The organism is Allofustis seminis DSM 15817, assembly GCF_000374325.1.
In the GTDB taxonomy this organism is placed as follows: domain Bacteria; phylum Bacillota; class Bacilli; order Lactobacillales; family Carnobacteriaceae_A; genus Allofustis; species Allofustis seminis.
Genome location: NZ_KB894081.1, coordinates 115344 through 173014 on the forward strand (window position 1 = coordinate 115344; position 57671 = coordinate 173014).

General features: G+C 36.5%; 53 protein-coding genes, 1 tRNA gene and 1 pseudogene (1 of these 55 only partly in view). 47 read left to right on the forward strand and 8 right to left on the reverse strand.

Annotated elements, in window-relative coordinates:
- Positions 1 to 413: 413 nt before the first annotated feature.
- Positions 414 to 608 carry a helix-turn-helix domain-containing protein gene (locus C231_RS0103635; RefSeq protein WP_018659297.1) on the forward strand — a complete coding sequence of 65 codons (195 nt, stop codon included), beginning with the start codon at positions 414 to 416 and terminating at the stop codon, positions 606 to 608.
- A gap of 158 nt (positions 609 to 766) precedes the next feature.
- On the opposite strand, the gene C231_RS08405 is transcribed toward C231_RS0103635, so the two are convergent.
- The 3 genes from C231_RS08405 to C231_RS07765 form a co-directional block, all read right to left on the reverse strand.
- Entirely contained in the window at positions 767 to 925 is a 159-nt protein-coding gene (locus C231_RS08405) for a DNA cytosine methyltransferase (protein WP_018659298.1), read from the reverse strand.
- A 72-nt stretch (positions 926 to 997) separates the two neighbouring features.
- Positions 998 to 1207: a DUF4177 domain-containing protein gene (locus C231_RS0103645; RefSeq protein ID WP_018659299.1), complete on the reverse strand. Its 210-nt coding sequence runs from the start codon at positions 1205 to 1207 to the stop codon at positions 998 to 1000.
- A 19-nt stretch (positions 1208 to 1226) separates the two neighbouring features.
- The gene (locus C231_RS07765) at positions 1227 to 1583 is read right to left on the reverse strand and encodes a S24 family peptidase (RefSeq protein ID WP_018659300.1); all 357 of its coding nucleotides are present in this window, start codon (positions 1581 to 1583) and stop codon (positions 1227 to 1229) included.
- Between the two features lie 245 nt (positions 1584 to 1828).
- On the opposite strand from C231_RS07765, the gene C231_RS08565 reads away from it, so the two are divergent.
- Together C231_RS08565 and C231_RS0103660 are read left to right on the forward strand one after the other, a co-directional pair.
- The gene (locus tag C231_RS08565; protein WP_018659301.1) at positions 1829 to 1978 is read left to right on the forward strand and encodes a hypothetical protein; all 150 of its coding nucleotides are present in this window, start codon (positions 1829 to 1831) and stop codon (positions 1976 to 1978) included.
- Positions 1979 to 2055: 77 nt separating this feature from the next.
- Positions 2056 to 2391, forward strand: a complete 336-nt coding sequence (locus tag C231_RS0103660; protein ID WP_018659302.1) for a phage tail spike protein — start codon at positions 2056 to 2058, stop codon at positions 2389 to 2391.
- A gap of 611 nt (positions 2392 to 3002) precedes the next feature.
- Here C231_RS0103660 and C231_RS08570 read toward each other — a convergent pair.
- Complete coding sequence (locus C231_RS08570) at positions 3003 to 3149, reverse strand: hypothetical protein (protein WP_018659303.1); 147 nt, start codon at positions 3147 to 3149, stop codon at positions 3003 to 3005.
- Positions 3150 to 4152: 1003 nt separating this feature from the next.
- Here C231_RS08570 and dltA point away from each other — a divergent pair.
- The 5 genes from dltA (at position 4153) to C231_RS0103700 (ending at position 11728) form a co-directional block, all read left to right on the forward strand.
- Positions 4153 to 5688, forward strand: coding sequence for a D-alanine--poly(phosphoribitol) ligase subunit DltA (gene dltA, locus C231_RS0103680; RefSeq protein WP_018659306.1), 1536 nt, complete (start codon positions 4153 to 4155; stop codon positions 5686 to 5688).
- Positions 5685 to 6887: a D-alanyl-lipoteichoic acid biosynthesis protein DltB gene (dltB, locus tag C231_RS0103685; protein WP_018659307.1), complete on the forward strand. Its 1203-nt coding sequence runs from the start codon at positions 5685 to 5687 to the stop codon at positions 6885 to 6887. Before dltA ends, dltB begins: the two co-directional genes overlap by 4 nt.
- Before the next feature lie 15 nt (positions 6888 to 6902).
- Positions 6903 to 7136, forward strand: a complete 234-nt coding sequence (gene dltC, locus C231_RS0103690) for a D-alanine--poly(phosphoribitol) ligase subunit 2 (protein WP_018659308.1) — start codon at positions 6903 to 6905, stop codon at positions 7134 to 7136.
- Positions 7137 to 7142: 6 nt separating this feature from the next.
- Complete coding sequence (gene dltD, locus C231_RS0103695) at positions 7143 to 8315, forward strand: D-alanyl-lipoteichoic acid biosynthesis protein DltD (protein WP_018659309.1); 1173 nt, start codon at positions 7143 to 7145, stop codon at positions 8313 to 8315.
- 491 nt (positions 8316 to 8806) lie between these two features.
- A complete protein-coding gene (locus tag C231_RS0103700) occupies positions 8807 to 11728 on the forward strand; it encodes an InlB B-repeat-containing protein (RefSeq protein WP_018659310.1) in 2922 nt (973 codons plus the stop codon).
- Between the two features lie 85 nt (positions 11729 to 11813).
- Here the strand turns inward: C231_RS0103700 and C231_RS0103705 are convergent, their stop codons facing one another.
- On the reverse strand, positions 11814 to 12776 hold the full coding sequence (locus tag C231_RS0103705; RefSeq protein WP_018659311.1) for an alpha/beta hydrolase: 963 nt from the start codon (positions 12774 to 12776) through the stop codon (positions 11814 to 11816).
- Between the two features lie 401 nt (positions 12777 to 13177).
- On the opposite strand from C231_RS0103705, the gene C231_RS0103710 reads away from it, so the two are divergent.
- From C231_RS0103710 to C231_RS0103755, 10 genes and pseudogenes are all read left to right on the forward strand, one after another.
- A complete protein-coding gene (locus C231_RS0103710; RefSeq protein WP_018659312.1) occupies positions 13178 to 14500 on the forward strand; it encodes an InlB B-repeat-containing protein in 1323 nt (440 codons plus the stop codon).
- 256 nt (positions 14501 to 14756) lie between these two features.
- A complete protein-coding gene (locus C231_RS0103715; RefSeq protein WP_018659313.1) occupies positions 14757 to 16727 on the forward strand; it encodes a BglG family transcription antiterminator in 1971 nt (656 codons plus the stop codon).
- A gap of 3 nt (positions 16728 to 16730) precedes the next feature.
- Entirely contained in the window at positions 16731 to 17603 is an 873-nt protein-coding gene (locus tag C231_RS0103720; RefSeq protein WP_018659314.1) for a ketose-bisphosphate aldolase, read from the forward strand.
- Positions 17604 to 17621: 18 nt separating this feature from the next.
- On the forward strand, positions 17622 to 17930 hold the full coding sequence (locus C231_RS0103725; RefSeq protein ID WP_018659315.1) for a PTS fructose transporter subunit IIB: 309 nt from the start codon (positions 17622 to 17624) through the stop codon (positions 17928 to 17930).
- Between the two features lie 23 nt (positions 17931 to 17953).
- Positions 17954 to 19041, forward strand: a pseudogene (locus C231_RS07770) (PTS fructose transporter subunit IIC).
- A gap of 12 nt (positions 19042 to 19053) precedes the next feature.
- Positions 19054 to 19572 (forward strand): D-lyxose/D-mannose family sugar isomerase, encoded by a 519-nt coding sequence (locus tag C231_RS0103735; protein ID WP_018659317.1) that lies wholly within the window; start codon positions 19054 to 19056, stop codon positions 19570 to 19572.
- Positions 19573 to 19626: 54 nt separating this feature from the next.
- Complete coding sequence (locus C231_RS0103740; protein ID WP_018659318.1) at positions 19627 to 20595, forward strand: aldose epimerase family protein; 969 nt, start codon at positions 19627 to 19629, stop codon at positions 20593 to 20595.
- A gap of 19 nt (positions 20596 to 20614) precedes the next feature.
- On the forward strand, positions 20615 to 22117 hold the full coding sequence (xylB, locus tag C231_RS0103745; RefSeq protein WP_018659319.1) for a xylulokinase: 1503 nt from the start codon (positions 20615 to 20617) through the stop codon (positions 22115 to 22117).
- Between the two features lie 399 nt (positions 22118 to 22516).
- The gene (locus tag C231_RS0103750; RefSeq protein WP_018659320.1) at positions 22517 to 23800 is read left to right on the forward strand and encodes a PTS sugar transporter subunit IIC; all 1284 of its coding nucleotides are present in this window, start codon (positions 22517 to 22519) and stop codon (positions 23798 to 23800) included.
- A gap of 64 nt (positions 23801 to 23864) precedes the next feature.
- Complete coding sequence (locus C231_RS0103755) at positions 23865 to 24767, forward strand: DUF7916 family protein (RefSeq protein ID WP_018659321.1); 903 nt, start codon at positions 23865 to 23867, stop codon at positions 24765 to 24767.
- Positions 24768 to 24873: 106 nt separating this feature from the next.
- Here C231_RS0103755 and C231_RS0103760 read toward each other — a convergent pair.
- The 3 genes from C231_RS0103760 to gpmA all read right to left on the reverse strand — a co-directional run bounded on the left by C231_RS0103760 (position 24874) and on the right by gpmA (position 26754).
- Positions 24874 to 24955 (reverse strand) — tRNA-Leu (locus C231_RS0103760).
- A gap of 163 nt (positions 24956 to 25118) precedes the next feature.
- Positions 25119 to 26009 (reverse strand): fructose bisphosphate aldolase, encoded by an 891-nt coding sequence (locus C231_RS0103765; protein WP_018659322.1) that lies wholly within the window; start codon positions 26007 to 26009, stop codon positions 25119 to 25121.
- A gap of 55 nt (positions 26010 to 26064) precedes the next feature.
- Positions 26065 to 26754, reverse strand: a complete 690-nt coding sequence (gpmA, locus tag C231_RS0103770; RefSeq protein WP_026314338.1) for a 2,3-diphosphoglycerate-dependent phosphoglycerate mutase — start codon at positions 26752 to 26754, stop codon at positions 26065 to 26067.
- Between the two features lie 319 nt (positions 26755 to 27073).
- Here gpmA and pnuC point away from each other — a divergent pair, with 319 nt between their 5' ends.
- The 29 genes from pnuC to trxB all read left to right on the forward strand — a co-directional run.
- Positions 27074 to 27787, forward strand: coding sequence for a nicotinamide riboside transporter PnuC (gene pnuC, locus C231_RS07775; RefSeq protein WP_018659324.1), 714 nt, complete (start codon positions 27074 to 27076; stop codon positions 27785 to 27787).
- 83 nt (positions 27788 to 27870) lie between these two features.
- A complete protein-coding gene (locus C231_RS08245; protein ID WP_018659325.1) occupies positions 27871 to 28392 on the forward strand; it encodes a helix-turn-helix transcriptional regulator in 522 nt (173 codons plus the stop codon).
- A 296-nt stretch (positions 28393 to 28688) separates the two neighbouring features.
- Positions 28689 to 29189, forward strand: a complete 501-nt coding sequence (locus C231_RS07785) for a methylated-DNA--[protein]-cysteine S-methyltransferase (RefSeq protein ID WP_425386744.1) — start codon at positions 28689 to 28691, stop codon at positions 29187 to 29189.
- Positions 29190 to 29587: 398 nt separating this feature from the next.
- Positions 29588 to 29812 carry a glutaredoxin family protein gene (locus tag C231_RS0103790; RefSeq protein WP_018659327.1) on the forward strand — a complete coding sequence of 75 codons (225 nt, stop codon included), beginning with the start codon at positions 29588 to 29590 and terminating at the stop codon, positions 29810 to 29812.
- Positions 29813 to 29831: 19 nt separating this feature from the next.
- Positions 29832 to 31082 (forward strand): ribonucleotide-diphosphate reductase subunit beta, encoded by a 1251-nt coding sequence (locus C231_RS0103795; protein ID WP_018659328.1) that lies wholly within the window; start codon positions 29832 to 29834, stop codon positions 31080 to 31082.
- An 11-nt stretch (positions 31083 to 31093) separates the two neighbouring features.
- Positions 31094 to 32770: a ribonucleoside-diphosphate reductase subunit alpha gene (locus C231_RS0103800; protein ID WP_018659329.1), complete on the forward strand. Its 1677-nt coding sequence runs from the start codon at positions 31094 to 31096 to the stop codon at positions 32768 to 32770.
- A gap of 306 nt (positions 32771 to 33076) precedes the next feature.
- On the forward strand, positions 33077 to 33607 hold the full coding sequence (gene msrA, locus C231_RS0103805) for a peptide-methionine (S)-S-oxide reductase MsrA (protein ID WP_018659330.1): 531 nt from the start codon (positions 33077 to 33079) through the stop codon (positions 33605 to 33607).
- Positions 33608 to 33767: 160 nt separating this feature from the next.
- Positions 33768 to 36143: a preprotein translocase subunit SecA gene (gene secA, locus C231_RS0103810; RefSeq protein ID WP_018659331.1), complete on the forward strand. Its 2376-nt coding sequence runs from the start codon at positions 33768 to 33770 to the stop codon at positions 36141 to 36143.
- A gap of 54 nt (positions 36144 to 36197) precedes the next feature.
- A protein-coding gene (gene prfB, locus C231_RS0103815; RefSeq protein ID WP_425386745.1) for a peptide chain release factor 2 occupies positions 36198 to 37302 on the forward strand; the annotation gives its coding sequence in 2 pieces (ribosomal slippage) (positions 36198 to 36254 and positions 36256 to 37302; 1104 coding nt in all).
- A 236-nt stretch (positions 37303 to 37538) separates the two neighbouring features.
- A complete protein-coding gene (gene ftsE, locus C231_RS0103820) occupies positions 37539 to 38225 on the forward strand; it encodes a cell division ATP-binding protein FtsE (RefSeq protein WP_018659333.1) in 687 nt (228 codons plus the stop codon).
- Positions 38209 to 39102: a permease-like cell division protein FtsX gene (gene ftsX / locus C231_RS0103825; protein WP_018659334.1), complete on the forward strand. Its 894-nt coding sequence runs from the start codon at positions 38209 to 38211 to the stop codon at positions 39100 to 39102. Before ftsE ends, ftsX begins: the two co-directional genes overlap by 17 nt.
- Positions 39103 to 39141: 39 nt before the next feature.
- Positions 39142 to 40191 (forward strand): C40 family peptidase, encoded by a 1050-nt coding sequence (locus tag C231_RS08250; RefSeq protein WP_018659335.1) that lies wholly within the window; start codon positions 39142 to 39144, stop codon positions 40189 to 40191.
- Between the two features lie 175 nt (positions 40192 to 40366).
- Positions 40367 to 41569 (forward strand): PDZ domain-containing protein, encoded by a 1203-nt coding sequence (locus tag C231_RS0103835; RefSeq protein ID WP_018659336.1) that lies wholly within the window; start codon positions 40367 to 40369, stop codon positions 41567 to 41569.
- A 12-nt stretch (positions 41570 to 41581) separates the two neighbouring features.
- Complete coding sequence (locus C231_RS0103840) at positions 41582 to 42283, forward strand: response regulator transcription factor (RefSeq protein WP_018659337.1); 702 nt, start codon at positions 41582 to 41584, stop codon at positions 42281 to 42283.
- Positions 42280 to 43971, forward strand: coding sequence for a two-component system histidine kinase PnpS (pnpS, locus tag C231_RS08255; RefSeq protein ID WP_018659338.1), 1692 nt, complete (start codon positions 42280 to 42282; stop codon positions 43969 to 43971). The genes C231_RS0103840 and pnpS overlap by 4 nt, the downstream gene beginning before the upstream one ends.
- 144 nt (positions 43972 to 44115) lie before the next feature.
- Positions 44116 to 44991 carry a substrate-binding domain-containing protein gene (locus tag C231_RS0103850; RefSeq protein ID WP_018659339.1) on the forward strand — a complete coding sequence of 292 codons (876 nt, stop codon included), beginning with the start codon at positions 44116 to 44118 and terminating at the stop codon, positions 44989 to 44991.
- A gap of 96 nt (positions 44992 to 45087) precedes the next feature.
- Entirely contained in the window at positions 45088 to 45951 is an 864-nt protein-coding gene (gene pstC, locus C231_RS0103855) for a phosphate ABC transporter permease subunit PstC (protein WP_018659340.1), read from the forward strand.
- Between the two features lie 2 nt (positions 45952 to 45953).
- Positions 45954 to 46763, forward strand: coding sequence for a phosphate ABC transporter permease PstA (pstA, locus tag C231_RS0103860; protein ID WP_018659341.1), 810 nt, complete (start codon positions 45954 to 45956; stop codon positions 46761 to 46763).
- A 17-nt stretch (positions 46764 to 46780) separates the two neighbouring features.
- Positions 46781 to 47539: a phosphate ABC transporter ATP-binding protein PstB gene (gene pstB / locus C231_RS0103865; protein ID WP_018659342.1), complete on the forward strand. Its 759-nt coding sequence runs from the start codon at positions 46781 to 46783 to the stop codon at positions 47537 to 47539.
- Positions 47540 to 47558: 19 nt separating this feature from the next.
- On the forward strand, positions 47559 to 48212 hold the full coding sequence (gene phoU, locus C231_RS0103870) for a phosphate signaling complex protein PhoU (RefSeq protein ID WP_018659343.1): 654 nt from the start codon (positions 47559 to 47561) through the stop codon (positions 48210 to 48212).
- Between the two features lie 143 nt (positions 48213 to 48355).
- Positions 48356 to 51175, forward strand: a complete 2820-nt coding sequence (gene uvrA, locus C231_RS0103875; RefSeq protein ID WP_018659344.1) for an excinuclease ABC subunit UvrA — start codon at positions 48356 to 48358, stop codon at positions 51173 to 51175.
- 129 nt (positions 51176 to 51304) lie between these two features.
- A complete protein-coding gene (locus C231_RS0103880; RefSeq protein ID WP_018659345.1) occupies positions 51305 to 53044 on the forward strand; it encodes a DUF4097 family beta strand repeat-containing protein in 1740 nt (579 codons plus the stop codon).
- Positions 53028 to 53213: a PspC domain-containing protein gene (locus C231_RS0103885; protein ID WP_018659346.1), complete on the forward strand. Its 186-nt coding sequence runs from the start codon at positions 53028 to 53030 to the stop codon at positions 53211 to 53213. The genes C231_RS0103880 and C231_RS0103885 overlap by 17 nt, the downstream gene beginning before the upstream one ends.
- Before the next feature lie 21 nt (positions 53214 to 53234).
- On the forward strand, positions 53235 to 53528 hold the full coding sequence (locus C231_RS0103890; RefSeq protein WP_018659347.1) for a PspC domain-containing protein: 294 nt from the start codon (positions 53235 to 53237) through the stop codon (positions 53526 to 53528).
- On the forward strand, positions 53528 to 53863 hold the full coding sequence (locus tag C231_RS0103895; RefSeq protein ID WP_018659348.1) for a phage holin family protein: 336 nt from the start codon (positions 53528 to 53530) through the stop codon (positions 53861 to 53863). Before C231_RS0103890 ends, C231_RS0103895 begins: the two co-directional genes overlap by 1 nt.
- 117 nt (positions 53864 to 53980) lie before the next feature.
- Positions 53981 to 54913 (forward strand): HPr(Ser) kinase/phosphatase, encoded by a 933-nt coding sequence (gene hprK, locus C231_RS0103900; RefSeq protein WP_018659349.1) that lies wholly within the window; start codon positions 53981 to 53983, stop codon positions 54911 to 54913.
- Between the two features lies 1 nt (position 54914).
- Positions 54915 to 55754, forward strand: coding sequence for a prolipoprotein diacylglyceryl transferase (lgt, locus tag C231_RS0103905; protein ID WP_018659350.1), 840 nt, complete (start codon positions 54915 to 54917; stop codon positions 55752 to 55754).
- A 23-nt stretch (positions 55755 to 55777) separates the two neighbouring features.
- The gene (locus C231_RS0103910) at positions 55778 to 56788 is read left to right on the forward strand and encodes an NAD(P)H-dependent glycerol-3-phosphate dehydrogenase (protein WP_018659351.1); all 1011 of its coding nucleotides are present in this window, start codon (positions 55778 to 55780) and stop codon (positions 56786 to 56788) included.
- Between the two features lie 35 nt (positions 56789 to 56823).
- Positions 56824 to 57671, forward strand: partial view of a thioredoxin-disulfide reductase gene (gene trxB / locus C231_RS0103915; RefSeq protein ID WP_026314345.1) — the 5' portion only. 64 nt of this gene lie beyond the right edge of the window; the window shows 848 of its 912 coding nt (coding positions 1-848); the start codon lies at positions 56824 to 56826; its stop codon lies off the right edge, out of view.

Here is a 57671-nt window from a genome sequence, read left to right on the forward strand (position 1 = left end):
TGTATGAATGAAGCAAAAAAGCGATACCCACCTAAAAGATAAGCGGTTTCGAAGGGGCAGGGAGTCTCAATGGTTTATGTAATTCCTTTTATATTGTGAGGAATATTTTATTACCAAATGAATGGAAAAAAAGACAAAGAATTAAAGAAGAACAAAATGAAAAAGCTATTAAGATTTTAAAGGTAGTTCTGGCACTACTTCACCTAATCTTAACAGCTTTTAAAAAATAAAACCCGAGTGGAAGGTTGACCTTCCCTTCCACTTTATTTTAAAACAAAAAAGGAGTATATGCAATGGATAAAAAAATATGATTATTTGATTATCATTTTACTGACTTTATCTATAATTTTAGACGTTATCCAATTAGTTAGATAATTCCTTTTTATCTGACTTGAATAATGAGGTGATTAAATATGTACGCAGATAGCGAAAAAATCAAATGGCTACTTAAAAATGCAACTCAATATCGTATTGCTAAAGAAACAGGAGTCCCACAACCCACACTTTCTACACTAGCAAACGGGAAGACTAGTATAGAAAATATAAGTTTGGGGAATGCATCTAAACTTACAGAATACGCCGATCGATTGATGGAAGAAAATGATTAAAAAAAGCCATCACATTTAATGGCTTTTCTTTATAAAAATGGTCAAAATTTTATGTAGTTTTTTTCCGGAGTTTTTCCGAAATAAATTTATGATGCATCCACACCTAATTTCTAAAAATACGTGACTGTGGGCTTTGATACATGCTAACATCCATCAATTTAACGCAATAAATCTCCATGTGGGATTTCGTCATAATTTGCTTTATATGTTTTTTGAGCAAATTTATCCCATCCCGAACTAAAAACACATACTGTGTTTTCGTCTTTAAAGGCTTGATGAGTACCGCCTATACCAGCAAATAAATCAGTAAATCGCAAAGAATGTATCCCGTCCATACATAAAAGTCTAGGCTTTTTATTACTTTATAACTATTTTCTCTAACTCGGGCACTAATCAATTCGCTCAAACACCATAGTTGCTTGAATTCTGTCTCCACCCCCGAAACCTTTTGAACCTCCATTGGTAGTAGATATAGTGTGTAGTCGATATCCCTTTTCAGCTTGCTGATTAATTACATTTTCAAGTTGTGTTAAGTTTTTTGAACCGACACCGAAAAATTTTTCTTTTAAAACAACTTGTAATACTATGTATTGTTTCAAAGTTATACTCCTTTCAAAATTAAATGACCACCTTCCCTAAAATACTAAAATCGTCCTCTTCTTTAATGATAATATCTTCGTATTTATCATTCAACGACTGTAAGCGGACATCACCATTTGTTTTAAATTTTTTCATGGTAATACCACCGTTTACTGCAAAAACGCCAAGTTCGCCATTTTCAAGTACAAGTTGTAGTTTGTATTCGATAATATCGCCATCAAAAAAATCGGGTTCCATGGAGTCGCCGTTGACCATGAGGCGGATAGTTTCCAAGCCGATAAAAGGAACGGGTTGTTGTCCGACAAGGGGTTCGTCTGCATCCGTCTGCCCCACCACGTAGTCCGCATAATGTTCTTCAAGCTGTTGTTGCTCCAATTGATGTTCGGCGAAGTGGTAAACTTTTTCTTGGCGGGGTTCAGAAAGACTTTCAGAAACTTCGTTTATTTTTTGAAGTATAGATGGTAGTTCAGTTGTGGCAACTTCACAGAATCATGAACTCCATCTAGAAACACGTCTAGACTCATGTCGAAAGCCCCTGTAGAAGGGAGATTACTTTCTAGTTAAAAGTTTACCATTTTAAAGTACTCCTTTCAATAAAAAATAGAAAGAGGTTGTTTAGTATGAGTAAAAAGAAGTGGTTCGGCACTTGGGTATGGAAAGAACCCATCCAAAACGAACAAAAGAGAATTGATATTAACATTGAAGTGGGAATTATTCCAAGCGTTTTATTTGTTGGAACTGTCATTTATTTAATCTTTAAATTGATTTAAAAGCGTATAATTGCTATCTCAAAAGATAGCTTTTATATTTTGAAAATAAGTTTAATGCAGTAAACGAGGTGAAAAATTTGGAGATATATACATCATATAGAATTAAAAAAATGGAGCCGAAGATTGGATTTGTTGAGTTTAGCGAAGAAGAGGGCAAAGAAAATTTACTAAGACAAACCTATTTAGCGTTAGAGCAAACGAGCCATCCGCAAGTGATGATGAAAACAACTACAGCCCACTCGAATGCTGAAGTTGGCGATAAAGTACGTGTAGTGCGTCCTGACCTAGGGATTGACTATTATACAAGAGTTTTTGAAGTAACTTACGATGTACTGACGAATAGAATAATGGAAATCAAGTTAGGAGAGATCGATTGTTCGAATCTCAAGCTAAAAGAGAGCGGCGCATCCTAAGTGATCCAACGTAGTTCCCGCGTAAGCGGGGGTGATCCTGTGGACACAGTAGTAATTGCAGTTTGCAACTCATAGTTCCTGCGTAAGCGGGAGTGATCCCTTATAAAAAAATAGAAAGCAAAAAAAGCGACACTCACCAAGAAGATAAGTAATCGCTTAGGCTAGGGAGTAACGGTCCCTAGCCTTATTATAGAAAAAATAAGGAGGAATAACAATGGTTTATATAGTTCCCGCATAAGAGGGGGTGATTCTTGTTTTCTTTTCCATTGCCACCACCTTCTATTTATGTTATATTTTAATTAAAGGTAAGGGGACGGGCAGTGATCCCTATACCCAAACGATTATGCTATGTCGCGAATGAGTTTAAAGACTTCTAAAACTAATTTGCGACTTTTTTGTTGCTCAGTCATAATCGCCACCCCTTTTTGCGTAGTTCCCGCGTAAGCGGGAGTGATCCTCACTCCTTTTCATTTTTATTATTTTTTTTCATAACTTTTTCTCGCAGTAAATAAAATTATCCAAGAAATAAGCAAAATAATATTAAATTCAATCATGGCATTTTTTATGGCATGATGATATACTGTAATTAAGAAAGGGGGTTGCCCCCTTGTTTAACTTTCTTTAATTGAGTCAATTTTCATTTTTTTGGTTTTGTAATCGAGAATTATTTTTAAAAAGTGTCTTGACTCATTTATCAATCCTAGTACCAAGATAACGGTTGTGGCCTTTTCTTGTGCTAGGATTTTTATTATATCCATCAAGCCTTTTTCCTCCTTTCTTAACTTTCTAAGTAGTTCCCGCGTAAGCGGGGGTGGGCTTTTTAGCTATTCTATATGATGACAGTCCAGAAGAAAAAAGGAGCTTTTCTATTTCGTCTATGTGAATTGTTTTGTTTTTCATTGCGTTATTTCCTTTCTTATGGTAGTATTAAATAAAGGATAAGGGCGTCAATGACGCCCAAACCGTTTTTGGGGTTAAAGCTTGAAAAGTTTAGCTATTTCTATAATGATGCCCATTATAAAAACAATTAGCTTAATAATTTCAAGCGGTCGCTTTTTTTGTTGGATATCCAAGATAACGGCACCCCCTTTCGTGATTTTCGCGTAAGGGGGTAGCTTTTATTGCCATCTTTATCTCGTCAATAAACAAATGTAGTTCCTACATTAAAAAGAATATAGATAGTGCCAAAGAAGATGGTTATTTTGATTGATTGAGAAAAAAGCTTATCAGCCTGATAAGATAGAGCAACTCATAGATGAAGCACACTAACAATTGTTAGTGTGCTTTTTTATGGAAAAGAAACGGCCATGTGATTCATAGTTTAGAGATACATGAGGTTTAAAAATATATACCACTTAGATAGGACTGCTAGATGATACTGTTAAAAAGTATCTTAAAAAAGTTGAGTTTGTTGCAACAAGTTGGGATTATTAGAAGTAGAAAATGATGAATTAAATCTTGGAGTGGGTGTAACATTATGAGATAGCGAGCAGAATGAATGTAGTGAGAGTTTGTCTATGGATGTGATCATTTCAGTATCCTATTATAGTTGAAATGATCGATATTTTACTATATATTATAAGGACGTAACCGAGTTTAGATGGGTTTTAAAAAAGCGAAATTTCATGCCTTATTTTAGGGTATATTTAATAGAAGGGTAGTCTTTTGCGGTGTCGTGAGATAAAAGTTGCACAAGTGGGATAGCGTTGCTTGATCATGTTGCCTTAGGTCGTGCGACAAATAAGAAACAGGAGCGAAAATATGAATATTATTAATGTGATGAAAGAGAATGCATTGAAGCATCCAGAGCGCATAATATATGAACAAGCGAATGATCTGATCAATCATAATGCAGATAATTTCTTGACATGGGGACAGTTATGGGAATATTCAGGTAAATTAGCAGAATATATAAAAGAGCATACTATGTACCATAATCCAATCATTGTCTTAGGGAATAAGCATCCCTATATGCTCGTCTGTTTTTTGGCATGTATGCGTGCGGGGCATGCCTATTGTCCAGTCGATGTCTCAGTACCAGAAAAACGTGTTCAAGATATCATCGATCAGGTGGATCCAGAGATTATTCTATGTACAGAAGAGTTGGCGCTATATAATGAGCGCATCGTGACATTGTCTTCTATGCAAGAGATTGTGAATCATAACTATGAAATTTCTGATGCACAGTTGCTTGCTGGTGACGAGACAGCTTATATTATCTTCACGTCTGGTAGTACAGGTGTGCCAAAAGGTGTAAAAATTACGCGCAATTGTATTGAGAATTTTGTTGAATGGGCGGAAAGCTTGCTTCCAGCAGATGTGGCGGACAAGGGTTTGCGTTTTCTCAACCAGGCACCTTACTCTTTTGATCTGTCAGTGATGGATACGTATCTTGCGCTATTTACGGGTGGGACTGTTGTGGCACTTGATAAAGAAACGCAAAGTGATATGAAAACTGTGATGACGGCTCTTGCAGCTTCTGATATTGATGTCTGGGTGTCGACTCCGTCCTTTGCGGAAGTGTGCTTGACGGATCGCTCATTTAATAAAGAGACATTGAACCATTTGAAAATGATGCTCTTTTGTGGAGAGGTTCTATCGAATAAGATGGCACGCCGCTTGTTGAGAGTATTGCCAGATGTCGCAATTGTTAATACATATGGACCGACAGAATCTACAGTTGCGATTACGAATGTGACAATTGATGAAACCATTTGTGATCGGAATGAGTCATTACCTGTCGGAGTTCCAAAACCAGGGACAATCATTGAAATACAAGATGAAAATGGAAATGTGCTTCCAGAGAATGAAAAAGGCGAAATTGTAGTAATTGGCGATACGGTCAGCACTGGCTACTGGAAGAATGAAGAAAAAACGCACGCCGTATTCGGCACTAAGCATGTTGATGGCAAGGACGTTAGATTTTATCGAACGGGAGATGCTGGCTATATTAGTGAGGGTAATTTGTATTGTAGTGGGCGCATTGATTTGCAGCTGAAGCTTTATGGCTATAGACTTGAACTTGAAGATATCGAACGCAACCTCATCCAGTTGCCATACATTGCACAAGTGTGTGTCTGCCCAATGGAACGAAATGGCAAGGTGGTCAGTCTGACAGCAGTATTAGTGCTTGCTGAACCGATTGCTGAATCGGACTTAAGAGATAGAATTAGACAGGACTTGGCAGACTTACTTCCAAGCTACATGATTCCTAAAAAATATGTCAGTGTCGATTATTTGCCATTGACTCTTAATGGGAAAATGGATAGAAAGGCCATAAAAGGTATGATTGTATGAGTTTCTTCTCAGGATTTGATTTCTTTGTAGTTCTCATCATTGCGCTGATTCCAGCGATCCTATTAGGGTTGCGGGAAAAATCGTTACGCTTTTATCGTATGTTCTTAACGGGGGCATTTATCTTTCTTATTTATCATAAGTCGCCGCAAGAACTATTATTTCTCTTGAGCTATGCGATTTTAGCGTTATATGTCGTAAAGTTGTATGGTTTTTTAAGAGCGCGCTATGGTCGAAATAAGTATATTTATGGTCATGCGGTTTTAATTGTTTTAATTCCATTGATTATTAGCAAGATTGAGCTTTTCATGGGTCAGAGTTTGTTAGGACCTGATACTACCATATATGGATTCTTAGGATTGTCATACATTTTTTTCCGTGTCGTTCAGACCATTATGGAAATCTATGATGGAGTAATTAAAGACGTGAATGGTTATCAATTTTTAACATTTCTTCTATTTTTCCCATCACTCAGTTCTGGTCCGATTGATCGGAGTCGACGTTTCTTTCAAGATGATGAGAAAATCTATACGAAAGCTGAATATAATGAGCTTTTAGAGCAAGGAATTGTCAAGATTGTGCTTGGTTTGGTGTATAAACTTCCCTTGTCAGGTACCTTTTTGTATATTATGAATACTTACATGCTTAATAAGTTCGATCCCCTTCATGTGATAGGGTATGCTTATTTTTATGGATTTTATATGTTTTTTGATTTTGCGGGATATAGTTTGATGGCGATTGGAACGAGCTACATTCTTGGAATAAAAATGCCAGATAATTTCAATAAACCATTTATCAGTATCGATATGAAAGATTTTTGGAATAGATGGCATATCACACTCTCCCATTGGTTTAGAGATTTTGTTTTTACGCGCTTTATTATTGATTCTGCACGCAAGAGAAGGTTCAATAATCGCTTAACAGCTGCATTAGTCGGTTTGCTATTGAATATGACTTTGATGGGAATTTGGCATGGGCTGGAAGCACATTATATTTTATATGGGGTCTATCATGGCGTACTTTTGGGTATTACTGAATTTTATCAGAAGAAATCGAAGTTTTATAAAATATACAAAGATCATGCGATTTACAAAATTTGTTCGTGGTTTGTGACATTGAATGCTGTAATGCTTGGTTTTCTTATATTCTCAGGCCAGTTCAGTGCAGTGGTTGCAGCATTTACAAAATATTTAGGACAATAAAGGAAGGATGCAATCATGGAAGATAAATTATTAAGTATTTTGGCAGAATTATGTGATGAAGAACAAGTAAAAGATGATTTAGATATGGAACTGATTGACAGCGCCTTGTTAGATTCACTGGCATACGCTGAGTTGTTATTTTTAATTGAAGATGAATTCGGTGTGATCATCTCCCCATCAGATGTTGGTCGAGATGACATGGATACACCAAGAAAAATTATAAACTTAGTAAAAAGTAGAATGGAATAATCAACTATGAGAAAACTTCTCGCACTTGTGTTGGCTACATTATTGTTGGGCATCACGATTGTCGGCCTCAATGCATATTCTACAGATGTTATAACGCGTGAGGATAATGTAGCTAAGGCTTATAAATTGAATACTGATGAGCGGAATAATTCAAAATCGGAATTGAGTATGCTTTTAGACGATAATACGGCCGTTGTGCTCGGTTCGTCAGAATTGAAGCATCCAGATACTGTTGCCTATCCTTCTTATTTGTTTGGTAATAGTGCCTCTGATTTTAAGATGGTATTGTGTGGCAGAAGCTGTATGCAAAGTCTGCACCATGCCATGACAGTAGGAGCATATGCAGATATATTGCCAAAGCATAAAGTCGTCTTGATTTTGTCGCCGCAGTGGTTTTCGCGTTCAGGCGCGAAATCAGAAGCTTATGCTAGTCGCTTTTCCGAAAAAATATATTTGCAGATGATGGAGAATCCATCACTTTCTGATGATTTGAAGCAGCGTGTAACAGAACGATTAGAAACATTATTGTCGGCAGACGAAAAACAACTAGCCCGACTGAACTTATATAAAGAAAAATATCTAGAGCATAATCCAAATCTTTTGAAAATGTGGCAAGTGAATCTTTTTCGATCTTTTATGGACTTTAAAAACAATTACATGTTGGCCGAGCAACTGTCAGCAGAAGCTTCTGCCGATGCTGGCACAGTAAAGGTGGAAGAGCTAGATTTTGATGGATTGCTAAAAGATGCAGAAGTTCAAGGAGCGAAGGAAATCACGAATAATGAATTCGGCATCAAGGATCGCTACTATAATAACCGTATTAAAGATCAGTTCAAAGCATTAAAGGGCTCTAAAAGAAAAGTGAGCTACCTAAAATCGCCAGAGTATGATGATTTTGAGTTATTCATTGATATTTGTAAGGAACTCGATATTGAACCACTTATTGTCAGCATTCCTGTCAATGGCTACTGGTATGACTATACGGAATTTTCAAAACAGGGTCGATTGGATTATTATGAGAAAATTAGAACGCTCTGTGAGGATTATGGGGTGGCACTTGCGGATTTCTCAGATAGGGAATATGAGAAATATTTCTTTGAAGATCCCGTGCATATTGGGTGGAAAGGATGGGTGTATTTCGATGAAGCTGTTTATAACTTCTATCATCAACAAGATTAAAACATCAACTGCATTGAATATTACAGTGTGGACAGGTATTTTTTATTTCTTGGGGCTACTCATTCTCATCTATCTATTAAAAGCAGATCTATCGAGTGCACCAGAATTTGTTTATAATCAGTTTTAGGCGCTATTTAGCTTAGATAGAAAAAGAATTATAATGACTTGTTGGACTATTTTAATGGATATAGTCTAGCAAGTCTTATTTTTGTGCAAAGAAGAAAATGATAGGAATTAAGATGCAATGGTTGAAATGCATGCAGCCTATAAAAACCAATGGCATAGGCATATTGTAACATAGCGATAATGATTATAATATGCTATAATTTTTTATAATAGGACAAAATAAATTTAAGGAACAGATAATGTTTCTAATGACACTGCCTTAGGATAACATGCAATCTAAAGACAGTGTTCACTTCAAGAGAATGCTTGAATGGATGGGCAGTAGCTTTCAAAGAAGTGAGGAATTTTAAGAGGAGGGTTTTATTATGAAGGAGAGATTGAAAGGACGCTGGCTTGCAGGTCTTCTGACAGTTGCGCTATTCTTATCTATTTTGCCAATTAATGTATTTGCGGAGCAGAGTACAAATGATTCTAATCAAGTAGAACGCGATGAACTTGTGGCGGAATCCATAGAGGCTGATGCTTCGGTGCATGATATAGTAGCCGACACTGACACTCCTGCTGCTAATAATGACGCAGATGAAGTGCGCCCATCAGTGGGTGAAACGCCAGCTAATAAAAATGATGAAATAGCATCGCTTCATTTAGAAGATGCGACATCTGCAGCGCTTAAAGCGTCTAATCCCGTTGCATTAGAAAATGAACAGACAAATGAAGCGGTTCAAAAAACATTTACCATTACGAAGAAATTGATTGCCACGCCTGATGCTCCAGAAGAAAAAGTGGGCGACTTTGATACTTATGATAATTTTGTGCGCCAAGGGACAGCAACTAATGCGCGAGATTATCTCTTTACTATCTATCTTAACAAGGACTATGATGTAGCGGACCATGATGGCGAATATATCTTCGGTGATATTAATGTACGCATTACTTCTGGAAATGGCGGTCCCTTTTCCTTAAATTGGAATAACCTAAATAATATGCAAATAAGTAGAAGTGATGCGAGTTTTGATAACATTATATTGGACGGACATAATACAACGAATATGATGTTGATTAATAATTCAAATGTTAAATTCAATGCAGGCGCTACATTCAGAAATTTCAAAAATATTGATGGAAGAAATAATAACTTACGTCTGGAATCCTCTCGTTTGACGATTGAAGACGGGGTTGTGTTTGAAAATAATACAAATACTGTTACCGCTAATAGCAATGCACCACTTTCTGTAGATGATGAAAGCACGCTTATTATAAATGGTGGAGTATTTAGAAATAATACGAACAAGTCCTTTGGTGGTGTCATTTTATCTATGGGAACGGTTGTCGTTAATGGCGGCCAATTTACGAATAATACGTCAGAAGTTAGCGGAGGTGCAATTGCCTCATATAATAGCCAGTTAACCATCAATGGCGGTACCTTTGAGTCAAATAAAGCAAAAAATGGTGGTGCCTTTGTAATTGCTGGTAGAGGGGCAAGTGCTGCGATCAATGGCGGTACCTATAAGACTAATAGCGCCCAATTTGCTGGTGCAGCATTTGTTGATAATACTGCTTCAGCTAATATTACAGGTGGTATATTTGAATCCAACCAAGCAACAGGTGGTGGAGCGATCTATGTCAATCGAAATGCTGTCTTAAATATTGCTGGAACAGTACAAAAACCTGTAATCTTTACTGGCAACTCTGCTACTTACCAAGGCGGTGCAGTGAATTTAAATAAAGGTACGATGAATGTAGAGCATGCAGCCTATTTGAAAAATGAAGCAGGAATTGGGGGTGGCGCAGTATTTGTTGCCGATAACATTCCTAATCCAGCCACTTTTAAGAAAGCAATCTTTAAGGAGAATATTTGCCGAGGATTCGGTGGTGGCCTATATGTCAATGCGAATAGCAAGATTGATTTAGAACAGTGCCAATTCATTGATAATCAGGCATCTTATGGTGGAGGCGTTGCAACAACGGCATCACGCAATATATCGACGGCAGACTCTTTAGTATCAATGAAGGAATCAGACTTCACAGGAAATCAAGCCTTCCAAGGGGGAGCAGTGTTTACCGCTTTTCCAACAACTATTGCTGAATCTAATTTCTGGAAGAACAATGCGATCTTTAAAGAAGGAGATCATCAAAATCCACACCTATCAGGTTCTGGTGGTGCAATAAATGTTATGGATAGAGCAACCACCATTGTTAAGAGTGTCTTTAAGGAGAATAAAGCATTCGGCTCTGGAGGAGCAATTTCTATAAATGGTGTCACACGTAATGCACAAGGAGAGATTGTCGCCACCAAAGCAGATATAGATGTCCACATCTCGGATCACACAGAATTTCATGGCAATATTGCTGAAATGGGTCAGGGCGGGGCGATCTATACGATTCCTTTTGAGTATGAAGATCCAATAACAGATCCTAAAGCTTATAAAAATATCACAACAGATAATACAACGTTATTTTTAGGCAACGAAGCTAAAGCAGGTAAAGAAACACCACCTGCCAACTATAAAGATTTTACGCATTTGAAATTCAGCGATGCTTCGGATGTAGAACATGGCACATTGAAAGTTAAAAGCTTGCTTAATAACCATGATATAAACTATAAAAACCCAACTAAGGTCATTACTTTTGATGCAAATGGTGGTCAATTCGTTGATGGTTCACGTAGCATAATGATCGACTCTGCAATAGGTCAAAAGATTATTATCGTGGATGCTCCAACAAGACAAGGGTATACTTTTGATTATTGGAAAGGCCCGAATGAATCGAAATATAATCCAGAAGAATCATATACAGTAGTAGAAAATGTTACATTTACGGCGCAGTGGACGAATAATCCGCCAACGCTCGAAGTTGAGGATGCAACGATTACTGTAGGCGACGCACTTGACTTGAAGACCTTAATTAAAAAAGCCGAAGATAAAGAAGATGGCACCAACCTGAACGATAAAGTCGTCATTGATGCAGATGATTTTGATAATATGACCCCAGGCAAGTATGAGATTGGCTTTACTTTAACAGATAATGATGGTGCAACAGTAACGAAAAAAGCGACAGTAACTGTCAAGGATAAGAAAAAAGACTCGACAACAGAACATCACAAATCAAATAAACCGAATAAATCAAATAAATCATCAAAACAAGATGAAACTGTAGAAGGTAAGTCTTTGAAAAAATTACCGAAGACAGGCCATAACCTCACTTACGCGCTTTATGCTGGATTAATGATGCTGTCAATGGGTATCTTAACAGTAGGTATGATGCACCGCAAAAAAGTGAACAAATAATTTTTTGATATAACGATAAAAAAGAAGTGCATCTATCACATATGAAAGAACCCTTTGCTTTGTAAAGCAAAGGGTTCTTTGTGTATTATTTAGAATATTTTATTATAAATTCTTGAATTTTTTCATAATAAGTTTCTGGATCCAGATATTTGCTGTCCGCATGGTCTGCTTCTTCAACGATGAGCAAATCTTTTTCACCGGGGAGTTTGTCATAGAGGCGTTGAGCCATTTCAACGGGCACATAATTATCTTTGTCGCCGTGAATGATAAGAACAGGAGACTTAATTTTATCAATGTTTTTTAGAACATCAGTGTCTTTAAGATTATAATTTGCTCTTATTTGGGCCATGATATTAGCCATATCTAAGACTGGAAAACTTGGAAGATTGAATCGCTTTTTAAGTTCTAGCTGAAACATTTCATAGGCACTGCTATAGCCGCAGTCATCGATGATTCCTTTTACATTTGATGGCAAGTCAAGTGTTCCCGCAAGTAGCACACTTCCGCCACCCATGGACGTTCCATGGAGGAATATTTTTTGGTTTGGCAAATGCTCATTGATAAAATTAATCCAATTTAATATGTCATATTTTTCAAAATAACCCATGCCGATGAACTTGCCTTCACTATTGCCATGTGCTCTCATATCAATTGTTAGCGTGCTATAGCCCATATCGTAGAATGCTTTTGCGAGTGGTAATGATTCTTTTTCGCTTGTTTGGTAGCCATGCGCAATGAGAATGAGCGTATCGCCATCATTTTTTGCCAGATGTCCTTTAAGTTTAAGATGATCATCTGAGCTGATCTCGACTGATTCTGCTTTTGTTTCTTCTAAGAATTTTTCACTTGCTTCTTTTTGCTTTTGTTTGTTTTGTTGGACGACTTGTTGATTGTGATCCGTTACAACCCATTCATCTTCTACTTCTCTTGTTCCACCTTTTGCATCTCTTAAGAGTGCATAATTTACAAAATAATTTCCAACAAAAAAAGTAAGTAGCGCACATAGAAGCAAAGCGCTGACTACTATTTTAATAAGTTTCTTTTTCATAATAACTCCTTCTAATTAACAATATGATAGTTTTTAAGATAAATGCTTAATAAAAATTTAGATTCGCTATTTTTATCAATATGGCATTCTAAATAAATATAGAATTATTTTAATTGAATAAATGAAAAAAATAAATATGATTATTGAAAATATTACCTGTCACTTCAATCATAAAGGGTTTATTCCTTGACATAAATAAATATTTTTGAGAAGTGTGTATATTTTTTTAAGGAAGGGTTGAATTTTATAAAAAATATATGGTATTACTTTATCTCAAAAGAATGTCATATCTTGAGGAGCTATCCTCTGAGATGATGCATTCTATGAGAACGCTGCATTTGGGATGGACTTGATTTTTTAGAGTTGAATGTTCAAGTGCAATATGTTTAAGGAGGTTTATGATGAAAACAAAATTAAGAGGTCGATTATTAACACTGCTCATGGCTATTATTCTATGTCTGCCAATGATACCAACGACCGTTTTTGCGGAGAATAATGTGGCAGATTTTGGCGCCACCATGGCAGGTTTTAAAGAAGGAAACAAAATATCCGACATTGAATTGACACCAATTAGTGAAGGCTATACTGCGACTGTAAATAGTGTACGTAAAGCTGATCACTCATGGTTATCAAAAGACAATTTGGGTGCACAGATGACGGATACTGAAACTTTCCAAGAAGGAAAACATTATTTATTTTTTATTACATATAAAGCAAAAGACGGCTATAAACTTGTGAGCAACGGTCTTAATGCAGATCAAGAATATGCCAATATAACATTTAATGGCGAACCTATGATTTATTGGGATGGCAATGCGAACCAAGGCTTCCGCTTTTTACAGAAAAAAAGTGTCAGAGTGCCTGAAAAACCTAAATATACAGTACGTTTTGCTGTAGATGGCGGCTCAACCGTTGATGAGCAAACTGTAAAAGAGGGAGAAAAAGCAATGAAACCAGCAGATGACCCGACAAAAGAAGGTCATACCTTTGCTGGCTGGTATGCTGATGCCTTTAAATCAGTAGCATTTGACTTTAATAGTGCAATCACTCGAAATACAACAATTTATGCTAAATGGGTACCTACTCCAAAACATACCCTAACATTTGAAACAGATGGTGGAAGTCCTGTTCCAAATCAGGAAGTTGCACATGCACAAAAAGCACAAGAACCAGTTGCTCCAACCAAAGATGGCTATACTTTTGCTGGCTGGTATACAGAAGCTGAATGTGTGAATGCATATGACTTTAACGCTCTAGTTACAGGCAACTTAACACTTTATGCCAAATGGGCGCAAAACCCTGCACCTGCTGTGAACTATACCATTACTTTTGATGCAAATGGTCATGGTGTAGCACCTGAAGCACAAACTATTGTAGAAAATGGTCAAGTAGCCCTTCCATCTGCACCAGAGGCAGAAGGTTACACCTTTGGTGGTTGGTATACAGAAGCTGAATGTGTGAATGCATATGACTTTAGTGCCCCAGTTACAGGCAACTTAACACTTTATGCCAAATGGACACAAAAAGATAGCACAAATGTAGTCGTTCCTGGAAAAGAAAACAAAAAAACAGATGAAAAATCAAAAGCACAATCAAAAGAAAAATCGACAACTCATTTGCCTAAAGCAGGCGCAATAATTCAATCGAATGCAATGGTATTCATGTTCTCTATCATTGCAATCGCCGCTGGTAGTGCTATGATGTATACCAAAAAAGAAAAATAATAAAAATAAAGCTTAACCCTTAAAGGTAGCGGAATTATTCCGCTACCTTTTTTATTTTGTAATACTTAAAAGGCATCACTATAAATTTATGATGCTCTTTGGAGGTTGTTGACGTTTAATTTAAAACTGTAAACCTTTAGTAAATAGGAGAAAATGTCCATTGAAGTAGACAAAGATTGATTTGTAGAACGCTTACATGGTTGATATATTGTAATGGAGGAGGTTACACAATATCGCCTAATGAGGGGTGGGTTAAATGTCGCTGAGTCATAACGAGTATAAATTAATAGATGCTTTAAATTTTAGTGATTTTATTACTGCTACAGAAATCGCAAATAATTTAAAAGTTTCAACTAAAACAGTATATCGGTTGATAAGTAAAATTAATGATGTAACGAACTCTAAATATAAAAAATGTCTAATAATTACAGAACCAGGTAAAGGTAATAAGTTGAATGTTAGCTTTGCAAATTATCATATTTATGAATTGCTTAATAGTAATAATAGCGACACTGAAATTAATGCGATCATTAAGATATTGTTTAAAATTCCGAAGAGCACAAAAGTAGAGGACATCATGCCTGTAGATTACATGAGTATTAGTACTGTGCAAAGACAGATTAATAAAATAAAAACTTGTTTAGCTGAATTTAATTTAATTGTGAATTATAAAGATGAGGAACTCAACGTTGAAGGTTCTGAAAAAGATGTGAGGGATGCAATAAAATATTACTTTAAAAAAAGCAATAATAACGCAATTTTAGGAAAATTAAATAACGATATTTCAAAAAAAGATGATGAATTTTTAAAACAACAAATTCAAATAATAGAAAAAGAATTAAATGCTGAGTTGTCATATCCATATGATGTAAATTTATATACTCATCTTTTTTTATTGATTAAACGATATAGAGATGGCGAAGTAAATTTGATTAAAAATCAAAAACCTATAGATAAAAATGAAGAGTTTATGATAAGAAGCAATAGGCATCTGTTTGATCTTTCAAATGAAATTATAAAGAATATTTCCCAGTATATTTCTAGAGAATTACACGAACTAGAGCCATTTTTCTTATTACAGTATCTCAACTCATTTCAATCTGATTATGCAAAATTTTCTCCTTATTATGAAAAGTTGAGCGATAAGGTCGTAAAGTCTTTAATTAATGAATACTTTAAGCAAGTAGAAGACGATTTTTTAAAAAGTAATGCAGTTAAAAACTTAATTAATGACTTAAAAAGTCATATAAAACCAATGCTATATCGCCTAAATTCTGGAATAGATATCGAAAACATATTAAGTTATGAAATCAAAACAGAGTATCCATGTACATATAAAAAAATCAAAAAAATTGTTAAAAAAATAAATAAAAAACTTAAGAATGAAAATTTTCAAGTTTTAATTTCAGAAAGTGACATCGGATACATTGTTTTGTATTTTGAAAAGTATGAATTGACACAACGGCAAAAGAAAAAAATATTGCTAGTTTGCTCAACAGGTATTGGCACTTCTGAGCTTTTAAGAATGAAAATAGAGGCACAATTCACAGGTATTGAAGTTATTGATTCGATTAGTCAAAGGACATTAAAAAATTATATTACTAATTATGACGGAAAAATAGACGGAATATTTACGACTATTAATATTGATATTGAAAATCTTGATATTGAGCATGTGCCAATTGTAAATATATCACCATTATTAACAAGTAGAGATATTGAAATAATTACAAATGTGTTGAGGGGGGGGAGAAAGTTGAAAGAAATTAGTTTAGAAAAAGTTATTGGGAAAGAATTAATCATTGCTGAACTTGATGCCCATAATAAGGATGATTGTATACAAAAAATGGTTGATTTGCTATATGACCAGAAAGTTATAAATGATAAAACTATTTTTTTGAACGATATATATAAAAGAGAGACAGAAGGTGAGACAGGAATTGGTCAAGGTGTAGCAATTCCACATGGAAAGTCAGATGCGGTCATTAAAACAAGAATTGCCATAGCAAAATTAAAAACGCCAATTGAGTGGGGGTCTCTTGATGATAGAAAGGTATCATTAATATTTATGTTTGCTGTAAAGAATAATGATGCCAGTACGATACATATCAAAATGCTCCAACAAGTAGCTATTTTATTGGCTGATGATAATTTTATTGAAGAAGTAATGTCAATGAATAAAGCGGAAGATATTTTTAATATTATTATTCATAAAAAAGGAGAATAAATTATGTTAGTTAGCGGAAAAGAAATTCTTAAAATTGCTCACGAAAGAAATTTTGCAATACCAGCATTTAATGCAGGTTCAGGTCAGTTATTAGAGGGAGTTATGCGTGCTTGTGAGAATTTAAACTCTCCGGTCATTATTGCCATTCACCCAGATGAATTATCTTTTTTGACCGATAGTTTTGTTGATCAAGTAAAATATTACGCTAATAATACAACACTACCTGTTTGTATACATTTAGACCACGGTGCGACATTTGAACAAGTTATCCATGCAATCCAGTTAGGTTTTACCTCAGTAATGATTGATGCATCACATATGGATTTTGAAGATAATATAGAAATTAGTAAAAAAGTAGTAGAAGCAGCACATGCTGTAGATGTTTCTGTTGAAGCAGAGTTAGGTACAATTGGTGATACTGGAGATAGTATTGAAGGTGGAGTAACGGAAATTATATATACTGACCCTGAAGTTGCTAAAGAATTTGTGACACGCACAAATGTTGATAGCTTGGCTGTAGCTGTGGGGACTGCGCATGGATTATATCCAGAAAATATGAAACCAAAATTAAAACTAGAGCTAATTGATCAGATTGCTGAAAAAATAGATGTGCCATTGGTATTACATGGTGGTTCTAGTAACCCTGATGAAGAAATTAAAGTAGCTGTTACAAAGGGAATCAATAAGATTAACATTTCAAGTGATATTAAGATAGCATTCTATGAGCAAATGAAGGTAGTTATGGAGAATGATCGTAAGGAATTAAGAGAACCAAACGTTATATTCCCTTCATGTATTGAAGCAACTCAAAAGGTTGCAGAAGAAAAAATTAATTTATTTAACTCAGCTGATAAGGCTAAATATTATTATAAATAATTTAAAGGGTGAATTACTATGAAGATAGTTGGAATTGCAGCGTGTACTGCGGGGATTGCGCATACATATATTGCAAGAGAGAAGTTGTTAAAGACAGCAGAGGCACGTGGTCATGAAGCTTCAATTGAAACTCAGGGATTAGCTGGCACTGAGAATAAACTCTCACAAAAGGACATTGATTCTGCCGACGTTGTTATTATAGCAGCTGATATTAAAGTAAATGGACGAGAAAGATTTTCGGGGAAAAAGATAATCGAAGTTCCTACAAATGTAGCTGTAAAATCACCAAATAAACTATTTGAGAAGCTAGAAGAAAGTATAATTTAGAAAGGGGAATTCAAATGAATAAGATGCCAAAGTTTGAACTGAGAAAGCATGTTATGACGGCAATTTCATTTTTCTTGCCAATTGTTGTTGGGTCGGGAATGTTATTAGCTATCGGTAATATTATGGGCGGCTCAGGAATTGAAAACTTTTCAGATGGATTTTCATTTGCAGACACAATGACCACAATGGGAGGGTATGGTTTAGGAGCATTGCCTATGATAGTGGCGACAGCTATTGCCTACTCCATTGCTGACAAACCAGGGATTGCTCCTGGATTGATTGTTGGATTTGTAGCACAAGGCATTCAAACTGGATTTATTGGTGGATTAATTGCTGGATTCCTTGCTGGATATGTAACTGCTGCTATTGTTTCATATATACGAGTACCAAGTTGGATGCAAGGTTTGGTGCCAACAATGGTTATTCCTACTTTTGCCACCTTAATTGCGGGGTTACTAATGTACTATGTGGTGGGAGGTCCCATTACTTGGTTTACTAATTTAATTTTAAATTATCTAGGAAGTTTGGATCCTTCACAGAAAGTTTTATATGGAGCAATTATTGGAGTTTTAGCCTCTATTGATTATGGAAGTGCACTGAATAAAACGGTATTTGCATTCGTATTTGCATTATTTTCAGAGGGAATTTATGAGCCTATTACGGTTTTGATTATCGTTTCTATGATCACGCCATTTGGGCTAACTTTAGCATATTTCATTGGAAAAGTTGTGAATAAAAACATTTTTGACTCTGTTGATATCGAAACACTAAAAACTGCATTCCCTATGGGAATTGTTCAAATTACTGAAGGAGTTTTTCCAATTGTGTTAAAAAGCCTACCTAGACATATGCTCGCAACTGGAGTAGGAGGCGCTGTTGCGGGTGCTTTAAGTATGCTATGGGGGCAGATAGTCATATACCAGCATCGGGTATGATAGCTATGTTTACTGCTACTAAACCATGGGCCTTCTTTTTAGCAACAATTGCTGGATCATTAGTACATGCTATTGTAATTCTCTTATTATTACCGAAAAAAGATCCTAATTCAGTAGATGTTGCGATTGACGAACCTGAGGAAGAGATTGATTGGGATTCTGTTAAGATTTCATAGAAAGGTAAAGTTATGATTAGTCAAGAGTACAAAAATAAAGTTATTGATATGTTTAATCAGTCAGGAATGTGCTTTACCCAAAGTGAAGTTAATAACATTGAATATGCTGATTTTGGATTAAATAATATTGAGTCGGAAGGACTTAATCTCATTATATACGAAAATAATGAACGATATTGTGCAAAAGAAATGGTACTATTGCCTGGCCAAATATGTCCCGAACATAAACATCCAACAATTAATGGCGTTTTGGGCAAGCAAGAAACATTCCGCTGTAGAAAGGGTTCAGTTTACTTATTTGTTGAAGGAGAAGATACAGGCTTATATAACGACATATCATTACCTGAAGGAAAGCAAAAATACTATACTGTAAAAAATGGTATTTTTTTGAAAGAAGGAGAGCAATTTACCATTAAACCAGATACAAAACATTGGTTTGTATCTGGAAAAGAAGGTGCCGTTATTTCGGAATTTTCTTCAACAAGCCATGATGATACGGATATCTTTACTGATCCTGAAATAATAAGATAATGAGAAAGGGTGTTATTTTAACACCCTTTTAATATGTAGAGGGAGGATCATAGGATGTCTAACAATCTTAATGAAAATTTATATGTCATTGAAAATAAATATATAAAAGTTGTATTTTCATTATCGGGTTTAACAATAATAGATCTTATTAAGAAGAGCAACAATACTAACTTTCTGCTAAAATATGAGGATTTTAATAATTACAAAGAAAATATTTATTACCTTGGAAGGACTATCGGACGAAATGCAGGAAGAACACGACCTCCTGAATACAGTACCTTTGATAATAAGAAAGTTAAACTTGATACAAATGAAGGTGAAACTCATTTGCATGGTGGTTATAAAGGAATTCATACGAAACAATGGAGTATATTATCCATGGATGCTCAAAGTGCAAATTTAAAGCTGAGTGATAAAAATAGCATTTATGAAAACGCAGATCTTTATGCTGAGCTAAAATTAATAAATAATGAATTTCATTTAAGTTATAAAGGGGAGTCGAAAGACCCTACAATTTTTAATATTACTAACCATATGTATTTTAATCTTTCAGGTGAAAAAACAATTTCAAACCACTATTTGACGGTAAACAGCTCTAAAGTGCAACTGGTAGATTCTGAGTTCGTTCCATTGAATAAATATGGCGATTTATTAAAAGAAGAATTTGATTTTCTAAACTTTAGTGAAAAGAAAAAAATTAACAAAAGCTTCGACAATAAGCATGACATTTCTAAATTATGTAATAGCGGCATTGACCTAGCTTATATGATAGATTCAGTTGATAAAGATGCCCCAGCCATTAGGCTGGAAGAAAGTAGTAATGGAAATATTTTAGAAATTATAACAAATCAAGAATCTGTTGTTTACACACTTAATAAAATTTCAAATGATTATTTTGATTATAATATAGTGAAATTTGCTGGAATTACTTTTGAAGCTCAACGAAAGCCAAATTTCATCAATATAGATAATGAATATTTAAAACGAGAATACGAAAATAAGATAGTGTATAGAATAATATAATTGCGGCGGGGGGATTTTTATGCCATATGTCTTAGGGATTGACTTAGGCACAAGTTCAATGAAAGGTGTATTAATAAATGAGATGGGAGAATTAGTAGATACGGTTTCGGAGCCTTATGCCGTTTCAAACCCTAGTTCTGGATATAGTGAACAGAATCCAGAAGATTGGATAATTGCATGTCATTATATTTTAAAAAACTTAGCAATAAGAAATGTTGATTTTAATAAGAATTTGGTAGGTATAAGTTTTTCTGGTCAAATGCATAGCCTTGTTCTTGCTGATTCTGACTTCAATATATTAAGGCCTGCAATCTTGTGGAATGATGTAAGAAATACGACTCAATGTGAGCAAATAATGAACGAATTTTCGGAGGAGATACTCGAGATTACACGTAATATAGCGCTAGAAGGTTTTACACTGCCTAAGATATTGTGGGTTCAACAAAATGAGCCAGAAATTTGGAAGAAAACAGAGCATATATTTTTACCAAAGGATTATTTGAGATATAAGTTGACAGGTAAGTGTCATATGGATTTTTCAGATGCTTCAGGGACGCTATTATTAGATGCTAATAAAAAGAAATGGTCGAAAAAAATCTTAGAAAAGTATAATATAAGACATTCTATATTGCCTAAGTTGGTGGAATCGACTGATTATGTTGGAGATTTACTAGAAAGTTACAAAGAAAAATATAATTTCAAAAATAACATAAAAATTTTTGCTGGCGGTGCTGATAATGCATGCGCAGCGTTAGGTGCTGGAATGATTGATGAAAATGAAAGCATGGTAAGTATCGGTACTTCGGGTGTTTTTTTAAGTCCAGAAGGTAAGGCTCACTCTAATTATAATGGGAAGGTTCATTTATTTAATCATGTAATTCCAGGATTAAGTTATTCTATGGGTGTTACTTTGGCTGCTGGAAATAGTTTACAGTGGTTCAAAAAATGTTTCTTTAAAAATGCGAAGTATGAAGAGATATTAGAGGGGGCAAGCAAGATCGAACCAGGAGCAAATGGTTTATTGTTCACGCCTTATATTGTTGGAGAACGCACTCCTCATGTAGATAGTACGGTAAGAGGTTCCTTTGTTGGGATAGATATTGCGCACACTATCAATCATTTCTCTAGAGCAGTTATTGAAGGAATAACATTTTCCCTGAAGGAATCACAAGAATTAATTGAAACGGAAACAAAGAAGAGCCTTAATAAGATAGTGAGTTTAGGGGGAGGAGCTAAAAGTAAGTATTGGCAACATATTCAAGCAGATATTTTTAATTCGGAAATTATTACACTTACTGTAGAAGAAGGCCCGGGTTATGGAGCTGCTATGATAGCTGCCGTTGGTGCTGGCTGGTTTAATTCTTTGGAGGAATGTGCTCACAAACTAGTTTGTTATAATTCACCTATATCGCCTAATCAAAAAAATGTTGAATTCTATAAAAAGATATTTCAAATTTATAAAAGTATATATCATAAAACTTGTGACATCAGTACTAAATTAATTGAAATTAAGGAGAATTAACCTCTATTTAATAGGGTTAATAAATACTATAGTTTGCGTAAAATAAATATTTATATTACTTAAAAAGGCGATAATATCGTCTTTTTATTTTGGAAATTACAACCGATATCATTAACTATTGTAAGCGATAAAAAGTATTTGAAATGTGTTATATGAATTTTTGAAAAAGTCCATTATGAAAAATTCTTAAAAAGTATCACTATAAATTTATGATGCTATTGGGAGGTTTAAAGTTATTAGTTTTTAACCTCTTCCATCCTTTGTGGTTGCGCATTTTAAGTTTAAAAATGGTTTTGCCTTTGCGTGAAAACGCTTGCGGATGAAAGTCATTTATGATAATCTTTTTTTGAATTTATTGCTAATATTTTCATATTTTCAAAAATAGAAAGGAAAGATATTATGACATTTGCGGAGAAAATTGAGCGTAAGTTGTTGCCAGTTGCTACTAAATTGTCAACGAACAAATATCTGATGTCAATGCGCGATGGTATCTTACTTGCGATGCCACTTATTATTGTGGGGTCAGCATTTATGATTATTGCAAGTTTTCCAATTCAAGCATTTACGGATTTCTTGACAAATGTGGGAGCAACAGATTACTTATGGAAAGCTGTTAACTCGAGTTTCGGTTTAGTTGCGTTGATCGCTTCATTTGGAATTGCCAATAGTATGGCACATCAATTTGGGGTGGATGGAACACCTGCAGGAATTATTTCGATATCATCATTTATTACAGTAACACCTTTTATTAGCGCGGAAGAGATCGGAAGCGGTATCCCTATAGGCTGGATGGGCTCAAAAGGTTTATTTGTAGCAATTATTCTTGGTTTACTTGTTGGAAAAATTTATGCTTGGTTTATTAATAAAAATATTGTAATTAAGATGCCAGATTCTGTACCACCTGCTGTTTCTAGAAGTTTCACGGCATTGATTCCAGCAGCAGCGATTATTAGTGGTAGCATTATTCTAGCAGCAGGAGTGGATGCTTTAGGCTTTGGAAATATTCATGAAGTCATTGCGGTCATTCTTGGTAAACCTTTGGGCGTGTTCGGAGGTAACTTATTTGGTACACTTGTCATGGTTGGTTTGAACTCTATCTTCTGGTTTATGGGCATTCATGGCGGTACAATGGTCGGTTCTGTAATGAACCCTATCTGGCTTATGCTGACAGATGAAAATAGATTGGCATTCCAAGCAGGCCAAGAGTTACCGAATATTATTACTACGCCATTCCTTGATTTATTTGTTTGGATTGGTGGTGGCGGTGCAACGATTGGGTTAGCTATCGCGATTGCAATTATTGCTAGAAGAAAAAATTCAAGTCAATTGACCAAAGCTTTGGCGCCTGTAACATCAACACCGGCACTCTTTAATATTAATGAACCTTTGATGTTTGGTATTCCAATTGTGATGAACGTACGCATGCTTGTGCCATTTATTATAACGCCAATGATGAATGCAGTTATTTCTTATATTGCGATGGGAAGCGGTATCGTTGCAAAAACAACAGGAGCTAACGTTCCATGGACGATGCCACCAGTTATTTCCGGATTTTTGGCAACGAATGACTGGAAAGCGAGTGTGCTACAAGTACTCTTAATTGTAATGGATACTGCAGTGTATTATGTATTCTTTAGAGGTATTGAACATAGCTTTAAAGAAATGGAACAAGAAGTTGATTAATGGAATAATTAACTAACAGCAGGAGAATGATGAGATAGTATAAGAATCACAGAAGGGAGTCATTATGAAAAAAAGATTTTTAAGTGCAAATACTTCAGATATTTTAAGTATGACACCGCAAGAAGTGAAACAAAGTATTAAAGCAAGTGAGGGGCGAACGATTGTAACAGAAGTTGTGGCACAAAGAGATACATGCGTTGGAGATATTACAACGGCAGAACTCGCCAGTGCCTGTGGATCAGATATGATTCTTCTGAATGGCGTTGATATTTTTGATCCAATTATCAAAGGATTGGATGAAGAAGAACAGCAAAATTTCGTTCACGCTTTAAAAAAATACACTGGAAGATTAATTGGAATGAACCTTGAACCTGTCGATACCGCAACAGAATTGTTAGAAGTTCGAAGCACCATCTCAAAGGGAAGACAAGCAAGTGTTGAAACATTTGAAAAAGCAAATGAATTAGGCTTGGACTTTATTTGCTTAACAGGTAACCCAGGAGTAGGTGTTACAAATAAAACGATTATTGAAAGCATTGCACTTGCTAAACAGCATTTTGATGGATTGATTATTGCAGGGAAAATGCATGGTGCTGGTGTAGATGAGCCGGTCATTACTGCAGCAGTTGCTGAAGAAATTATTGAAGCAGGAGCCGACATCTTATTAATTCCTGCAATTGGTACTGTTCCAGGAGTACGTCCACATGACATTTATAAAGTTGTTGATCATGTCCATACAAAAGGTGCTTTAGTTATGTCAGCGATTGGTACAAGTCAAGAGTCTAGTGATGTTGATACCATTAAAAAAATGGCACTGGATAACAAAATTGCAGGTGTGGACATTCAACATATTGGAGATGCTGGTTACCATGGCATGGCAGTTCCAGAAAATATTTATGCACTAAGCGTTGCAATTAGAGGACGAAGACATACATTTTCAAGAATTGCCCGCTCAATTAATCGTTAAGAATTATAAATAAATATGCTCTTTCTAGGACATTTGTAGAAATTCGTTCTAGAGGAGCATATTTTTTTGCCAAATAAAAAAGCGAAGTGCTTATCACTCCGCCTGATGCGGATAAAAGGATTTGAACCTTCACGAGTTGCCTCACATGGACCTGAACCATGCGCGTCTGCCAATTCCGCCATATCCGCTTGGAGATTTTATTATAGTCCTCTTTGAAGTGAGCGTCAATGAGTAATTAAAATTTAGTGCTACACGTGGCAAAAATGGTGAGTACTACTAACTCAGACGAAATAAAAATGGCGAGGAATTATTCCTCGCCATTTATTATAATATGATAGTGCTGATCTATTATTATTTATTGACGGATGCATCAAAGATCGAATCAATCGCTTCTTTTAATGTCTGATTGAAAGCTTCATCAGTTAGTTGAACTGTTAAATCACCAGTTAATGCACGAGAGAATGATGCAATCATTCCAGGAGTGCGTTTAAGTAAAGCATTGGCTTCATCGATTGGATAGCCGCCAGACAATGCAACGACACGCACGACTTGTGGGTGGTTGACTAGTTTTTGATAGACATCTGGTTGCGTTGGAATACTTAATTTTAGGAGAACGAATTGATCTTTGTTGAGCTGATTTAATTCTTCTAATATATATTCTGCTAATGTTGATTCAATGGCTTCTTTATCAGGAGAAGTAATTGTTACTTCTGGCTCGATAATTGGCACAAGTCCTGCAGCGATGATTTGTTTTCCATACATGAATTGTTGTGCAACAACGTCTTTAATTCCTTTTTCATTGTATTTATTAATGACGGAGCGCATTTTTGTACCAAAAATATGGCGTTCATTTGCACGTTCTAATGTTTGATCAAGGTTGTCAATAGGTTTCATGCATTGAGCACCATTTTCTTCTGCTGCAAGTCCTAAGTCAACTTTTACAAATGGAACGATCCCCTTATCTTCCCATAAGTAATCTGCTGTATATTTTCCATTGACTTTACGGTCCATCGTTTGTTCGAACAAAATAGCGCCAATAATTTCTTCGCTTGTAAAGGCCGGTGCCGTTACAATGCGTGTGCGCATTTCATGAATCAAGTCAAACATATCATCTTCTGTATGATAGTGACTATCATCAATACCATAAGCTTTTAAGGCTTTTGGTGTTGAACCACCAGATTGGTCAAGTGCCGCAATAAAGCCAGCTTTTTCTTTCATTTGATTGAATTGTTCTTTGTTCATTCAATGGCCTCCTTTAATTGAGTGTCTTTTAATACCGAATAAATTAAGAGTTCGCTTAACGAACGACATGTTTATCGACAACATTTAATGCTTCATCGATATCATAAATGATTGGAACACCTGTTGCAATTTCAAGTTGTGGAATATCTTCATCACTAATGTTCTCAAATGTTTTAATAAGTGAACGTAATGAGTTACCATGTGCAACGATCAAAACATTTTCGCCAGCCTTGATGCGGGGGGCGATATCGCTATCGAAATAAGGAAGTGTGCGTTCCATGGTAATTTTTAGACTTTCAGTATAAGGAATAAGTGATGGATTAACTCCTTTGTAGCGAGGATCGTGAGTAAGCACATCATGAGCCCCTTCATCAGCGTTAGGGGGTGTGACATCGAATGAACGGCGCCAAATATGTACTTGTTCATCACCATATTTTTCCGCAGTTTCTGCTTTATTCAATCCTTGCAAGCCGCCATAATGACGTTCATTTAATTGCCAGGCTTTGGTAACAGGTAAATAGAGTCGGTCAGCTTCACTCAATACATAGTAGGTTGTTTGAATTGCGCGCGACAAAACAGAAGTGTAGACCGTTTCAAAAGGAATATCTAAAGCTTTGAGTGCTTGTCCTGCTTTTTTAGCTTCTTCAATTCCTTGTTCTGTAAGGCGTACATCTTCCCATCCTGTGAATAAATTTAGATTATTCCATTCGCTTTGTCCGTGACGAATTAATGTTAATTTCATAATGGTACTCCTTCTCTTATTGATCATGTTCATCCTATCATAATAATTATTTAGCTTCAACTAAACAAACGCTATGAAAGCGTATTACATCGCTATTTTTATTAAAAATTCAATAAAATCACAAGGCAAAAAATGCTAGACAAATTTTACTAGATGGTTAGAGTGTCGCAGGCATTGCCAAAATTAGAGGAATATGTTACAATATACACATCATCCAATAAATTTACTACGGTAGAGTAGTTGCATAGATGCATTTTTATTTACGACATCATCCGAAACGTCGTGAGTAGAAATGCGTTTTTTAGTACAAGGAGAGATTATGATGTTCGAAAAAGTGTGCGACTATTTCACACCTTTTGAAAAAATGTTGTGGACAATGTCGACCATGACGATTATAGGAGCGGCAGTTATTTTTCAGTCGTTAGATATATTAACATTGATCGCTTCAATTATTGGTGCGACTTTTTTAATTTTGAATGCGAAGGGGAATGTGTGGGGTCAAGTATTGACAGTTCTCTTCAGTGTTTTATATGGCATCATTTCCTATCAGACCGCCTATTATGGTGAGATGATAACTTACTTGGGCATGACTGCACCGATTGCTATTTTGTCAGTTATTTCGTGGTGGAAAAATCCAGCAGAAGCGGGGAAAAATGAAGTAAAAGTGAATCATCTCTCTACCATAGAATATGTGATGATCCTTGGACTTGGAACAATTGTGACAGTTGTTTTTTATTTTATATTGAAAACATTTGCGACTGCAGCACTTTTTTGGAGCACTTTGTCAGTTTTTACAAGTTTTGTTGCCTCATATCTAACGATGCGGCGCAGTGAATATTTCGCCATCGGTTATGCCGCCAATGACGGCGTTCTTATTATTTTATGGCTGCTAGCCACTTTTGAAGACCCAAGCTATAGTGCGATGGTCATCTGTTTTATCGTCTTTTTAGTTAATGATATCTATGGATATATCAGCTGGTCGCAAATGAAAAAAAGGCAAAAACATCTAAAAAATACAGAAGCAACCAATAGTTGACAAATAACTGGTGGTCCAACTGTTATAAAAAGCAGTACCATTAAAGTAGCCGAAGATATTCTATTAATTAGGAAGGTGAAAAAATGAGTTTGAATGAAAAGATAAAAAATCGTCGCACTGAATTGGGACTTTCACAAGAATATATTGCCGAACAATTAGGCGTCAGCCGTCAAGCCATTTCAAAATGGGAGACAGGACAAACAGTGCCCAGTACATCTAATTTATTAGAACTTGAAAAATTATTACAACTAAATATTATAAGTGATATCGAACAATCTAATAATCATACCTCCATTGAAATCGAACAACATCCTGGACTTCTTGAAGAAATAGTACTCTATAGCCTCAGCGGTCTATTTACAGCGAGTGCTTATTATTTGTTGGTAGATTATTTTCATTTATCATTGACAGAGTTCCCATGGACATTGTTAGGCATTTATTTTGGAGTGGCTCTTCTAACATTTCCAAAGGTCACACCAACAGATTATCGTTACGGACAAATGGCAACCTCAAGAGTTTTATTTCCGCTATATTACTTAATTTCGCCAGTCCTATTTATTAAGAAGTTAATAATGAATAGTAATATCTCTAATACTTCTTCCTAAATCAAAATGTAAATATTTCTATTAATTAATAAAATAAAGCAGTGGATTCTTAAAATCCACTGCTTTTTTTGAAATAAAAAAAGCGCCGAGACAGCGCCACAAGAGTTGAATGCGGATAAACCTTATTTTAACTCGCTGATGTTGTTTTGAATGGATAAAGCCAACATGAATTAATATAAAAGATATGAGTAATAAAAGCGATGTCAATGACTTCAATTAAGCCTTCACGTGGTTGCTTATACTATTGGAAAGGGGAGGATATATGTTATTTTATAATCATTTGAATTCTCCTTTAGGTGAGCTTTTTATTAGGTGAGCTTTTTATTTTGGCAACGGAGCATAGACTTTTTAGTGTGGAATATGGGGAAGCATTTCATAATGTGGATGAATGGGTGGCTAAATGGACCACGCATTTTGGACAGGAAGCAGTGGAAGAGATGACCCCATTATTAGAGTCTACAAAAAAGCAGTTGTTGGAGTATTTTGAACATAAGCGTAAAATATTCCAACTGCCCATTGATTTGTCGGTCGGGACTGAATTTCAACAGTTGGTGTGGATGGGTTTGCTGGCCATCCCTTATGGAAGTACGATGTCTTATAAGCAATTAGCAAAAGGGATCGGATGTCCTCGTGCTATACGTGCAGCAGCCAATGCAAATGGACGTAATCCACTAGCAATTATTGTTCCTTGTCATCGCGTCATTTATGCGAATGGGCAATTAGGTGGATATAGTTCTGGTATCGAAAAAAAGCAATTCTTATTACAACTTGAACAAAATAAAAATCAGAATGATTAAAGCGTATCTATTCGGGACATAACCGAAGATCAAGCGATCATTCTGATTTTTTATGAGCAAAATAATGGATGATCTACAAAAATAAAAAAAGGGGAATAAAGTATGAATTTGTAAGAAAATATACAAACTATTAAGTTGATTATGTAGTGTTTTTGCGATAGCATAAGGCAACATATAGTGGTTCATACAAAAAATGAAGACAAGTTGTATGCAGTCTTTTAAGAAGCAAGTGGCAATTATTGTTATTGTGCTAGATGCAAAGTATGTGCTGTATATATGTGGTAGCTTTAGATGAGAGAAATTATTGACATTTGATTTAGACTTAGGTGTCTTGATGATGATATCTCGTATGCATTTTTGAACATTAAAAGGCCATAAAAATATGACGGAGGTAAAGGATGAAGATGTTAAAAGTATATAGCAAAGATCAATGTGGGCAATGTCAGCTACTAAAACAGTGGCTCAAGCTTAAAGCGGTTGATTTTGAAGAAGTAAATATAAGTCAGGATGAGAATGCACGTCAAGAGATACTGGAAAGTGGTCGCAAATCGTTACCGCAAGTTATGGTGGACGGGCAATTTATTGATTTTAATGAATTCAATGATATCTTAAGCTATTTATAAATAAAAGGAGTAATTCAAAATGATTCATACAGTAATTAAACGCAATGGCGACCATGTCCCTTTCAATCGTGACAAAATTAAAATAGCAATCACAAAAGCAAATAATGAAACAAAAGAAATGAGTGCAGAAGATATTGAAGTTACTACTTCTGAAGTAATTGATAAGATTGCCCAAGAGATTCTTGACGTTGAATCTATTCAAGATCTTGTAGAAGAGTGTCTGATGCTCAATCAGCATATTCATACGGCAAAAGCTTATATCTTATATCGTCAGGAGCGTATTCAAGAGCGTAAGTTAGATATTTTCAAGCCACGAAAGAATTTCAAACCTTTTGAATATCCAGAATTGGAATCTTATAAAGAAGCAATTCAGCACTCTTACTGGCTACACACTGAATACAATTACACTAGTGATATTCAAGACTACAAAGTTAATGTGAAGCCGCATGAACGGACGGCAATCAAAAATTCAATGCTTGCCATTTCCCAAATTGAAGTGGCTGTTAAGGAATTTTGGGGAGACTTATACAAACGTTTGCCAAAACCGGAATTAGCTAATGTTGGGTACACTTTTGCCGAATCGGAAGTGCGCCATAGTGATGCCTATGCACATTTACTTGAGTTGTTAGGGTTGAATGGCGAGTTTGAACGAATTGAAGAAATTCCAGCACTCAACCGCCGCGTGAATTATTTAAAAAAACATAATGAATATGCCCTGACGGGTACTCATCGTGATTTTACAATTGCGGTGCTTTTATTTTCAGCATTTATTGAACATATTTCACTATTTAGTCAATTTTTAATTATCATGTCATTTAATAAATATCAAAATTTATTTAGTGGAATTTCCAATGTAATTGAAGCAACTTCAAAAGAAGAGCAGCTGCATGGTGAGTTCGGGGTTGATCTAATTTTGACTATCAAAAAAGAGCAGCCACAGTGGTTTGATGATGAGATGGCGCGCGATGTTTATGATATTTGTCGGGAAGCTTATGCATCAGAACAAGAAGTGTTGGATTGGATTTTTGAAGATGGCGAATTGGACTTTATGCCGCGCTATACGGTGCAAGAATTTATAAAAAATCGTTTCAACAATTCTTTGGAAGCGATCGGTTTAGAGAGAATTTTTGATGTGGATGAAGCGGAAGTCGAGAAAACAGATTGGTTCGATGATGAGGTCGTTGCAACAAAACATGTTGACTTTTTTGAGAAACGTTCAGTCAACTATACGAAACGTTCTAAAAGTATTACGGCGGATGACTTATTTTAAGGGGTGGAAAAATGAGAAAAGATTATTATTGGTTAACAGATAATAGCCGTCTATTTTTAAGTCGTGGCTATTTAGGAGAAGGTCAGACACCTGAAGAACGTTTGCGTGAGATTGCAGATAAAGCGGAAGAATATCTAGGAATTGATGGATTTGCGAATAAATTTTATGATTATTTAGGCAAAGGTTATTTTTCTTTATCTACACCAGTTTGGACAAATTTCGGCATTAGTCGTGGCTTACCTATTTCATGTTTTGGTTCATATATTCCAGACGATATGGGTGGTATTTTATATGCTTCTAGCGAAGTGGGGATGATGTCAAAATATGGTGGCGGAACCTCAGGCTATTTTGGCGATTTAAGAGGACGTGGGGCCGCGATTACAAATAATGGACAATCATCTGGTGCCGTTCATTTTATGAAATTGTTCGAACAAATGACGGACACTGTCAGTCAAGGTTCTGCACGCCGCGGACGTTTTGCGCCTTATTTACCCATTGATCACCCTGACATTGATGAATTTTTGGAAATTGGTGTCGAAGGGAATGAAATTCAGAATTTAAACCATGGTGTTACCGTTTCAGATGAATGGCTCTTAGAGATGATCGGCGGGGATAAAGAAAAACGCATGACATGGGCGAAGTTATTACAGCGCCGCGTGGAACTGGGTTACCCTTATATTTTCTTTGAAGACACTGTTAACAAAAATAAACCAGAATGGTACAAAAATTATCTAATTACACATTCTAACTTATGTGCTGAAATTGCATTGCCAGATAATGAAGAGTGGTCTTTTGTCTGCAATTTGTCGAGTATGAATGCACTCCATTTTGAAGAGTGGAAAGATACAGATGCAGTGGAAACGCTGATCTATTTTTTAGATGCTGTTATGACGGATTTCATCGAAAAATTGGAGCATTTGCGTGATTCGAAAGAACGCAATAGCCAAGATGCTTTTCATTTTATGAAAAAAGCCTATCAATTTGCGGTAGATAACCGCGCATTGGGTCTTGGAGTTTTAGGCTGGCACTCACTGCTCCAATCCCAGATGATTCCATTTGAGTCAGAAGAAGCAAGCTTATTGAATGAAGAGTTATTTAAAACGATTAGAAATCAAGCAGAAGCTGCGACTAAAAAATTAGCGAAAGAATATGGTGAACCTAAAGTTATGAAAGGGATGGGTCGAAGAAATGCGACATTGATGGCCGTTGCGCCGAATACTTCTTCTGCTTTCATTCTTGGTCAGACATCGCAGTCCATTGAACCTTTGTGGTCGAATAATTATGTAAAAGATGTCTCAAAAGCAAAAGTTACCGTCCAAAATCCATATTTACGTGAAGTACTTAAAAAATATGGTCAAGATACGCGAGACACTTGGATCGATATCCGCAATCATGATGGATCTGTCCAACATTTGGATTATTTAACAGATTTGGAGCGCGAAGTATTTAAAACATTTTCAGAAATTAATCAGTATGAGGTGATTAATCAGGCAAGTATTCGTCAGCGCTACATTGACCAAGGGCAGTCGCTAAATATTATGGTCAACCCCAAAACGTCTGCCAAGGAATTAAATGAACTACATTTATATGCCTGGCAAAATGGTATCAAAACCTTATACTATCAACATAGTACAAATGCTGCGCAACAATTTTATCAGTCCAGTATTTGCCTTGCCTGTGAAGCTTAATTGCATCATTATCTCAAGCACTTTTAACATTAGGTTAAGAGTGCTTTTTTAGGTCGTTGGATGTTGGCTTATTTTGATCTACAATTAATGTTGTGTTATTTAAAGGTGAAAATGATTCAGCATTTTTATTTGATACATAAAAAATTAAAAGAATTTATTCATTTCAAAAAGATGAAATAACTCTTTTGGCGATGACGATATATAATCTATTTATGTGTTTTGTAAATCATTTATTTCAAAACAAGTTTTTTTACATTTTTTAATGAATTTGATACTCTCTAAAAAAGAAGTTGGGAGTGAGCGAAGATGCATGAAAGACAACAGACGATTTATTTAGCGGGTGGATGTTTCTGGGGCGTTGAAGGATATTTTCAGCGTGTAGCAGGTGTTATTGATACTATGGTTGGATACGCTAATGGTACGAAGGCGCATGCCACATACCAAGAAGTATGTAGCGGTGCCTATCATTTTGCTGAGACAGTTCGCGTTGTATATGATATTGAAGCAATAACAACTGAGGAGATTTTGATGCACTTTTTGCGCATTGTCGATCCATATAGTATCAACCAACAAGGAAATGATCGAGGGGTACAGTATCGCTCAGGCATTTATTATGAATCGGCAGTGCTCGGTGAAGAAGTTAAGTCTTTAATGAAAAAAGCACCGAATGCTGAAAAATTTGTTATTGAGATTAAACCATTGACTAATTTTTATCCAGCGGAGGATGCGCATCAAGACTATTTGAAGAAGAATCCAACGGGTTACTGCCACATATCACTCATTTCAGCAAAAGAACCGCTGCCAGTTGCGATTGATCAATTTAAAAGAATTAAATAAATTTGTAAGTATTTTTTGCAATTATAAGTAACTGACGAGTGAAAGAACAGACTTTTAGTCGTTTGTTACTTTTTTTTATTTCAAAATCGTGTTAGTATATAATGTGATCTTATTATGAGGTTCAGTATATAAATTTTTGTCGGAGTTAGGAGACATAAGAATGATCCAATGGTTAAAAAAGGTTTTTGATGGCGATAAAAAAACACTTCGTCGCTATGATAAGGTTGCAGATCAGATTGAAGCATTGGCTGGGGAAATGGCTGCTTTATCAGATGCTCAACTTCAAGAAAAAGCAGAAGAATTTAAAGCGCGTTATCAAGCAGGTGAAACGCTAGACGATTTATTAGTGGAAGCTTTTGCAGTTGTTCGTGAAGCTGCAAAACGTGTACTCGGTCTTTATCCTTTCCACGTTCAGCTCATGGGGGGTATCGCCCTACATGAAGGGAATATCGCTGAAATGAAAACAGGTGAAGGAAAGACTTTGACGGCAACGATGCCTGTTTATTTGAATGCTATTGCTGGTAAAGGTGTTCACGTTGTTACAGTTAACGAATATTTGGCAACACGTGATGCGGAAGAAATGGGAGAACTTTATCGTTGGCTAGGTCTTTCAGTTGGACTTAATTTGAATGAGCTTTCAGCGGAAGAAAAACGTCAAGCATATAGTGCAGATATTACATATTCTACGAATAATGAACTTGGCTTTGACTATTTGCGCGATAATATGGTGGTCTACAAAGAACAAATGGTTCAACGCCCGCTTCATTTTGCGATTTTAGATGAGGTGGACTCGATTTTAATTGATGAGGCAAGAACTCCTTTGATTATATCGGGTCAAGCCACACAGTCTACATCCTTTTATGCACGTTGTGACTTTTTTGTAAAAGGATTAAAAGAAGATGAGGACTATACGATAGATGTCCAATCGAAAACGATCAACTTTACTGAAGAAGGAATCGACAAAGCGGAAGATACATTCCATGTTGATAACTTATATGATGTCTCTCATCAAGCATTAGTGCATCACCTTGATCAATCATTACGCGCTAACTACATTATGATGCGTGATGTGGATTATGTGGTAGATGATGGTGAAGTGAAAATTGTTGACCAATTTACAGGACGTATTATGGATGGTCGCCGTTATTCGGACGGTTTACACCAAGCCATTGAAGCAAAAGAGAATGTAGAAATTCAAAAAGAAACGAGAACAATGGCAATAATCACATTCCAAAACTTCTTCCGTATGTATAACAAACTTTCTGGAATGACAGGAACTGCCAAAACGGAAGAAGAAGAATTTACTGAAATTTATAATATGAATGTTATTGCGGTACCAACTAATGAGCCCGTCATTCGTGATGATCGTTCAGATATTATTTATCCGAACCTACACAGTAAATTTAAAGCGGTTGTTGAAGATATAAAAGAACGTCATGCAGCTGGACAGCCTATTCTTGTTGGAACGGTTGCAGTTGAGACTTCGGAACATTTAAGTGAGTTGCTGCAAGCAGAAGGTATAGCACATGAAGTATTAAATGCTAAGAATCACTTCAGAGAAGCAGAGATTATTATGAATGCAGGTCAACCAGGAGCGGTAACTATTGCAACGAACATGGCAGGTCGCGGGACTGATATTAAATTAGGACCTGGCGTGCGAGAATTGGGCGGTTTGGCAGTTATTGGAACGGAACGTCATGAATCTCGCCGTATTGACAACCAGCTGCGTGGACGTAGTGGGCGTCAAGGTGATCCAGGTGTGACACAATTTTATCTGTCTCTTGAAGATGACTTGATGTTGCGTGCTGGTAGTGAAGCCATTCAACAGTTATTCAAGAAATTCCAAATTGAAGAAAATGATGCAGTCATCCAAAGTAAAATGGTATCGCGTCAGATTGAAGCAGCTCAAAAACGTATCGAAGGAAATAACTACGATACACGCCGTAATGTTTTAAAATATGATGATGTCATGCGTGAACAACGTGAGGTCATCTATTCACAGCGCCAAGAAGTTATTATGGAACAAGATTCACTTGCTTATGTGACGATTCCGATGATTGTCCGCACAATTGAACGTTACATTGATATGTATACAATGTCTGAAGATGCAAAAGAGTGGAATTTAGAATATTTGGTTGAATTCGTGCATACAGTGATTTTACGCGATGATGAGATTTCGATTGAAGATTTTGAAGGTAAATCGCGTGAACAGCTAAAAGCAGAATTGGTAGAACGGGCACGCGAAAATTATGAAATGCAACGTGAAAATATTGGGAATGACGAAACTTTCTTAGAGTTTGAAAAAGTAGTACTTTTACGTGTAGTGGATCAGGCATGGACCACGCATATCGATGTGATGGATCAACTGCGCCAAGGTATCGGTTTGCGCTCTTATGGTCAATCCAATCCATTGACTGAATATCAACAAGAAGGATTCCGTCTCTTTGAAGAGATGATCTTTGAGATTGATTATGAAACGACACGACTACTCTTACAATCACAAGTGCGTCAAAACCTTGAAAGAGAACAAGTCTAATGATTAAACCCTCTTGAGTTCAAGGGGGTTAATTTTTTCGAAAGGAAGTTGGCTATGGAATGGTTTGAAATAAAAAAAGAAATAGAACAACAGAAAAATAAAATTGCTTCATTTAGGGGGTCTCTTTGACTTTGAGGCAATCAAACAGCAAATAGCTCTTTTAGAAGAAAAAATGCTGGCACCTGATTTTTGGGAAGATTCTCAAGCTGCCCAACAAGTGATTGATGAATTAAATGGCTTAAAAGAAACTTATGAATCTTTCGAGAATTTAACAAAAATAGGCGATGACATTGAATTGATGGTCGAGATGCTGGAAGAAGAAATGGATCAAGACTTGCAAAAAGATTTACAACATGAGTTAAAAAAATGGGATCAGGCCATTCGTGCATTTGAATTAAAAGTGCTATTGTCAGAACCTTATGACCGTAGCAATGCCATATTGGAACTTCATCCAGGAGCAGGCGGTACCGAATCGCAAGATTTTGGCGAGATGTTGTATCGGATGTATACACGTTGGATCACTGCTCATCATTTCAAGTATGAAGTGATTGACTACCAAGCAGGAGATGAAGCAGGCCTAAAAAGTGTAACAATAAAAGTCCAAGGCCCTTATGCTTATGGAATGCTAAAAGCTGAAAAAGGTGTCCACCGCTTAGTCCGCATTTCACCATTTGATTCTGGAGGGCGACGTCATACTTCATTTGTATCGTGTGATGTCATCCCTGAAATGCCAACAGATGTGGAAGTAGAGATTAATCCAGAAGATTTAAAGATTGACACTTATCGCTCAAGTGGCGCTGGTGGACAACACGTAAATGTGACGGATTCGGCAGTAAGAATTACACACTTACCGACTGGTATTGTTGTAACAAGTCAAGCTGGAAGAAGCCAACTGGCAAACCGCCAAACGGCAATGGAGCTTTTAAAAGCGAAAATATACCAAAAAGAAATGGAAGAAAAAGCGGCGCAATTAGCTGAAATCCGTGGAGAACAAAAAGAAATCGGTTGGGGCTCGCAAATTCGGTCATATGTTTTCCATCCTTATTCGATGGTAAAAGATCATCGAACAAATGAAGAAACGGGAAATGTTGATGCTGTAATGGATGGCGGTCTTGATCCTTTCATCGAAGCGTATTTAAAATGGCATATTCATCATTAACAAAAAAACTGCAGCAAATATTTGCTGCAGTTTTTTATTGTTATTTTTCAAATGATCTGTTACATGACACATTTGACAAAAAAGAGAGAATTTGAAATTGTTTTGTAATATTATGATAACCTCCATAATATGATCACATGCTATAATCTGTAGCAGAGAATTCTAAATGAGCAATATTTATTTAGAAATTAATATATTCAAACGAAAGATCAAATAAAAAATAAGGTGTTGTTTAAATGATTAAAATGAAAGATGTCGTAAAAGTTTACGACAATGGCATCACCGCAGTCAATGGAATTAGCGTTCATATCGAACAAGGTGAATTCGTTTACGTGGTAGGCCCAAGTGGTGCTGGTAAATCAACCTTTATTAAAATGATGTATCGCGAAGAAATTCCGAGCAGCGGGAAAATTGAAGTTACAGGTTATGATGTTCCTCAGCTCAAACATAATGAAATTCCATATCTTAGACGACAAGTTGGTGTTGTGTTCCAAGATTTTAAATTATTACCGAACTTGACAGTCTATGAAAATATCGCCTATGCGATGGAAGTACTTGAGAAAAGTCCAAAACAAATTCAAAATCGTGTTATGGAAGTCCTAAGTTTAGTCGGTTTGAAACATAAAGCACGAATGAAACCCGCTGAATTATCGGGTGGAGAACAACAGCGCGTATCCATTGCAAGAGCCATTGCAAATATGCCACGTGTTCTAATTGCTGATGAGCCGACAGGGAACCTTGACCCTGAAACCTCTTGGGAAATCATGGAATTACTTGAACAAATAAATGCTCAAGGGACTACCATTATTATGGCAACTCATAATAAATCAATTGTTAATGAAATGAGACACCGAGTGATCGTAATAGAAAATGGTCGTATCTCTCGCGATGATAAAGAAGGGGGATATGACTTTGAAGCTTAGAACTTTATCCAAACATATATCTGACAGTGTTCGCAATATTGTTCGCAATAGTTGGATGAGTTTTGCGGCAGTGAGTGCTGTATCTATTACATTACTTCTTGTTGGCGGAATGTTGGCACTACTCTTTAATGTCAACAAATTTGCTACAGATATTGAACAAGATGTTTCTGTCAGAGTTTATATTGACCTTACAACGGATCAAGAGCAACGCGATGAACTTCAAGCAGAGATCCAAAAACTTGAAACAGTTGAAAGTGTTGATTTTTCAAGTCGCGATGAAGAATTAGAAAATGTTATTTCAGGTTATGGCGACTCATTCGATCTTATTGATGAAGACGAAAACCCATTATATGACGTTTTCGTTGTGAGCACGAAAGAGCCTAAAGATACGAAAGAAACGGCGAAACAAATTGACGAAATGCCTTATGTGGCACGCGTAAGTTATGGTGATGCAAAAGCCGATCGTGTCTTTAAAGTAACCAAAGGAATTCGAAATGTTGGGGGAGTTATTATTGGGGCATTAATCTTTACCGCAATTTTCCTAATTTCCAACACCATTCGAATTACCATTTACTCACGTGGAACTGAAATTGAAATTATGAAATTAGTTGGAGCAACAAACTGGTATATTCGCTGGCCATTTATTATTGAAGGTGCATTAATCGGCCTTTTTGGTGCAATCGTTCCAGTGCTTATTGTGTGGATTGGGTATTATGGAGCATATAACAATATTACCCCATTCCTATCAGGTTCCATTTATTCCTTACTCTCCCCTAATCCATTTTTATGGGAATTAACCGCTTTGATGGTTGGCATGGGGGTAATGATCGGTAGTCTGGGTTCGGCATTATCGATCCGAAGATTTTTAAACGTTTAAAGATAAGAATCAGAACAATTTGTGGAGGTAATGAAACAAATGAAGAAAAGATTATTAACCGTATCCCTGGCAGCTACCATGATGTTCTCAGGCGCAGCAATGACTGCAATGCCAGTATTTGCAACGCCAGGCGCATCTAAAACAGAAGTTACTCAAAAAATCAAAGAATTGGAAGCCGCTGTTGCAACGAATGAAGCAGAAACAAAATCGGCACTTGCTGAAATGGATGCTTCAAATGAATTGCTTGATAAACTTGATGAAGAAATGAAAGAAATCGAAGCGTTGATTGAAAAACGTGAAGATAAATTAGATGAATCCGTACGCTCTGTACAAGTAATTGGTCAAGCAGATTCTATCGTTGACTTCTTATTCCAAGCAGAATCAATTACAGATTTAGTAGGCCGCGTGGATACTGTTTATCTTTTAATTTCCGCAAATCAAGAAACCATTAACAAACAAAAAGCGGATCAAGAAAAACTTGCTGCAAAAGAAGAAGAAGCTAAAAAAGAGAATGAACGTTTAATGCAATTAACAGCACGACTTGAAGCAAATAAAAATGAACTTCAAGAAAAATTGGACGAAACGACACAGCTATTAGCTTCTATTGAGGATGAAGAAGCTCGTGAAGCTGCACGCAGTCAACTTGCAACAGTAACTGAGAATAGTCCGCAAGTGACAACAGCAAGTGCCTCATACTCTGCACCTGCTACATCTGCTGCGCCATCAGCTAATGGTGGAAGTGTTGTTTCAAATGCCTACGCTAACTCTAGCTCGCCTTATGTTTATGGCGGAAGTACACCATCAGGATTTGACTGCTCAGGATTTACCTCTTATGTTTATGCTCAAAGCGGTAAATCAATCCCACGTACAGCAGGTGCGCAAATGGCTTCATCTCAAAGAGTTTCTTATGGCGAAGCACAACCAGGTGATTTGATTTTCTTCAACCAATCAGGCTCCATTGACCATGTAGGGATTTATTTAGGTGGTGGACAATTTATTGGTGCACAAAATGAACGTATCGGTATTTCTGTAGAATCCATTACAAGTGGATACTGGTCTAATTATGTTGCAGGATTCGGTCGTTACTGATTCTTAAATGATAAATTTATTTGAAAATTTCCTCATTAGTGAGATATTTACAGACACTGATGAGGGAATTTTTTTGTTTAAAATTGAGCAGATGCTCTTTTCATAATTGCTATTTTGAGAGTGAATAGGTAAGATAAAGATAATCATTTGATTCAATTAGAAAGGCGTGATACGTTTGTCAGCCGAAATTATAAAGCAATTATTACTATTTTTTGTCATGCCAACATTTTTTGTAGGAATATTGGCAACTTATTTATCTTATCGTTCGCGGGTAAATGTTCAGCGAAAAACAATCAATATTCCAATTGATTCTTCATATTATGAATGGAAGAATTTTTTTAAATGGGGGATTTTACCTGGTCTTTTAATTTCAGCCATTTCTTTTGGTGTTGGGATTCCAGTAACATGGGAATGGATAATTATTTTTGAGATGGTAAGTCTATTATTTTTGATTTTGTTTGGGTATCGTTTGATTCATCCGCTATTTACGATGAGTACCGCAACTGGGATTTATTTATTGGCTTCTTTTTATATTCCTAACTCGCTTTCAATTTCTAAAATGGTGCCATCTATTGCGGGTCTGCCGCGATTTTTTGAAACGATTTTATGGCCTGAACACATTGCCCGAAATGTCTTAATTATCCTGACACTTATTATTTTTGCAGGAGTTTTTGTTTTACAAAAGCAGTGGAATGTTGAAATGAACCCGCGCTTTATGAAATCACCGCGTGGGAAAATTGTGGCGCGATATCGTATGAAACCTTTTTGGCTTTTACCATTACTTATGGTTGTGCCAGGAGATATTTTTACGCGCTTCATTCCATGGTGGCCGACATTCGGCTGGGGGGACAATCATTATTCATTCGTCATCTTGCCAGTGCTAATAGGACTACGCTATACAGTTCAAGCACAAGATCCGCTCCTTGCAAATTTGAAGATTCAAATAGAATTTATGTATGTTGGTATTTTGAGTGCAATTTTAGCAAGTATTTCATATTTTTATCCACACTTGGCAATTTATTTTCTAGGAATTTTATTTGCTTGCGGAATAATAGTGTTATGGCGTCATCGTATACGTGAACAGCGTTGGCATTTCCAATATGGACCTGGCGCTGATGGCTTGCGTGTTGTGGCAGTGCGTGTAGATTCTCCAGCAGAACGTATGGGAATTCAAGCGGGCGATGAATTGCTAGTTGGCAATGATATTGAACTGAAAAATGTTGAGACATTTTATGGGATGTTGCTTGACAATCGTTCATATGTAAAATTAAAAGTACGTCAACTAGATGGTGAGATAATGATCGCACAGACTCCTATCTATGAAGAAGATGCTTATGATTTAGGAATTGTATTGTTAGATAATGTAGAATTGAAATAAGGAGTGAGCTCATTGAAAAAATTATTGATTGTTGAAGATGAGGAATCCATTGCTAAATTATTGAAATACAATTTGGAAAAAGAAGGCTATGATGTTTCCGTTTCATATGATGGGGAAGATGGCTATGATATGGCAAGTTCTAACCAATTTGATTTAATTTTGTTAGATTGGATGCTACCTAAAATGGATGGGATCGAGGTGACCAAGCGATTAAAACAAGCTAAAGTGGACACGCCTATCATTATGCTTACAGCAAAAGATGGTGAAATTGACAAAATATTAGGACTAGAAATGGGCGCGGATGACTATATGACTAAGCCATTTAGTCTACGCGAATTAATTGCACGAATTCGTAGCGTGATGAGAAGATATCAACATAGTCAAGAAATGTCATCTAAGAGAAGCGATGAAATTTTGAAATTTGGCCATTTAGAAATCAATCCGAAACAATTTGAGGTAAAAGTCAGTGGTGAAGTCGTTTCCTTTACGCCGAAAGAATTTGAGTTGCTCTTATACTTAGCAGAAAATGAAGGACACGTATTTACACGTGAGCAGTTGTTGAATGCCGTTTGGAATTATGATTTTGCTGGCGAAACGCGTATTGTAGACGTTCATATTAGTCATTTGCGAGAGAAAATAGAAATGAATACTAAGCAGCCACAACATATTGTAACCGTCCGAGGATTCGGCTATAAATTTGAGGGAGGACAATGAAAAAGATCATTACCCATCATCAAAAAAATTTAATTGTTATTGCTGCCATCATGCTAATTGTGTCTACTTTTTTATTCTATCGAGGTATAACAGAACGCATGGTGCAAGAAGAGACGCAAAATGTCGAAAGTGTATTGGAAAATCAAGAACGTAAATTCAAACAAAAACAGCGTGTTGCTGCGTCCACTGAGTGGTTAGTAAAAGATGACTTTTTATTTGTTGATACAGAGAGTCAGTGGGCTGTCTATAATCCATCTTATGACCTAATCTACCCAAAAGAAATCGCAGACTGGTCAAATGAAAGTAAAATGCGTCTGCGCAGTGAAATGAAAGATGGAATTAGCGAAGTGAGAACATTTATTGATGACAAGAAAATATTTGGCATAATGCCGCTAAATTTAGATAAAAATGATGACATGAAATATTTGGTATTTTCAAAGGATTTATTGATTGATTATCAAGCTATATATGTTCAGACCGTTGTATTCTCAATGAATGTTGCTTTTATTTTGATCTTGATGCTTGTTTTAACAACGATTTATTTTTATAACTTACAAAAAGAAGAAGAAATGAAGCAGCGAGAAATCATGCACTTAAAAGATCGCCTGAAGCGAAGAAAGCGTGAATATAAGCAATATGTCCGCCAAACAAGTAAGTTGATGTACCATTTAATTATTGGAGTTATGACCATTAATAGTCGCCAAGAAATTACGATGGTTAACCCAGCACTCAATGAGATGTTGGAAGAGAATTTATATGGATTTATTGGCAAAAATTATCAAACAACAATCTCAAGTAAAGAAATGAAAAAATATATTCAAAAGGCATTCGCTGAGCAAGAACCATTAAATGCAAAATTGATGCTCTTCAATGAAAGAGAACGGATTTTGGATTTAAATATTATTCCTCTGAAAAATAATATTAATCATGAGCTCGATTTAATTGTGCTTCTTTATGATACGACGGAAATTCATCGTCTGGAAAAAGTGCGAACGGATTTTGTGGCGAATGCATCGCATGAATTACGCACTCCAATTACTGCAATTAAAGGCTTTTCGGAAACGTTATTGGACGGTGCAATGTATGATCCAACAGCGTTGAAAGAGTTCATCGAAATTATTGACAAGGAAGCCACACGACTTGATTCTATCGTGAATGATATTTTACAAATTTCAAAATTGGAACAACATGCAGTTTCGTTACATGTAGAAACTGTTGATGTGGCACAAGTCGTTCAGGAAATTTTATTAATATTAAAACAAAAATTTGAAATGAAACAAATGACATGTCATTTTGATGTTGCTAATTCTTTGATTTTAAAGACAAGTCGCAATCAATTGAAGCAAATTTTAATTAATTTAATTAGCAATGCGATTTCTTATACTCCAGAGGGAGGGGAAGTTGTCATTGAATTAGAGGATATGGGAACAAATGGTATCATTAAAGTAAGTGACAATGGGATTGGAATGGATCCCTCTGAATTTGACCGTATTTTTGAACGCTTTTACCGTATTGATAAGGGGCGTAGTCGCAATGTGGGGGGAACAGGTTTGGGACTGTCTATTGTACGTTGGTTAGTTGGCAGCCTAAGAGGCCGAATTGAAGTTGAGAGCGAAGTAGATAAAGGTTCAACATTTGCTGTTATCTTGCCAAAGGTCTTAACATTGGATGAAGAAGAGCCGTCATAGCAGATATGTTCTTCATTTTGAAGTTTATTTTGAAAGTTTACATGATATTTACATAAGCTACATTTTATATAAATAATCAAAAGGTATGATTAAGCCAGAAGGTGGAGTCATGCCTTTTAAATTATTTAAGGGAGAGATTTTGGAATGAATATTAAGAAAGTTTCTAAATGGAGTGCAATTGCACTAGCATCTGTAGCTTTAGTCGCTTGTGGTGAAAAAAATAATGAAAAAGAAGGCGGAGCTACTAACGATACGCAAGATATTCATGTTATTTCACGTGAGGATGGATCAGGAACACGTAGCGCATTCGTAGAAATCGTGGGCATCGTAGATGAAAATAAAGAAGATGCCACGACTCAATCTGCAACAATCCAAAATGGTACAAGTGCAGTTATTCAATCAGTTGCTGGTGATAAAACGGCCATTGGCTACATTTCTTTAGGTTCACTCAATGATTCTGTTAAGGCATTGAAAGTTAATGGAGTAGAGGCAACACCAGAACGCGTTAAAGCTGGTGATTATGAAATTGCGCGTAACTTTAATCTAATGTATGGAAAAGATTTAAGTGAAGCTGCTAAAGATTTTTGGAATTTTATTTTTTCCGCCGAAGGTCAAACGATCGTAGAAGAGAAAGGATTCATTGCAGCAGAATCAGAAGCTCCAGCGTATACTCCAGCAAAAGTGAGTGGAACAATTAGTATCGTAGGTTCTACATCTGTTGAGCCTGTGATTCAAGCGATTTCTGAAGCCTATCAAAAGCATAACCCTGATGTAACATTTGAAATTACAGCTCCAGGATCCGGTGCAGGTGTAACTGCAGCAATTGATGGAACTGCAGATATTGGTATGGCAAGTCGCGACTTGAAAAGTGATGAAATAAGCAAAGTAAAAGAAGCAAAATCAATGGCAATTGATGGCATTGCCGTGATTGTTAACAAAGACAATAAGACAGATGATCTATCGCTTGAAAATATTAAAAGCATTTATTTAGGTGATCTTCTAACTTGGGGCGAATTGTAATTAGTTATTCAATAATGAAACAAAAAGAATGGGAGGTTCGACTCCTCCTATTCTTATTTATTCTTTTTTAAAGGATTGAAAGAGGTGAGCGTTGCAATGAATCATTCAATAAAGATGAAAGAAAAGACGATGCATTATGTGTTTTTTATTTCGGCACTGATGTCTGTTATTTCTTTAGCTTTAATTATATATTTTATATTTTCTAATGGACTGCCTGTGATGTTTCGCCAAGGAATAGGCTCATTTATTTTTGGAAAAGTCTGGAAACCTACAAGTGCTACACCAAAATATGGACTGCTCCCAATGGTGTTCGGTTCATTATATGTGACATTAGGGGCGACACTTATTGGGGTTCCTATCGGCGTATTAACAGCTATTTTTATGGCGGAATTCTGTCCTAAAGGTTTGTATCGTTTCTTGAAACCTGCCATTAGTTTAATGGCATCGATTCCTTCAATTGTTTATGGTTTTTTTGCGTTGCAATTATTAGTGCCAATGGTACGCGAAATTCAGGGAAATGGTTATAGCATGTTAACGGCACAACTCCTTTTAGCTATTATGATTTTGCCGACAATCATTGAGCTTTCGGAATCTTCACTCCGAACAGTACCTAGAACATATTATCATGGATCGGTTGGCTTGGGTGCAACACATGAGCATACAGTTTTTCATGTGATGTTACCTGCAGCAAAATCAGGCGTGTTATCGAGCGTTGTTTTAGGAATCGGACGTGCCATTGGTGAAACGATGGCGGTGGTCCTCGTTGCAGGCAACCAGCCAGTAATGCCACGCGGATTATTTTATGGTTTGCGAACATTGACGACTAACATCGTGATGGAGATGGGATATGCTGCAGGGGAACATCGCGAAGCATTGATTGCGACAAGCGTTGTATTATTTATTTTTATTTTGATAATTAACAGTTTATTTTTATATTTGAAGAATAAGGAGGCCAAATAATCATGAAAACAAAAGGACTTCGTATTCTAGTAAACATTGCTGCGATGATAACATTTGGGACATTAGGTTTTTTGTTGCTATTTATCTTAATTAAAGGCATTCCTTATGTGAATTTGGACTTCTTTTCTAAAACGTATACACAACAAAATGCATCCGTCCTTCCCTCATTGTTAACTACCTTAATGGTCGTTGCAGGTTCTTTGCTATTTGCGACACCGATTGGGGTATTTACGGCCATTTATTTAGTGGAGTATGCCAATCGTAAATCGACAATTGTAAAAATTATCAGTGTTGCGATTGATACATTGGCGGCTGTACCCTCTATTGTTTATGGTTTATTTGGCTTTTTAATGTTTGTAACAGCACTGAATTTCGGCTTCTCATTGATTGGCGGAATATTGACGACAACGATCATGATCTTGCCGCTTATTATTCGTTCGACGGAAGAGGCATTGATTGCAGTCAATCCTTCACTTCGCGAAGCAAGCTATGGGTTAGGTGCTGGAAAATTACGTACCATTTTTAATGTGGTACTCCCCGTTGCGATGCCGGGAATCTTGTCTGGGATTATTCTAGCAATTGGACGTATTGTAGGAGAGTCAGCAGCGTTGATTTATACGCTAGGTTCGGCAACTATTTTACCAACATCTTTAGGGCAATCTGGACGAACAATGGCAGTACATATGTATATGCTGGCACAGGAAGGACTTCATGTGAACCAAGCTTATGCAACAGGTGTTGTGTTAATTGTAATTGTATTAATTTTGAACTTTATTTCGACAAAAGCTAGTCAACACCTACAGAAACAATAATGAGTGGAGGAACCATTATGCATCAGAAAAAAATGAAAATTGAAAATTTAAATCTTTGGTACGGTGATTTCCAAGCGTTATATGCGGTAAATTTGGATATTTATGAAAATCAAGTAACGGCTTTGATTGGTCCTAGTGGCTGTGGGAAATCAACATTTTTAAAGACCTTAAATCGGATGAATGATCTAGTCCCTACAGCACGTATTGAAGGGAAAGTTGAGTTTGATGGACAAAATGTCTATAATCCAGAAGTGGATGTGAATGAACTGCGCAAGAAGATTGGTATGGTATTCCAACATCCTAACCCTTTCCCAAAAAGTATCTATGACAATATTGCGTATGGGCCGCGAACACATGGTATTAAAGATACGCATCAATTGGATGAAATTGTAGAGCGTAGTTTGCGCCAAGCGGCTATTTGGGATGAGGTCAAAGATCATTTGGATCGCAATGCGCAGTCCATCTCAGGCGGTCAGCAACAACGTATTTGCATCGCACGTGCATTAGCGGTTGAGCCAGAAATTCTATTAATGGATGAGCCAACAAGTGCACTTGATCCGATTTCAACAGCTAAAATTGAAGATCTTGTCAACAAGTTGAAAGAAAATTATACTATCGTGATTGTGACACATAATATGCAACAAGCTAGTCGTATTTCAGATCGTACGGCATTCTTCTTGAATGGTTACTTAAAAGAGTCAGGCGAAACCCGTAAGATCTTTTTAAATCCAGAAAAAGAGGAGACTGAAAATTACATTTCGGGACGATTCGGTTAAGATAAAAAGGAGGCGTAACATGAGACAAGTATTTGATAATGAACTCGAAGAATTGTTAGATAAATTTACTGAAATGGGCGAATTGGTAAATGATGCCATTTATAAAGCGGTAAAATCATTTATCAACCATGACAAGGTGTTAGCGACCGAAGTCATTGAACAGGATCAAAAAATTAATGATTTAGAAAAAGAAATTGATGTATTATGTATTGAATTGATTGCATTACAGCAGCCGAACACCTCTGATTTGCGCCGCATTGTGACAACACTTCAAGCATCCAATGATCTTGAAAGAATGGGAGATCATGCAGTCAGCATTTGTTATTCCACGATTCGTGTAAAAGGAAATAAACGAAGTGATCATATCGAGTCGGCATTAAATGATATGGGCGAAATTATTAAATGGATGGGACAAGAGATTGTCAAGGCATTCACGCATTTTGATATGGAGCATGCGGTAGATGTTGCAAGCCGCGATGATGAAATTGATTATCTGACACATGAAGTAAAAAAAGGTGCTATCAAACGTATGAAAAATGACCCAGATATTGTATGGGGCGCCATTGACTATGTTCTGGTATCGAATTATATTGAAAGAATTGGCGACTATGTTACGAATATTGCAGAAGAAATTGTCTATTTAGAAACAGGCGAAATTCGTGAATTAAACTAATTGACGTGAATCCCTCACTTCTTAGTAAATGCTTTCGAGCGATTTCGAAAGCATTTATTTTTTATTGAAAATAAATGTCCATATTTTTGAAAAACGAACACATGTGCTACAATAGAAAGAAACTAAAGTAAAGGGTTGACAGAATGGGGAACGACAAAATTATTGTGCATGGTGCACGCACTCACAATTTGAAGAATATTAATTTGGAAATTCCACGAAATCAATTTGTCGTTGTGACGGGACTTTCGGGATCGGGGAAAAGTTCGCTAGCATTTGATACCCTTTATGCGGAAGGGCAAAGACGGTATGTTGAATCATTGTCGGCATATGCGCGTCAATTTCTCGGGCAAATGGATAAGCCAGATGTCGACAGTATTGATGGATTAAGTCCAGCCATTTCAATCGATCAGAAGACGACGAGCAATAATCCACGCTCAACGGTTGGCACAACGACTGAAATTAATGATTATATGCGACTGCTTTTTGCACGAGTGGGAGTCCCAATCTGCCCAAATGATGGCACGATCATTACGACACAAAGTATCGACCAAATGATTGAAAAAATAATGGCGATACCTGAGCGAAGCCGAATTCAAATCTTGGCTCCGATTATTCGAGGAAAAAAAGGCGAACATAAGGCAGTCTTTAAGAAAATAAAAAAACAAGGCTATGTCCGAGTGCGCGTGGACGGTCAAGTTCATGATATAGAAGAAGATTTTCAATTAAGTCAGAATAAAAAACACAATATTGATGTAGTAGTTGATCGCTTAATTATTAAAGATGGCATCCGCTCTCGTCTAGCAGATTCACTTGAGATGGCATTAAAATTAGCGGAAGGCTATGTCATTGTAGAAGATTTAGCGGGTGGAGAGTTACTTTTCAGTGAACACCATGCATGTCCAGTCTGTGGTTTTTCTATTCCAGAATTGGAGCCGCGATTATTCTCATTTAATGCTCCTTTTGGTGCATGTCCAGAATGCGATGGTTTAGGAACGCAGTTAATTGTAGATCAAGAATTGGTTATCCCAAATCCAAAACTGACACTTGCGGAGGGAGCACTTAAACCATGGAATCCTATCAGTTCAAATTATTATCCTGAAATGTTGCAGCAAGCATGTCAGGCTTTTGATATTCCAATGGATGTGCCTTTTGAAGCATTGACAAAAGCACAGCAAGAGTTTGTGCTTTTTGGTTCAAAAGGAAAAGAATTCGAGTTCCGCTATCAAAATCAACAAGGAGCTGGGCGCGTTACCACGATCCCATTTGAAGGTGTAATGAATAATGTTGATCGGCGCTATCATAATACAAGCAGTGATTTTACGCGGCGTGTCATGAGAGAATATATGACTGAACTATTATGCCCAGTCTGCCATGGTAAAAGACTTAATCAACAAGCATTAAGTGTGAAAGTTGCAGGAAAAGATTTTGCACAGGTAAGTGAATTATCAATTGGTGATGCGCTGGAGTTTTTTGGGTCATTGGAGTTCTCACCGACAGACCAAAAAATTGCGGCACCAATTATTAAAGAAATTAGCGATCGTTTGACATTTTTGAAAAATGTAGGATTGCAATATTTAACATTGAGTCGCCGTTCAGGCAGCTTATCAGGGGGCGAGGCACAAAGAATTCGCCTTGCAACCCAGATTGGTTCAAATTTGTCTGGCGTTTTATATATTTTGGATGAGCCGTCAATCGGCTTGCATCAGCGTGATAATCATCGTCTAATTGAATCATTGAAAGCGATGCGCGATTTAGGAAATACATTAATCGTAGTGGAACATGATGAAGAAACAATGCAAGAAGCCGATTATTTGATTGATATTGGCCCTGGTGCAGGTGAAAATGGAGGACAAGTTGTCGCTGCTGGCACACCGGAAGAAGTCGCTCAAAATAAAAAATCAATTACCGGGCAATATCTTTCAGGAGCAAAATATATCCCAATACCTGCCAAAAGACGAAGTGAAAATCTCGGTGCCATTCAACTAAAAGGTGTGAGTGAGAACAATTTGAAAAATATTGATGTTGAATTTCCACTTGGACGTTTTATTGTAGTGTCTGGCGTATCAGGATCTGGAAAATCTTCACTCATTAATAATGTCTTGCGTAAAGCACTTGCGCGAAAAATAGGACGTGCAACAGATAAACCTGGAAAATTCAAAGAAATAACGGGCTATGAGTCAGTTGAAAAACTTGTTAGCATTGACCAAAGTCCGATTGGTCGCACGCCTCGAAGTAATCCTGCTACTTATACGGGAGTCTTCGATGATATACGCGAATTATTTGCAGAAACGAATGAAGCTAAAATGCGCGGCTACAAAAAAGGGCGTTTCAGTTTTAATGTTAAAGGTGGCCGCTGTGAAGCATGTCGCGGGGACGGCATTAAACGAATTGAAATGCATTTCTTACCAGATGTTTATGTGCCATGTGAAGTGTGCCATGGCAAGCGATATAACGCTGAAACATTGGAAGTGAAATATAAAGAGAAATCGATCGCTGATGTCTTAGATATGACGGCATCAGAAGCGTTAGTATTTTTTGATGCCATTCCAAAAATTAAACGCAAACTACAGACGATTGTGGATGTGGGGCTAGGTTATATTTCGCTTGGGCAGTCGGCAACAACACTCTCTGGTGGTGAGGCGCAACGCATGAAGTTGGCTAGCGAGTTGCAAAAAAGACAAAGTGGTCATAATTTTTATATTTTAGATGAACCAACGACTGGTTTGCATGCTCATGATATTGCCAAGCTTTTAGAAGTGTTAAATCGTTTGGTCGATGCAGGGAACACCATTTTAGTTATTGAACACAATTTGGATGTGATTAAGGTCGCAGATTATATTATCGATCTAGGACCAGAAGGCGGACGAGGTGGCGGTGAGATTATTGCCATGGGCACACCAGAAGAAGTGGCTAAAAATCACAAAAGCTATACGGGAAAATATCTTAAAGATGCATTGAAATAAATTTTAAAAGACCGATTATTGAATCGGTCTTTTTTAGATAAATAAATCAGCCGTCAGACCTATGACATCGAATAATATTTCGCACATACTATATATAGTAAAAATACTATTGTTTGAGGAGGCAATGATATGGAAAACAAAAAGCGTATTATAGAACTTGTTGAAAAGGGAATATTATCGACAGAAGAGGCACTGAAACTTCTTGAAAATTTAGGCGAAAAAGAAGCTGAACACGCAGCTGAAGTAAATTTCACAACACAACGTGCACAAGATAAAGTAACACAAGAGATAAATGAAAATAACACATCTACCGTATCAGCAGAACAATCAGCTCAAATACAAAAAAACAAAAAACAAGAAAAAGAAGCTACCGAAAAACAAAATGCACAGTTGAAGGCACTTGAAACTAAACGCAAAGAATTAGAAGAAAAAATTACACATTTAAGTAGTGAAGAAAAAGAATTGCAAGAAAATATTCAATTATTGACCTCAAAACAAAATGAAGCTGAAGCTGCCCATGATAACAAATTAAAACAACTACAAACCGATGTGGCTACACTTGAAGATGAAATTAAAGTCGTGCAACAAATCCATGAAGAAGTTGATGTTGCAGATGAATTAGCGGAATTGCTCAACCAATTATCGACAAAACAGCGCGAGTTGGAAAGCTTTGAAAGCGAAAATGAATTAGAAAAAGACATTGTTGACTATTCATCTGAAATTGCTACATTAAAAGAAAAATTTAAAAAAGTAATAAATGCTAAAGATAGCTGTCAAAAAGAATTACATCAAATAAAAATGACAATTTGGTCAGATAAAGCATCAAGCGCCATTAAAGAGATTGAAATTCCTGAAGATTGGCAACAAAAAATAGGCGATACTGTTTCAGATGCGGGAAGTGCCTTAGATACAGCCGTTAATCAAATGGGTGGTTTCTTAAGTGGTACATTAAATAAGCTGTCGCATGCAGTTAACGAATTTGAATGGAAAGACACAAAAGAAAAACTCCAAAAAGGTGTGCTATCTGAAACCATTACCAAAACATGGACATTCGATCAGCCGGATTTGACGGTGTTAGATTTTAAAAATGCTAATGGAATGATTCATTTCTATCAAGCAGAAAATGACGCGATTAAAGTAGAAGCACAAATGAGAATGCTTGGTTATTTCGATGGAACATTAGAAGAAGCAATCAGCCAACGTATGGAAATTGAGGCCATACAAGGTCAACTGAAATTTCATATTCCAAACAAAAAAGTGCAAGCTCATTTGAAAATTTGGCTTCCTCCAAAAACTTATGATTATTTATATTTGCGCTCATTAAATGGTGATATTCATTTTGAACCGCTGAAAGTGAAAGATATTACGCTAAATGTTACAAATGGTGCGATAAATTTTGACCATTTGGAAGCAACTTTGTTAGAATTAAAAGGAACGAATGGCGATATTTCTCTGAAAGAAGCACAGCTGAGAGATTTAGTCATTAATACGGTGAGCGGTGATGTTCGTATAATGGGTGCTGTCCAAAATGCGCAAATCAATACAGTGAATGGCACTATTCGCGAAACACTTTATAATGAGGATATTATTCGTATTACGAATCAGACTGTTAATGGCACGATTAAGATTGCTATTCCAAGTACAGTTGGATTGGAAGGGACGGCTCAGACGACATTTGGTAATATTCATACACGATTACAACATTTGGACGATCTGAAAACGAGCAAAGCGCGTAAAGTGAATATCTTGCGTTCTGGACAAACACAGGCAGCATTAGAGATTAGCACAACGGCTGGCTCCATCTTCTTAAAAGATAATGAAGAGAATGAATTAAAAATAGGAGGACGAAACAATGAAAAAACTAACTAAATCTGCAAATGATAAAATGATTTCTGGTGTACTTGGAGGGGTGGCCGAATATTTTGATGTTGATTCGACATTTGTTCGACTCGCTTATGTTTTATTTTCAATATTAGGATCAGGTTCTCCTTTCTTAGTCTATATTTTACTAGCCATTATTATTCCAGATGCTGAATAATAAAAGAAAGAAGCGATAACTATGCCAAAAAAAAGATTAACAAAGTCTCGAACAGATAAAATTATTATGGGTGTTTTAGGCGGTATTGCGAATTATTTTAATATTGATCCTATTATTGTTCGCATCATCTTCATCTTGCTCTTTATGATTTTTGAAGAAAATATGATATTTCTCTATTTAGTAGGTATATTGATTATGCCCAAAGAACGGAAAAATAAAGAGCAGCGTATATATGTAGATGTTAAACGCTCCCCGAAACCGTCTGTCGAAGAATCTTCTTCGAAAATTACCGAGGAAGATTGGAGTGATTTTTGATGAAGTGGTGGGTGAGAGTCATCATTAATTCATTCATTTTTCTAGCCATTGCTGGATTTATGGATAGTTTTGTTGTAACATCATGGACGAGTGCATTGATAGCGGCCGTCATATTAGGCCTTTTGAATGCAGTCGTGAAACCAATTCTATTTATCCTGTCATTTCCGATTACTATTGCATCATTGGGGCTATTTTCCTTCGTCATTAATGGGCTAATGATCAGTTTGACTGCTTATTTTGTCGATGGATTTTATGTAGCGAATTTTGGGACAGCAATGGGAGTAGCCCTCATTTTATCTTTCGTGAATTCTGTGATGGGTGTCAATGAAGAATGAATAAAATAAACAACAATTACCGACTGCATGGCACGATGCGGTCGGTTTTTTATTGAGCAACTTCTTATTGAGTGTGATATCATTAACTGTACGAAATCTAAGTTAGGAGGCAGCAGTATGAAAGTGACCATTGGGGAATTAGTAGAGGCAATGGATCATATCCAAGTTGTCAGCGGCGATAACTTCTTAGACCGCGAGATAATAGTGAGCGATCTGTCTAGACCGGGACTGGAATTAGCGGGTTATTTTCGTTTTTATCCAGAGGAGCGGCTACAATTGTTTGGGCAGACAGAGATTTCTTTTATAAATGAAATGCCTAAAAAAGACCGCTTGGATGTGTTAGATCCTTTATGTACACCGATGACGCCTGGTTTTTTAGTGTCGCGAAATTTGGAAATTCCATCCGAGCTTTATGACGTTGCACAAAAACATAATATTCCCATTATCCGTTCGAATCGGTCCACCACACGACTGGCTTCAAGTGTTACAAGTTTCTTAGAAGAACGACTGTCTGAGCGACAATCGCAACATGGTGTTCTCGTGGATGTCTATGGCATGGGAGTTTTAATTATTGGGGCAAGCGGGATTGGAAAATCAGAGATTGCTCTAGAATTAATTGAACGAGGTCATCGTTTAGTAGCAGATGACCGTGTCGATCTTTATATGGTGGATGAAAGCCGTATTATTGGCGAAGCACCAGAAATCTTGCGTCATCTCATTGAAATTCGTGGTGTAGGCATCATTAATGTGGTGAATTTGTTTGGCGTGGGTTCTATTCGCGAAAGCAAGGTAGTTGATTTTATCATCGAATTAGAACAGTACGATCCTACAGTAGTCTATGACCGTTTGGGACATACGATTGAGTCGATGAAATTTTTTAATGTGGAACTTCCTAAACTTTCAATTCCTGTAAAAGTTGGACGTAATGTGTCCATTATTGTTGAAATGGCTGCCATGAATTTAAGAGCAAAACAGATGGGCTATGATGCAACAATTGACTTTGAAAAGAAGTTGGCCCATCTAATTGAAAAAAATAAAAAGGACGATTAATATGAATCAATGGACAATTAAATCCCTACTTGGTGTCATTCAACCAGAAGCATTTAAAATAGGACCGATTACCATTTATTGGTATGGCATTATTATTATGGTTGGTATGATATTAGCTATTACTCTATCTCAAAGAGAAGCTGAAAAATTTGCTCTTCCAGATGACTTTATGATTGATTTATCTTTTATAGCAATTCCATTAGGGATTGTAGGGGCTAGAATTTATTATGTGCTTTTTGAGTTACCTTATTATATGGCACATCCAGAAGAGATTATTCGCATCTGGGAAGGTGGCTTGGCGATTTATGGAGGCGTGCTTGCTGGGGCGGCGGTATCTTATTTTTATGCGAAGAAAAAAAGAGTTCCTTTTTTATTTTTATTGGACATGCTTGCTCCACATTTACTTTTGGCACAAGGAATTGGCCGCTGGGGTAACTTTGTCAATCAAGAAGCGCATGGTGCAGAAGTATCACTTTCCTTTTTGAAAAAATTACATCTTCCAGAGTGGATGATTCAGCAGATGAATATTGACGGCATTTATTATCATCCGACTTTTTTGTATGAGTCAATATGGAATATTATCGGATTTGTCCTTATCTATGTTTTTCGTTTAAAAAAAGAATGGCTACTTCGCGGAGAAGCTTTTTATAGTTATTGCATATGGTATGGCGTAGGCAGATTTTTTATTGAAGGGATGCGAACGGATAGTTTGTATATTGGTAGCTTGCGTATATCGCAGCTAGTATCGCTGGTTATGGTGCTATTTGGAATATTTTCGTTAGTCAAACGCCGTTATTTTACATTAATCACCCCCCCTTATTATAGCGAAGGAATAAAATAGGCCATGCATTCAAGGAGGAAATTATGACGACAACTCACCAGAAAGTTACGATTTTAGGTGCAGGTTCTTGGGGAACTGCACTAGCAAAAGTGCTCTCAGAAAATGGGCATGATGTCTTACTTTGGACGCTTTCTGAATCTTCTGCAAAAGAAATAAATGAAACGCATTCTAATTCACAATATTTTAAAAATTGTAAACTCTCAGAGCATGTTCAAGCAACGACTGATTTAAAAAAAGCGGTCAACTTTAGTGATGTGCTAGTTGTAGTAATTCCAACAAATGGAATTCGTGGTTTGGCACAACAGATTAATGCTATGATCAAACAACCAAAATTAATTATCCATGCTTCAAAAGGAATTGAACAAAAAACACATAAAAGAATTTCTGAAATATTAGAAGAAGAACTATCACCGCAAAATCGTCAAGCTATTGTAGCACTTTCTGGTCCGAGCCATGCGGAAGAAGTCATGGTCGGAGATGTTACTTCGATTACAGCGGCAAGTCAAGACATGAAGGCAGCTGAATTTGTACAACATATTTTTATGAATGATGATTTTCGTGTCTATACGAATTCGGATATTCTCGGTGTAGAAATTGGTGCCGCACTAAAGAATATCATTGCGATTGGTGCAGGGATCTTGGACGGATTAGGTTATGGTGACAATGCTATGGCAGCATTAGTGACTCGCGGAATGGTCGAAATCAAACGATTTGGGGCAGCTTTAGGAGCTGATCCTTCAACATTTGATGGATTGAGTGGTATTGGCGATTTGATTGTAACATGTGGCAGTGAACATTCACGAAATCGCCGTGCAGGAAAACTTCTCGGACAAGGAGTGCCTGCTACTGAATTGTCTGAGCGAATTGGAATGGCGATTGAAGGGATGTTTACAGTGAAGTCGACCTATGAATTAGCGCAGGAACTCCATGTTGAAATGCCAATTACTGCAGCGATTTATCGTGTAATTTATGAAGGTGCTGACCCAAGAAAGCAAATTGTTACCTTGATGCGCCGCGAGAAGAAATCAGAGTAAAAGTAAGGAAAGGGAAAGTTCGAATGACAGAAACAATGTATGATGTAGTAGTAATTGGAGCAGGTCCCGGAGGCATGACGGCCGCGCTTTACACTGCGCGTTCTAATCTAAAAACATTACTGCTTGAAAGAGGGATTCCGGGCGGGCAATTAAATAATACGGCTGAAATTGAGAATTATACTGGGTTTTCATCGATAATGGGTCCTATTCTTGCAACTGATATGTATGAACAGGTGATGAAGTTTGGCATTGAGTACGACTTTGGTGCAGTTAAAGAAGTTGTTGACCGACAGTCATATAAAGAAGTTCATGCTGGAAATAAAATCTATCGTACCCGTACGGTTATTATCGCAACAGGTGCAGAGCATCGAAAGTTAGATGTCCCAGGTGAAGCAGAATTGAATGGGCGCGGTGTTTCCTATTGTGCCGTTTGCGATGGTGCCTTTTTTAAAGATGAACCGATTGTTGTAATAGGTGGCGGTGATAGTGCCGTTGAAGAAGGAAATTATCTCACACAATTTGCAAATAAAGTGACGATTATTCATCGACGCGATGAACTTCGTGCAAAAAAAATATTGCAAGAAAGAGCCTTCCAAAATGAAAAAATAAATTTTGTATGGGATACAGTAGTTGAACGTATTGAAGGTAAACAGAGTGTAGAGGCAGTAATTGTTCGCAATGTTAAAACAGGAGAAGTTACACGCATTGCAACAGCTGGAGTATTTATTTATGTAGGCCTTTTGCCAAATAGTGAACCTTTTTTGAACTTAGGTATAACAGATGCCGAAGGATGGATTATAACAGATGAGACGATGGCAACAAAAATACCTGGAATTTTTGCGATAGGTGATGTGCGCCAGACCGTCTTGCGCCAAATTGCAAC

Coding starts and splice junctions, on each gene's coding strand:
- C231_RS0103880 (WP_018659345.1), top strand. CDS start 51,305: ATGGAAAACAAAAAGCGTATTATAGAACTTGTTGAAAAGGGAATATTA.
- C231_RS0103890 (WP_018659347.1), top strand. CDS start 53,235: ATGCCAAAAAAAAGATTAACAAAGTCTCGAACAGATAAAATTATTATG.
- lgt (WP_018659350.1), top strand. CDS start 54,915: ATGAATCAATGGACAATTAAATCCCTACTTGGTGTCATTCAACCAGAA.
- phoU (WP_018659343.1), top strand. CDS start 47,559: ATGAGACAAGTATTTGATAATGAACTCGAAGAATTGTTAGATAAATTT.
- C231_RS0103795 (WP_018659328.1), top strand. CDS start 29,832: ATGATTCATACAGTAATTAAACGCAATGGCGACCATGTCCCTTTCAAT.
- dltC (WP_018659308.1), top strand. CDS start 6,903: ATGGAAGATAAATTATTAAGTATTTTGGCAGAATTATGTGATGAAGAA.
- C231_RS0103715 (WP_018659313.1), top strand. CDS start 14,757: ATGTCGCTGAGTCATAACGAGTATAAATTAATAGATGCTTTAAATTTT.
- C231_RS08245 (WP_018659325.1), top strand. CDS start 27,871: ATGAGTTTGAATGAAAAGATAAAAAATCGTCGCACTGAATTGGGACTT.
- C231_RS0103895 (WP_018659348.1), top strand. CDS start 53,528: ATGAAGTGGTGGGTGAGAGTCATCATTAATTCATTCATTTTTCTAGCC.
- C231_RS08565 (WP_018659301.1), top strand. CDS start 1,829: ATGAGTAAAAAGAAGTGGTTCGGCACTTGGGTATGGAAAGAACCCATC.
- ftsE (WP_018659333.1), top strand. CDS start 37,539: ATGATTAAAATGAAAGATGTCGTAAAAGTTTACGACAATGGCATCACC.
- C231_RS0103720 (WP_018659314.1), top strand. CDS start 16,731: ATGTTAGTTAGCGGAAAAGAAATTCTTAAAATTGCTCACGAAAGAAAT.
- C231_RS0103755 (WP_018659321.1), top strand. CDS start 23,865: ATGAAAAAAAGATTTTTAAGTGCAAATACTTCAGATATTTTAAGTATG.
- msrA (WP_018659330.1), top strand. CDS start 33,077: ATGCATGAAAGACAACAGACGATTTATTTAGCGGGTGGATGTTTCTGG.
- C231_RS0103885 (WP_018659346.1), top strand. CDS start 53,028: ATGAAAAAACTAACTAAATCTGCAAATGATAAAATGATTTCTGGTGTA.
- C231_RS0103710 (WP_018659312.1), top strand. CDS start 13,178: ATGAAAACAAAATTAAGAGGTCGATTATTAACACTGCTCATGGCTATT.
- C231_RS0103700 (WP_018659310.1), top strand. CDS start 8,807: ATGAAGGAGAGATTGAAAGGACGCTGGCTTGCAGGTCTTCTGACAGTT.
- xylB (WP_018659319.1), top strand. CDS start 20,615: ATGCCATATGTCTTAGGGATTGACTTAGGCACAAGTTCAATGAAAGGT.
- C231_RS0103725 (WP_018659315.1), top strand. CDS start 17,622: ATGAAGATAGTTGGAATTGCAGCGTGTACTGCGGGGATTGCGCATACA.
- secA (WP_018659331.1), top strand. CDS start 33,768: ATGATCCAATGGTTAAAAAAGGTTTTTGATGGCGATAAAAAAACACTT.
- dltB (WP_018659307.1), top strand. CDS start 5,685: ATGAGTTTCTTCTCAGGATTTGATTTCTTTGTAGTTCTCATCATTGCG.
- hprK (WP_018659349.1), top strand. CDS start 53,981: ATGAAAGTGACCATTGGGGAATTAGTAGAGGCAATGGATCATATCCAA.
- C231_RS08570 (WP_018659303.1), bottom strand. CDS start 3,149: ATGGATATAATAAAAATCCTAGCACAAGAAAAGGCCACAACCGTTATC.
- C231_RS08250 (WP_018659335.1), top strand. CDS start 39,142: ATGAAGAAAAGATTATTAACCGTATCCCTGGCAGCTACCATGATGTTC.
- ftsX (WP_018659334.1), top strand. CDS start 38,209: ATGACTTTGAAGCTTAGAACTTTATCCAAACATATATCTGACAGTGTT.
- C231_RS0103635 (WP_018659297.1), top strand. CDS start 414: ATGTACGCAGATAGCGAAAAAATCAAATGGCTACTTAAAAATGCAACT.
- C231_RS0103765 (WP_018659322.1), bottom strand. CDS start 26,009: ATGAACAAAGAACAATTCAATCAAATGAAAGAAAAAGCTGGCTTTATT.
- dltA (WP_018659306.1), top strand. CDS start 4,153: ATGAATATTATTAATGTGATGAAAGAGAATGCATTGAAGCATCCAGAG.
- pnpS (WP_018659338.1), top strand. CDS start 42,280: ATGAAAAAGATCATTACCCATCATCAAAAAAATTTAATTGTTATTGCT.
- pstC (WP_018659340.1), top strand. CDS start 45,088: ATGAATCATTCAATAAAGATGAAAGAAAAGACGATGCATTATGTGTTT.
- pstB (WP_018659342.1), top strand. CDS start 46,781: ATGCATCAGAAAAAAATGAAAATTGAAAATTTAAATCTTTGGTACGGT.
- C231_RS0103750 (WP_018659320.1), top strand. CDS start 22,517: ATGACATTTGCGGAGAAAATTGAGCGTAAGTTGTTGCCAGTTGCTACT.
- C231_RS0103910 (WP_018659351.1), top strand. CDS start 55,778: ATGACGACAACTCACCAGAAAGTTACGATTTTAGGTGCAGGTTCTTGG.
- C231_RS0103735 (WP_018659317.1), top strand. CDS start 19,054: ATGATTAGTCAAGAGTACAAAAATAAAGTTATTGATATGTTTAATCAG.
- dltD (WP_018659309.1), top strand. CDS start 7,143: ATGAGAAAACTTCTCGCACTTGTGTTGGCTACATTATTGTTGGGCATC.
- C231_RS0103800 (WP_018659329.1), top strand. CDS start 31,094: ATGAGAAAAGATTATTATTGGTTAACAGATAATAGCCGTCTATTTTTA.
- pstA (WP_018659341.1), top strand. CDS start 45,954: ATGAAAACAAAAGGACTTCGTATTCTAGTAAACATTGCTGCGATGATA.
- C231_RS0103740 (WP_018659318.1), top strand. CDS start 19,627: ATGTCTAACAATCTTAATGAAAATTTATATGTCATTGAAAATAAATAT.
- uvrA (WP_018659344.1), top strand. CDS start 48,356: ATGGGGAACGACAAAATTATTGTGCATGGTGCACGCACTCACAATTTG.
- pnuC (WP_018659324.1), top strand. CDS start 27,074: ATGTTCGAAAAAGTGTGCGACTATTTCACACCTTTTGAAAAAATGTTG.
- C231_RS0103705 (WP_018659311.1), bottom strand. CDS start 12,776: ATGAAAAAGAAACTTATTAAAATAGTAGTCAGCGCTTTGCTTCTATGT.
- C231_RS0103790 (WP_018659327.1), top strand. CDS start 29,588: ATGAAGATGTTAAAAGTATATAGCAAAGATCAATGTGGGCAATGTCAG.
- C231_RS0103850 (WP_018659339.1), top strand. CDS start 44,116: ATGAATATTAAGAAAGTTTCTAAATGGAGTGCAATTGCACTAGCATCT.